The sequence below is a fragment of the Amycolatopsis sp. NPDC005003 genome, assembly GCF_053600695.1.
On the sequence record NZ_JBSGAI010000001.1, the window covers coordinates 226544 to 280279 of the forward strand.

General features: G+C 72.2%; 63 protein-coding genes and 1 tRNA gene (2 of these 64 only partly in view). 31 read left to right on the forward strand and 33 right to left on the reverse strand.

Annotated features, from left to right (window positions below):
* Nucleotides 1-866 carry the 5' portion of a hypothetical protein gene (locus ACWED2_RS01040; RefSeq protein ID WP_449688383.1) on the reverse strand. The gene continues 211 nt to the left of window position 1, outside the view, so the window shows 866 of its 1077 coding nt (coding positions 1-866); it begins with the start codon at nt 864-866; its stop codon lies off the left edge, out of view.
* Nucleotides 867-1030: 164 nt separating this feature from the next.
* Here ACWED2_RS01040 and ACWED2_RS01045 point away from each other — a divergent pair, with 164 nt between their 5' ends.
* The 3 genes from ACWED2_RS01045 (at nt 1031) to ACWED2_RS01055 (ending at nt 5651) form a co-directional block, all read left to right on the forward strand.
* Nucleotides 1031-3184, forward strand: coding sequence for a phospholipase A2 (locus tag ACWED2_RS01045; RefSeq protein ID WP_449688384.1), 2154 nt, complete (start codon nt 1031-1033; stop codon nt 3182-3184).
* Between the two features lie 143 nt (nt 3185-3327).
* Nucleotides 3328-5001: an LCP family protein gene (locus tag ACWED2_RS01050; protein ID WP_449688385.1), complete on the forward strand. Its 1674-nt coding sequence runs from the start codon at nt 3328-3330 to the stop codon at nt 4999-5001.
* Between the two features lie 179 nt (nt 5002-5180).
* Complete coding sequence (locus ACWED2_RS01055; RefSeq protein ID WP_449688386.1) at nt 5181-5651, forward strand: helix-turn-helix domain-containing protein; 471 nt, start codon at nt 5181-5183, stop codon at nt 5649-5651.
* 52 nt (nt 5652-5703) lie between these two features.
* Here the strand turns inward: ACWED2_RS01055 and ACWED2_RS01060 are convergent, their stop codons facing one another.
* Complete coding sequence (locus ACWED2_RS01060) at nt 5704-7161, reverse strand: flavin-containing monooxygenase (protein WP_449688387.1); 1458 nt, start codon at nt 7159-7161, stop codon at nt 5704-5706.
* A 113-nt stretch (nt 7162-7274) separates the two neighbouring features.
* Here ACWED2_RS01060 and ACWED2_RS01065 point away from each other — a divergent pair, with 113 nt between their 5' ends.
* Both ACWED2_RS01065 and ACWED2_RS01070 read left to right on the forward strand, forming a co-directional pair.
* Nucleotides 7275-7832, forward strand: coding sequence for a TetR/AcrR family transcriptional regulator (locus ACWED2_RS01065; RefSeq protein WP_449688635.1), 558 nt, complete (start codon nt 7275-7277; stop codon nt 7830-7832).
* A gap of 204 nt (nt 7833-8036) precedes the next feature.
* Entirely contained in the window at nt 8037-8456 is a 420-nt protein-coding gene (locus ACWED2_RS01070) for a hypothetical protein (RefSeq protein ID WP_449688636.1), read from the forward strand.
* A gap of 3 nt (nt 8457-8459) precedes the next feature.
* On the opposite strand, the gene ACWED2_RS01075 is transcribed toward ACWED2_RS01070, so the two are convergent.
* Complete coding sequence (locus ACWED2_RS01075; RefSeq protein WP_004559246.1) at nt 8460-8681, reverse strand: DUF3618 domain-containing protein; 222 nt, start codon at nt 8679-8681, stop codon at nt 8460-8462.
* A 99-nt stretch (nt 8682-8780) separates the two neighbouring features.
* Here ACWED2_RS01075 and ACWED2_RS01080 point away from each other — a divergent pair.
* Nucleotides 8781-8854 (forward strand) — tRNA-Leu (locus tag ACWED2_RS01080).
* Nucleotides 8855-9043: 189 nt separating this feature from the next.
* Here the strand turns inward: ACWED2_RS01080 and ACWED2_RS01085 are convergent.
* Entirely contained in the window at nt 9044-9961 is a 918-nt protein-coding gene (locus ACWED2_RS01085) for a helix-turn-helix domain-containing protein (RefSeq protein WP_449688388.1), read from the reverse strand.
* A 70-nt stretch (nt 9962-10031) separates the two neighbouring features.
* Here ACWED2_RS01085 and ACWED2_RS01090 point away from each other — a divergent pair, with 70 nt between their 5' ends.
* Nucleotides 10032-10988: a saccharopine dehydrogenase NADP-binding domain-containing protein gene (locus tag ACWED2_RS01090; RefSeq protein WP_449688389.1), complete on the forward strand. Its 957-nt coding sequence runs from the start codon at nt 10032-10034 to the stop codon at nt 10986-10988.
* On the opposite strand, the gene ACWED2_RS01095 is transcribed toward ACWED2_RS01090, so the two are convergent.
* Complete coding sequence (locus ACWED2_RS01095; protein ID WP_449688390.1) at nt 10982-12064, reverse strand: aldo/keto reductase; 1083 nt, start codon at nt 12062-12064, stop codon at nt 10982-10984. The two genes, ACWED2_RS01090 and ACWED2_RS01095, sit on opposite strands and share 7 nt — an antisense overlap.
* 118 nt (nt 12065-12182) lie before the next feature.
* Between ACWED2_RS01095 and ACWED2_RS01100 the strand changes: the two genes are divergently transcribed.
* The 6 genes from ACWED2_RS01100 to ACWED2_RS01125 all read left to right on the forward strand — a co-directional run bounded on the left by ACWED2_RS01100 (nt 12183) and on the right by ACWED2_RS01125 (nt 18659).
* Complete coding sequence (locus ACWED2_RS01100) at nt 12183-13061, forward strand: AraC family transcriptional regulator (RefSeq protein WP_449688391.1); 879 nt, start codon at nt 12183-12185, stop codon at nt 13059-13061.
* A 50-nt stretch (nt 13062-13111) separates the two neighbouring features.
* Nucleotides 13112-13999: a hypothetical protein gene (locus tag ACWED2_RS01105; RefSeq protein WP_449688392.1), complete on the forward strand. Its 888-nt coding sequence runs from the start codon at nt 13112-13114 to the stop codon at nt 13997-13999.
* Nucleotides 14000-14129: 130 nt separating this feature from the next.
* Nucleotides 14130-14312: a hypothetical protein gene (locus ACWED2_RS01110; protein WP_449688393.1), complete on the forward strand. Its 183-nt coding sequence runs from the start codon at nt 14130-14132 to the stop codon at nt 14310-14312.
* Between the two features lie 188 nt (nt 14313-14500).
* On the forward strand, nt 14501-15046 hold the full coding sequence (locus ACWED2_RS01115; RefSeq protein ID WP_449688394.1) for a hypothetical protein: 546 nt from the start codon (nt 14501-14503) through the stop codon (nt 15044-15046).
* Nucleotides 15047-15061: 15 nt separating this feature from the next.
* The gene (gene bcp / locus ACWED2_RS01120) at nt 15062-15535 is read left to right on the forward strand and encodes a thioredoxin-dependent thiol peroxidase (RefSeq protein WP_449688395.1); all 474 of its coding nucleotides are present in this window, start codon (nt 15062-15064) and stop codon (nt 15533-15535) included.
* A 4-nt stretch (nt 15536-15539) separates the two neighbouring features.
* Entirely contained in the window at nt 15540-18659 is a 3120-nt protein-coding gene (locus tag ACWED2_RS01125; protein ID WP_449688396.1) for an NACHT domain-containing protein, read from the forward strand.
* Here the strand turns inward: ACWED2_RS01125 and rdgB are convergent.
* The 5 genes from rdgB to ACWED2_RS01150 are packed head-to-tail and all read right to left on the reverse strand — an operon-like array spanning nt 18656 to nt 22284.
* Nucleotides 18656-19258 (reverse strand): RdgB/HAM1 family non-canonical purine NTP pyrophosphatase, encoded by a 603-nt coding sequence (rdgB, locus tag ACWED2_RS01130; protein ID WP_449688397.1) that lies wholly within the window; start codon nt 19256-19258, stop codon nt 18656-18658. The two genes, ACWED2_RS01125 and rdgB, sit on opposite strands and share 4 nt — an antisense overlap.
* Nucleotides 19255-20031, reverse strand: coding sequence for a ribonuclease PH (gene rph / locus ACWED2_RS01135; protein WP_091317310.1), 777 nt, complete (start codon nt 20029-20031; stop codon nt 19255-19257). The genes rdgB and rph overlap by 4 nt, the downstream gene beginning before the upstream one ends.
* A gap of 23 nt (nt 20032-20054) precedes the next feature.
* A complete protein-coding gene (locus ACWED2_RS01140; protein WP_449688398.1) occupies nt 20055-20822 on the reverse strand; it encodes an MBL fold metallo-hydrolase in 768 nt (255 codons plus the stop codon).
* Between the two features lie 29 nt (nt 20823-20851).
* Nucleotides 20852-21658 carry a glutamate racemase gene (gene murI / locus ACWED2_RS01145; protein ID WP_449688399.1) on the reverse strand — a complete coding sequence of 269 codons (807 nt, stop codon included), beginning with the start codon at nt 21656-21658 and terminating at the stop codon, nt 20852-20854.
* A complete protein-coding gene (locus ACWED2_RS01150; protein ID WP_449688400.1) occupies nt 21655-22284 on the reverse strand; it encodes a rhomboid family intramembrane serine protease in 630 nt (209 codons plus the stop codon). The genes murI and ACWED2_RS01150 overlap by 4 nt, the downstream gene beginning before the upstream one ends.
* Before the next feature lie 92 nt (nt 22285-22376).
* Between ACWED2_RS01150 and ACWED2_RS01155 the strand changes: the two genes are divergently transcribed.
* Nucleotides 22377-23237 carry an arylamine N-acetyltransferase family protein gene (locus ACWED2_RS01155; protein ID WP_449688401.1) on the forward strand — a complete coding sequence of 287 codons (861 nt, stop codon included), beginning with the start codon at nt 22377-22379 and terminating at the stop codon, nt 23235-23237.
* On the opposite strand, the gene ACWED2_RS01160 is transcribed toward ACWED2_RS01155, so the two are convergent.
* Nucleotides 23195-23911 (reverse strand): aspartate/glutamate racemase family protein, encoded by a 717-nt coding sequence (locus ACWED2_RS01160; RefSeq protein ID WP_449688402.1) that lies wholly within the window; start codon nt 23909-23911, stop codon nt 23195-23197. The genes ACWED2_RS01155 and ACWED2_RS01160 overlap by 43 nt on opposite strands.
* Before the next feature lie 9 nt (nt 23912-23920).
* Between ACWED2_RS01160 and ACWED2_RS01165 the strand changes: the two genes are divergently transcribed.
* The gene (locus ACWED2_RS01165) at nt 23921-24742 is read left to right on the forward strand and encodes an MBL fold metallo-hydrolase (protein WP_449688403.1); all 822 of its coding nucleotides are present in this window, start codon (nt 23921-23923) and stop codon (nt 24740-24742) included.
* A 1-nt stretch (nt 24743) separates the two neighbouring features.
* On the opposite strand, the gene ACWED2_RS01170 is transcribed toward ACWED2_RS01165, so the two are convergent.
* From ACWED2_RS01170 to ACWED2_RS01180, 3 genes are all read right to left on the reverse strand, one after another.
* Entirely contained in the window at nt 24744-25694 is a 951-nt protein-coding gene (locus ACWED2_RS01170; protein ID WP_176175261.1) for a PLP-dependent cysteine synthase family protein, read from the reverse strand.
* A 3-nt stretch (nt 25695-25697) separates the two neighbouring features.
* Nucleotides 25698-25970 carry a MoaD/ThiS family protein gene (locus ACWED2_RS01175; protein ID WP_004559268.1) on the reverse strand — a complete coding sequence of 91 codons (273 nt, stop codon included), beginning with the start codon at nt 25968-25970 and terminating at the stop codon, nt 25698-25700.
* Between the two features lie 64 nt (nt 25971-26034).
* Nucleotides 26035-26442 carry a Mov34/MPN/PAD-1 family protein gene (locus ACWED2_RS01180; RefSeq protein ID WP_410567957.1) on the reverse strand — a complete coding sequence of 136 codons (408 nt, stop codon included), beginning with the start codon at nt 26440-26442 and terminating at the stop codon, nt 26035-26037.
* An 81-nt stretch (nt 26443-26523) separates the two neighbouring features.
* Here ACWED2_RS01180 and ACWED2_RS01185 point away from each other — a divergent pair, with 81 nt between their 5' ends.
* Nucleotides 26524-26901 carry a hypothetical protein gene (locus ACWED2_RS01185; RefSeq protein WP_449688404.1) on the forward strand — a complete coding sequence of 126 codons (378 nt, stop codon included), beginning with the start codon at nt 26524-26526 and terminating at the stop codon, nt 26899-26901.
* Here ACWED2_RS01185 and ACWED2_RS01190 read toward each other — a convergent pair.
* The 3 genes from ACWED2_RS01190 to clpS are packed head-to-tail and all read right to left on the reverse strand — an operon-like array spanning nt 26889 to nt 28728.
* Nucleotides 26889-27878 (reverse strand): P1 family peptidase, encoded by a 990-nt coding sequence (locus tag ACWED2_RS01190; protein WP_449688405.1) that lies wholly within the window; start codon nt 27876-27878, stop codon nt 26889-26891. The genes ACWED2_RS01185 and ACWED2_RS01190 overlap by 13 nt on opposite strands.
* Nucleotides 27875-28432, reverse strand: coding sequence for a DUF2017 domain-containing protein (locus tag ACWED2_RS01195; RefSeq protein ID WP_449688406.1), 558 nt, complete (start codon nt 28430-28432; stop codon nt 27875-27877). The genes ACWED2_RS01190 and ACWED2_RS01195 overlap by 4 nt, the downstream gene beginning before the upstream one ends.
* On the reverse strand, nt 28429-28728 hold the full coding sequence (clpS, locus tag ACWED2_RS01200) for an ATP-dependent Clp protease adapter ClpS (protein WP_004560461.1): 300 nt from the start codon (nt 28726-28728) through the stop codon (nt 28429-28431). Before clpS ends, ACWED2_RS01195 begins: the two co-directional genes overlap by 4 nt.
* Nucleotides 28729-28802: 74 nt before the next feature.
* Here clpS and ACWED2_RS01205 point away from each other — a divergent pair, with 74 nt between their 5' ends.
* The 3 genes from ACWED2_RS01205 to ACWED2_RS01215 are packed head-to-tail and all read left to right on the forward strand — an operon-like array spanning nt 28803 to nt 31339.
* Complete coding sequence (locus ACWED2_RS01205) at nt 28803-30104, forward strand: nicotinate phosphoribosyltransferase (RefSeq protein ID WP_449688407.1); 1302 nt, start codon at nt 28803-28805, stop codon at nt 30102-30104.
* 15 nt (nt 30105-30119) lie between these two features.
* Complete coding sequence (locus tag ACWED2_RS01210) at nt 30120-30698, forward strand: isochorismatase family protein (protein ID WP_449688408.1); 579 nt, start codon at nt 30120-30122, stop codon at nt 30696-30698.
* Nucleotides 30695-31339 (forward strand): bifunctional 4-hydroxy-2-oxoglutarate aldolase/2-dehydro-3-deoxy-phosphogluconate aldolase, encoded by a 645-nt coding sequence (locus ACWED2_RS01215; protein ID WP_449688409.1) that lies wholly within the window; start codon nt 30695-30697, stop codon nt 31337-31339. Before ACWED2_RS01210 ends, ACWED2_RS01215 begins: the two co-directional genes overlap by 4 nt.
* A gap of 1 nt (nt 31340) precedes the next feature.
* Here the strand turns inward: ACWED2_RS01215 and ACWED2_RS01220 are convergent, their stop codons facing one another.
* Nucleotides 31341-31958, reverse strand: a complete 618-nt coding sequence (locus ACWED2_RS01220; RefSeq protein WP_449688637.1) for a choice-of-anchor P family protein — start codon at nt 31956-31958, stop codon at nt 31341-31343.
* 210 nt (nt 31959-32168) lie between these two features.
* Here ACWED2_RS01220 and ACWED2_RS01225 point away from each other — a divergent pair, with 210 nt between their 5' ends.
* The 4 genes from ACWED2_RS01225 to ACWED2_RS01240 all read left to right on the forward strand — a co-directional run bounded on the left by ACWED2_RS01225 (nt 32169) and on the right by ACWED2_RS01240 (nt 35813).
* A complete protein-coding gene (locus tag ACWED2_RS01225; protein ID WP_449688410.1) occupies nt 32169-32756 on the forward strand; it encodes a biotin transporter BioY in 588 nt (195 codons plus the stop codon).
* A 319-nt stretch (nt 32757-33075) separates the two neighbouring features.
* Nucleotides 33076-35124 carry an ATP-dependent DNA helicase gene (locus tag ACWED2_RS01230; protein ID WP_449688411.1) on the forward strand — a complete coding sequence of 683 codons (2049 nt, stop codon included), beginning with the start codon at nt 33076-33078 and terminating at the stop codon, nt 35122-35124.
* Between the two features lie 58 nt (nt 35125-35182).
* Entirely contained in the window at nt 35183-35524 is a 342-nt protein-coding gene (locus ACWED2_RS01235) for a hypothetical protein (protein ID WP_013229471.1), read from the forward strand.
* A gap of 1 nt (nt 35525) precedes the next feature.
* Complete coding sequence (locus ACWED2_RS01240; RefSeq protein ID WP_449688412.1) at nt 35526-35813, forward strand: hypothetical protein; 288 nt, start codon at nt 35526-35528, stop codon at nt 35811-35813.
* Here ACWED2_RS01240 and ACWED2_RS01245 read toward each other — a convergent pair.
* The 4 genes from ACWED2_RS01245 to ctaD form a co-directional block, all read right to left on the reverse strand.
* Nucleotides 35770-36174, reverse strand: coding sequence for an OsmC family protein (locus ACWED2_RS01245; RefSeq protein WP_449688413.1), 405 nt, complete (start codon nt 36172-36174; stop codon nt 35770-35772). The genes ACWED2_RS01240 and ACWED2_RS01245 overlap by 44 nt on opposite strands.
* A gap of 16 nt (nt 36175-36190) precedes the next feature.
* Nucleotides 36191-36970, reverse strand: coding sequence for a peptidyl-tRNA hydrolase (locus ACWED2_RS01250; protein WP_449688414.1), 780 nt, complete (start codon nt 36968-36970; stop codon nt 36191-36193).
* On the reverse strand, nt 36967-38196 hold the full coding sequence (gene serB / locus ACWED2_RS01255; protein ID WP_449688415.1) for a phosphoserine phosphatase SerB: 1230 nt from the start codon (nt 38194-38196) through the stop codon (nt 36967-36969). Before serB ends, ACWED2_RS01250 begins: the two co-directional genes overlap by 4 nt.
* Nucleotides 38197-38314: 118 nt before the next feature.
* On the reverse strand, nt 38315-40102 hold the full coding sequence (gene ctaD, locus ACWED2_RS01260; RefSeq protein ID WP_410616046.1) for an aa3-type cytochrome oxidase subunit I: 1788 nt from the start codon (nt 40100-40102) through the stop codon (nt 38315-38317).
* Nucleotides 40103-40237: 135 nt separating this feature from the next.
* Here ctaD and ACWED2_RS01265 point away from each other — a divergent pair, with 135 nt between their 5' ends.
* The gene (locus ACWED2_RS01265; RefSeq protein ID WP_449688416.1) at nt 40238-41053 is read left to right on the forward strand and encodes a phosphotransferase family protein; all 816 of its coding nucleotides are present in this window, start codon (nt 40238-40240) and stop codon (nt 41051-41053) included.
* On the opposite strand, the gene ACWED2_RS01270 is transcribed toward ACWED2_RS01265, so the two are convergent.
* A complete protein-coding gene (locus ACWED2_RS01270) occupies nt 41041-41802 on the reverse strand; it encodes an alpha/beta fold hydrolase (RefSeq protein ID WP_449688417.1) in 762 nt (253 codons plus the stop codon). The two genes, ACWED2_RS01265 and ACWED2_RS01270, sit on opposite strands and share 13 nt — an antisense overlap.
* Between ACWED2_RS01270 and ACWED2_RS01275 the strand changes: the two genes are divergently transcribed.
* Nucleotides 41801-42340, forward strand: a complete 540-nt coding sequence (locus ACWED2_RS01275) for a GNAT family N-acetyltransferase (protein ID WP_449688418.1) — start codon at nt 41801-41803, stop codon at nt 42338-42340. The two genes, ACWED2_RS01270 and ACWED2_RS01275, sit on opposite strands and share 2 nt — an antisense overlap.
* Nucleotides 42341-42374: 34 nt before the next feature.
* On the opposite strand, the gene ACWED2_RS01280 is transcribed toward ACWED2_RS01275, so the two are convergent.
* The 3 genes from ACWED2_RS01280 to ACWED2_RS01290 all read right to left on the reverse strand — a co-directional run bounded on the left by ACWED2_RS01280 (nt 42375) and on the right by ACWED2_RS01290 (nt 45181).
* Nucleotides 42375-42680, reverse strand: a complete 306-nt coding sequence (locus ACWED2_RS01280; RefSeq protein ID WP_449688419.1) for a hypothetical protein — start codon at nt 42678-42680, stop codon at nt 42375-42377.
* Between the two features lie 136 nt (nt 42681-42816).
* A complete protein-coding gene (locus ACWED2_RS01285; protein WP_449688420.1) occupies nt 42817-43917 on the reverse strand; it encodes an NAD/NADP octopine/nopaline dehydrogenase family protein in 1101 nt (366 codons plus the stop codon).
* A gap of 139 nt (nt 43918-44056) precedes the next feature.
* Nucleotides 44057-45181: an alkaline phosphatase family protein gene (locus ACWED2_RS01290; RefSeq protein WP_449688421.1), complete on the reverse strand. Its 1125-nt coding sequence runs from the start codon at nt 45179-45181 to the stop codon at nt 44057-44059.
* A gap of 45 nt (nt 45182-45226) precedes the next feature.
* Between ACWED2_RS01290 and ACWED2_RS01295 the strand changes: the two genes are divergently transcribed.
* Nucleotides 45227-45439, forward strand: a complete 213-nt coding sequence (locus ACWED2_RS01295; protein ID WP_449688422.1) for an FmdB family zinc ribbon protein — start codon at nt 45227-45229, stop codon at nt 45437-45439.
* A 7-nt stretch (nt 45440-45446) separates the two neighbouring features.
* On the opposite strand, the gene ACWED2_RS01300 is transcribed toward ACWED2_RS01295, so the two are convergent.
* Complete coding sequence (locus ACWED2_RS01300; protein WP_449688423.1) at nt 45447-46565, reverse strand: trans-sulfuration enzyme family protein; 1119 nt, start codon at nt 46563-46565, stop codon at nt 45447-45449.
* A 58-nt stretch (nt 46566-46623) separates the two neighbouring features.
* Here ACWED2_RS01300 and ACWED2_RS01305 point away from each other — a divergent pair, with 58 nt between their 5' ends.
* Complete coding sequence (locus tag ACWED2_RS01305) at nt 46624-47100, forward strand: Lrp/AsnC family transcriptional regulator (RefSeq protein WP_449688424.1); 477 nt, start codon at nt 46624-46626, stop codon at nt 47098-47100.
* Between the two features lie 2 nt (nt 47101-47102).
* Here ACWED2_RS01305 and ACWED2_RS01310 read toward each other — a convergent pair whose 3' ends face one another.
* Together ACWED2_RS01310 and ACWED2_RS01315 are read right to left on the reverse strand one after the other, a co-directional pair.
* Nucleotides 47103-47627: an adenylate kinase gene (locus tag ACWED2_RS01310; protein WP_449688425.1), complete on the reverse strand. Its 525-nt coding sequence runs from the start codon at nt 47625-47627 to the stop codon at nt 47103-47105.
* Nucleotides 47611-48075, reverse strand: coding sequence for an Lrp/AsnC family transcriptional regulator (locus tag ACWED2_RS01315; protein WP_449688426.1), 465 nt, complete (start codon nt 48073-48075; stop codon nt 47611-47613). Before ACWED2_RS01315 ends, ACWED2_RS01310 begins: the two co-directional genes overlap by 17 nt.
* Nucleotides 48076-48168: 93 nt before the next feature.
* On the opposite strand from ACWED2_RS01315, the gene ACWED2_RS01320 reads away from it, so the two are divergent.
* The 4 genes from ACWED2_RS01320 to ACWED2_RS01335 all read left to right on the forward strand — a co-directional run bounded on the left by ACWED2_RS01320 (nt 48169) and on the right by ACWED2_RS01335 (nt 50454).
* Nucleotides 48169-49011 (forward strand): LLM class flavin-dependent oxidoreductase, encoded by an 843-nt coding sequence (locus ACWED2_RS01320; protein WP_449688427.1) that lies wholly within the window; start codon nt 48169-48171, stop codon nt 49009-49011.
* Entirely contained in the window at nt 49008-49436 is a 429-nt protein-coding gene (locus tag ACWED2_RS01325) for a nucleoside deaminase (RefSeq protein WP_449688428.1), read from the forward strand. Before ACWED2_RS01320 ends, ACWED2_RS01325 begins: the two co-directional genes overlap by 4 nt.
* An 11-nt stretch (nt 49437-49447) precedes the next feature.
* Complete coding sequence (tsaA, locus tag ACWED2_RS01330; protein ID WP_449688638.1) at nt 49448-49843, forward strand: tRNA (N6-threonylcarbamoyladenosine(37)-N6)-methyltransferase TrmO; 396 nt, start codon at nt 49448-49450, stop codon at nt 49841-49843.
* Between the two features lie 104 nt (nt 49844-49947).
* Nucleotides 49948-50454 carry a hypothetical protein gene (locus ACWED2_RS01335; RefSeq protein ID WP_449688429.1) on the forward strand — a complete coding sequence of 169 codons (507 nt, stop codon included), beginning with the start codon at nt 49948-49950 and terminating at the stop codon, nt 50452-50454.
* Here the strand turns inward: ACWED2_RS01335 and ACWED2_RS01340 are convergent, their stop codons facing one another.
* From ACWED2_RS01340 to dhaK, 4 genes are all read right to left on the reverse strand, one after another.
* A complete protein-coding gene (locus ACWED2_RS01340; RefSeq protein WP_449688430.1) occupies nt 50455-52221 on the reverse strand; it encodes a 3-hydroxyacyl-CoA dehydrogenase family protein in 1767 nt (588 codons plus the stop codon).
* A gap of 120 nt (nt 52222-52341) precedes the next feature.
* Nucleotides 52342-53013 (reverse strand): dihydroxyacetone kinase phosphoryl donor subunit DhaM, encoded by a 672-nt coding sequence (gene dhaM / locus ACWED2_RS01345; RefSeq protein ID WP_449688431.1) that lies wholly within the window; start codon nt 53011-53013, stop codon nt 52342-52344.
* Nucleotides 53010-53639: a dihydroxyacetone kinase subunit DhaL gene (dhaL, locus tag ACWED2_RS01350; RefSeq protein ID WP_449688432.1), complete on the reverse strand. Its 630-nt coding sequence runs from the start codon at nt 53637-53639 to the stop codon at nt 53010-53012. The genes dhaM and dhaL overlap by 4 nt, the downstream gene beginning before the upstream one ends.
* Nucleotides 53639-53736: the end of a dihydroxyacetone kinase subunit DhaK gene (dhaK, locus tag ACWED2_RS01355; protein ID WP_449688433.1), read on the reverse strand. 904 nt of this gene lie beyond the right edge of the window; only the last 98 of its 1002 coding nucleotides appear in the window; its start codon lies off the right edge, out of view — the gene reads right to left on this strand; it ends in the stop codon at nt 53639-53641. The genes dhaL and dhaK overlap by 1 nt, the downstream gene beginning before the upstream one ends.

Sequence of the window (53736 nt, forward strand, 5' to 3'; positions counted from 1 at the left end):
AGGTCGTCGGTGATCCGGCCGAGGCCGGTCCACCACAGGGCGCGGAGGGTGAGGCCGTCGCCGTCGCGGACGAGTTCGACCGGTGGGTCGGCGTGCACGTCGACCTGGAAGCCGTCGTCGGTGAGGCGCACCGAGCGGGCGTGCAGGAAGGCTCTGCCACCGGGGTGCCGGCCACCCGGCCCCGACGGCAAGCCGGATCGACGGTCCGCACCGCCGGTCGGGCCACCCGACCCGGACGGCGAGCCCGACCGCCCCGCCACACCGCTTCCGAGGCCGGCCGGCCCGCCCGCGCCGGCCTCCGAGCCGGGCGGATCGCCATCCGCGCGTGGTCCGCCCGCACCCTGGTCCGGCCAGGGCAGCAGCACTTCCCGCCCGCGCGCCACGGCGTCGACCTCCGGCAGCAGCTCCGCCACCGCCAGCTCCGCCGCCCGCCGGCCGTCCTCCTCGTCCGGGGTCTCGCGCACCCCGCGCAGTTCCCCCGCCAGTATCCGGTGCCCGCGCACCTCGGCCCAGGCCAGCGCCGCCGTGCGCAGGCCCGGCTCGGTCTCCAGCCGGTCGCGCAGGCGCCGCCGCGGGCGGACTCTGCCGAACCGGGCGGCCCTGACCAGCCGGGCGGACTCCGGACGGCCCGCGTCGAAGAACCCGGTCATCGCCCGGTCGAGCGACCGCAGCTGGGCGGCCAGCACCGCCTCGGCGACCGGCCCGGGATGGGCCGCGGCCAGCTCCGACGGCGCGCAGTCGTGCAGCGCCTCGGTGATCACTCGCAGCTCCGGCGTGCGCGGCGTGCGCAGGCGGGCGCCGGGGGCGAGCCGGCGCAGTGCGCGCACGGTGTTCTCGGCGGGCACGGCGAACTCGGTCGAGCGCACTGCTGCCTCCTGGTCGCCGCGCCCCCTCGCCCCAGTCTCACCAGGTCCTCCCCGGCGCGGAAGGGAAGAACGGGCAGCCGTCCGGGCAGCCTGCGGGAAACCGCAAGGCAAGACTGCGGTTATCCCCATGTCGGCCCCACGGCGGGGCTGGCACCCTTGAACCCATGCCGGCCCCGACCGATCCGATCCGCACCCGCCGACCCTGGTCGACGTCGGGCTGGCTGCTGCTCGTCCTGCTGGTCGTCTTCGCCTTCGGGCTGATCGCCTCGCGGCCGCCGTCGCCGCCGGACCAGGGCCCGCCCACCGGTGACGTGCTGGCCGCGCAGAACGCCGTCGAGGCGCTGGTCCACCCCGGCCCGCACCCCGACGCGCTCGCCCGGCTGCCGAAGGACTTCACCGCGCTCAGCGGCGTAACCCCGGGCGCGATGCCGGCGCGCGATGGCACGGTCCGCGCCGTGCACGTCGACGGCGGCTGCTCGACACCGTGGGGCGACGACAACACGAAGTGGGACTACGCCGTGCCGTGCAAGGCTCACGACCTCGGCTACGACCTGCTCCGGTACGCCGACCGCAAGGGCCACCCGCTCGGCCCGGAGGCCCGGGAGGCGCTGGACGACCGGCTGTCCTACGACATGCACCACGCCTGCGACCTGAACCCGATGAACTCGGCGCTCACCTGCCGGGTCGTCGCCTCCTTCTACTCGGCCGGGCTGGTCGTCAACTCGTGGCACCAGCGCTGGGGCCCGCCGGTCGGCGACCCGATCGGCCCGATGGTCGCCGGGGTGCTGGTGATCGGCTGCCTGCTGGTCTTCCGGCTGCGCGGCTGGCTGCGGGCCCGGCGCGAGCCGCGGGCGCCCGTGCCCGCCGCCGCTCCCGCGGAGGTCAGCCGGTGGGCGTTGCTCGGCGCCGGCGGGGTCGTCCTCCTGCTGCTCGGCGAGTCGGTGACGGCGCTCGCGCACTGGGCCGGTGCCCCCGAGCCGACGCTGTGGCCGCTGACCTGGCTCGTCCAGCTCGCCCCGCTGATCTTCTTCGCCGGCGGCCACGCCAACGCGGCCGGCTGGCGCGCCGAGCAGGAAGCGGGCGGTGGCTACCGCCACTACCTGGCCGAACGCGCGAGCCCGCTGCTGCGGCCGGCGTTGATCTTCGCGGTCGTCGCGTTGCTGACGCCGCTCGCGCTCGAACTCCTCGGCAGCCCGGCGGGCACGACCGCGACGGTGATGCGGATCGCACTGCACCCGCTCTGGCTGCTCGGCGTCTACCTGCTGACGATCGTCTGCGCGCCGCCGCTGCTGGCCCTGCACCGCCGGGCGCCGGTGAGCGCGGCCACCGGGCTGCTCGCGCTGGTCGCCGTCGGGGAGCTGGCCGCGAGCTGGTCCGGTTCGCCGTTGCCGCGCTACGCGGCGACGTTCGCCATCGCCCTGCTCGCCCAGCAGCTCGCCTTCGCGCACGCCGACGGTGTCCGGCCTTCGCGGCGGCTGCTCGCCGCGGCCGCCGCCACCGGGGTCGCGGGGCTCGCCGGGATGAGCGTCCTGCGGGACGGGCCACCCGTCCTGCTCGGCAGCCCCGGCGCGCCCGCCGCGTTCTCCGCCCCGCCGTGGGGCGTGCTGCTGCTCGGCCTGGTCCAGCTTGGCGTGCTCGGGCTGCTGGCCCGCCCGCTGGGCAGGCTCGGCGACCGGCCCGGTGTCGCTCGCGCCTGCCGCCTCGTCCTGCGCGCGCCGATGAGCCTCTACCTGGCGTTTCTCGCCGCGATGCTGCTGCTGGTCGCCGTGGTGTACCTGCCCGGCCGGATCGCCGACGGGCTCAGCTGGCTGATCCGACCGCGCACGCTGGTCGCCGTCGGGCTGCTCGCGGTGCCCGCGACGCTGGTCTTCTGGTGGTTCGAACGGCACACCCACGGTGCGCGGCAGCCGCGCGCGGCCGACCACCCCGGCCGCCGGACGGCGGTGCTCACCCGGGCCGCGGCCGGGCTCGGCATCGGCTACGCGACGCTGGGTGTGTTCGGCTTCGCGCTGACCCGCTTCGGCGGGGTGGCCGCCGACGCCGACCTGCTGGGCCTGCGGCTCGACCCGATCCAGAGCCTGGTGCACCTGCTGCTCGGGGTCTTCCTGCTGCACACGATCCGGATCGGGGCCGGCGCGGCCACCGGCACCTGGCTGGCCACGGCGCTCGCCTGCGCGCCCTCGCTGCTGTTCGCCGCCGACGGCAGCACGCCCGGCTTCCTCGGCGTCACGCTCCACGCGGTCACGGCCGCGTTCGCCCTGCTGGCCGCCGCCGGCACGCTCATCCCGGCCCGGCCGCCGGCAAGCGCGGCGTCGTGACCAGGCGAAACCGTCGGACGTGCGCGAAACTGGGTGGCACGGAACACATTCACAGGGGGATGTGTAACGCTACGGCAACCAGGGGAAGCACCATGCGTCCCATCATTGGCACCACCCGATCGATGGAGTGAGGAGTCGCCCGCGTGGACCACCCGCCTCGGAACGGGCAAGGCGGCCGCCGCCCCGCCCGGCCCTGGCAGGACGAGCCAGGCCGGGACGACGCACGACGCGGTACGCCGCCGCGTCGCCCCGCACCGCGCCGCGAGCCGGCGGACGCGCGCCGCGTCGCCCCGCCGCCGTCCGGCCGCCGGCAGCCCCGCCCCGCCCCGCGCGCCCGCCGCAACTCCTTCCGCGGCGCGAAGGTCGCGCTGGCCGTCGTCTCGCTGCTGGTGATGGGCCTCACCGGGTACGCCTGGGCGGCCATGCAGGGCCTGGTCAACGGGCTCAACTACACGAACGTGATCAGCGACGGCGGCGGTGGCGAGAAGCCCGCCGACGGCGCCCGCGACATCCTGCTGGTCGGCCTGGACAGCCGCACCGACGCCCAGGGCAACCCGCTGCCGCGCGAGGTGCTCGACGAGCTGCGCGCCGGCGACGCCGACGGCGAGCTCAACACCGACTCGCTGATCTTCGTGCACATCCCCAACGACGGCAGCAAGGCCGTCGCGATCTCGCTGCCGCGCGACGCCTACGTCGACATCCCGGGCGGCTACGGCAAGCACAAGATCAACTCGGCGTACGCGCGGGCGATGCTGGCGGCCCGCAAGGACCTGCAGAAACAGGGCGTCACCGATCCGAAGGAGCTCGACGTCAAGGCCAACCAGGCCGGGGCGAAGGAGCTGATCGAGACCGTCCAGAAGCTCACCGGCTCCACGATCGACAACTACGCCGCGGTGAACCTGCTCGGCTTCAGCGAGATCACCAAGGCCATCGGCGGCGTCGACGTCTGCCTGAACAACAACGTCAAGGACCAGTACTCGGGCGCGAACTTCACCAAGGGCCAGCACACGATCTCCGGCGTCGAAGCCCTCGAGTTCGTCCGGCAGCGCCACGGCCTGCCCAACGGCGACCTCGACCGGGTCGTCCGCCAGCAGGTGTTCATGGCCGGCATGGCGCGCAAGGTGCTCTCGGCAGGAACGCTGACCAACCCGGGCAAGCTCAACGACCTGATCGAGGCGATCAAGAAGTCGGTCGTGCTCAACCAGAACTGGGACATCCTCGGGTTCGCCCAGCAGATGAAGGGCCTGACCGGCGGCCAGCTCGAGTTCCGCACCATCCCGGTGAAGAACATCGACTACAAGACCCCCGAAGACGGCTCGGCCATCCAGGTCGACCCCGTCGAGGTGAAGCAGTTCGTGCAGGGCCTCGCCGGGCCGCAGCCGGGCCAGTCGGCCCCGCCCGCCCAGCAGGCCGACCCCGCGAACAAGGCGACCACGGTCGACGTCCGCAACGCCTCCGGCCGCACCGGACTCGCGGCGGGCGTCGCCAAGACCCTCGAGAGCAAGGGCTTCACCTCCGGCGACACGGCCAACGCGACCGCGCGCAAGACCACGGTGATCTGGGTGCCGAAGGGCGGCAAGGACAAGGGCCAGGCCGTCGCGGACGCACTCGGCGGCTCGCCGACGATCCAAGAGGACAAGAGCGTGCCCGCGGGCCACGTGACGGTGTTCCTCGGCGCCGACTACCAGGGCACGACCTCCGACGCGAGCTCGGGCGCCGGCGCCGCGGGCGCGACGTCGCAGGCAGCCGCACCCCCGCCGGCCTCCTCCGACGAGGAGAAGCCGATCACCGCCGAGGGCGTTCCGTGCGTGAACTGAGCCGGTCAGCGAGCCATCGTTAACCCATTCGGCCTAACTCGCGCAATCGGTATCAAAGACATGCGCGAAATCGCGTAAGGGCCGGGCCCCAGCGCACTTACATACACGTGAGGGTGCACCTGCACGGGAAGCTTCACGCTCGTGCGGTGCCGTGGGAGCGCACGGCAGGGGACATTGATGTGCTGATCGACGCTGAGGAGTACCAGCGGATACTCGGAGACGAGCTCCGCAAGCTCCGGCGCAGCCGAGGGTGGACGCGCAAGGAGCTGAACCAGCACTTGCAGAGCGAGATCTCGCTGCAGACGCTGGCCACCTACGAACTGGGCACCAGACAGTGCTCGGTGGTGCGCCTGGTGGAGCTGTGCGTCGCGATGGACGAGCTGCCCCAGGACCTGCTGGCCAAGGTGCACCGCCGGGTGTTCCTCGACGAGCCCGGCCGGGTCCGCGTCGACCTGCGCAAGGTCGTCGCCGACGCCCCGGCCGACCTGCTGCCGCTGCGCCGCTGGGCCGAGGACCGCCTGCGGCAGGCCGGCGAGCAGAGCGGCGCCGAGGTCGCCCTCGACCTGCCCGCCCTCGAGCGCATGGCCGAGCTGTGCAGCCTGCCGACCGTGGAGCTGATCGGCCGCCTCCGCCGCTACACCTCCCGCTGATCCCCCGGGCCGGGGCCCTCACCACCTCCCTCGGTGAGGGCCCCGGACCGGGTCAGCCGACCAGGAAGTCCTCGCGCCGCACCTTCCGGGTGTCCAGCCAGTACCGCCAGGTGAAGCCGGGCCAGATCGTCCGGTTGACGCCCTTCGCGTCCAGGTACCAGCTCTTGCAGCCCCCGCGGGTCCAGATGCCCTTCGCGAGCTTGCGCTGGATCCGCGCGTTGAACCGCTCCTGCACCTCGGGCTTCGGCTCGATCGCCCGGCCGCGGGCCAGCCGCAGCGCTTCGGCGACGTAGGAGACCTGGGCCTCGATCATGAACACGACCGAGTTGTGCCCCAGGCCGGTGTTCGGGCCGAGCAGGAAGAACAGGTTCGGGAACCCGGCGACGGTGATGCCCAGGTGCGTGCGCATCCCCTCGGTCGCCCACTCCTTGCCGAGGTTGCGCCCGTCGCGGCCGATGATCTCCAGGTCGTCGAAGGCGTCGGTGACGTGGAAGCCGGTGCCGTAGATGAGGACGTCGGCCTCGTGCTCGACACCCGCGGCGTCGACGACGCTGTGCTGGCGGACCTCTCGCACGCCGTCGGTCACGACGTCGACGTTGTCCCGCGCCAGCGCCGGGTAGTAGTCGTTGGAGACGAGCACGCGCTTGCAGCCCATCGTGTAATCCGGGGTGACCTTGCGCCGCAGCTGCGGGTCCTTGATCGCGCGGTCGATGTGGTGCTCGGCGATCCGCTGCCCGAGCTTCATCACCCACGACTGGCCGTTGAAGCCGATCGCCCGCGCTTCGAGCAGCCAGTAGAGCAGCGTGCGGTACGCGCGCTGGGCCGGCGGGAACGCCTTGAACAGCGCGCGCGTGCGGCCGGACATCTCGTGGTCGGCCTTCGGCATGATCCACGGCGGCGTCCGCTGGAACAGCGTCAGCTCCGCCACCTCGGGCGCGATCTCCGGCACGAACTGGACCGCGCTGGCACCGGTGCCGATGACGGCGACCTTCTTGCCCGCGAGGTCGACGTCGTGCCGCCACCGCGCCGAGTGGTAGGCCGGGCCCTCGAACCGCTCGATCCCGGGCAGCTCGGGGATCATCGGCAGGTGGAGCGCGCCGACCCCGGCGACCAGGGCGGCCGCGGTGAACTCGTCGCCGCCCCTTGTGGCGACGTGCCAGCGGTTCTCCTCGGCGTCCCACCGGGCACCGGTCATTTCCTGGCCGAACCGGATGAACCGGCGCAGGTCGTGCTTGTCGGCGACCTCGCGCAGGTACCGCCAGATCTCCGGCTGCGGCGAGTAGGCCCGCGACCAGCCCGGGTTCTGCTCGAAGGAGAACGAGTACATGTGCGACGGGATGTCGCAGGCGCAGCCCGGGTAGCTGTTGTCGCGCCACGTGCCGCCGACGTCGTGGGCCTTTTCGAGGATGACGAAGTCCTCGCGGCCTTCCTTGCGCAGCTGGATCGCCATGCCGAGACCGGAGAAGCCGGTCCCGACGATGACGACCCCGGTCTCCGTGCGGTTGCCCATGACGCCTCCGGGTTCCTGTTACTCGTCGTCCATCTTACTGTGAGTAGGTTACCAGCGGTAGAGTGCGACCCGTGACCACCGCGAAGCGCAAGCGCATGCCCCGAGCCGACCGGATGCGGCAGATGATCGAGGTCGCCGAGCAGGTCTTTTCGGCACGCGGCTACGCGGCGGCGTCCATGGACGAGATCGCCGAACTGGTGGGCGTCTCGAAGCCGATGCTCTACGAGTACTTCAACTCGAAGGAGGGCCTGCTGCTGGCCTGCATCCGGGAGTCGCGGGCGGTGCTGCGCGAGGTCACCGAACAGGCGACGGTGGGCGCGGTGGACGCCGAGGACGCGCTGCGGCGCGGCCTGCTCGCCTTCTTCGTCTTCATCCGGGAGCGGCGCCAGGCGTGGTCGCTGCTGCGGCACGAGATGGTGCTGATCGGCACCCCGGCCGCCGACGAGGTCGGAGAGACCCGCCGCCAGCAGACCGACCTCATCGCCGCGCTGATGAGCGGCCACTTCGACAACGGGGACGACCTGAGGGCCGAAGCGGCCGCGGAATTCGTGGTCGGAGCGTGCGAACGGCTCGCGATCTGGTGCGAGCGGCACGACGAAGTGAGCCCCGAGCTGGCCACGGAATACGCCATGGACGTGCTGTGGAGCGGCCTGCGGGACCGCGCGCGTTAGCCGGCACGCGCATTAGGCCATGAGCTGACTACTCAGAGTTATCGTGTCTTGTAACACAGAGTTGCTCTACTGTTCTTCCGACACGGTAGAAAGTCTGCTGGACCTTCACGGCCGGAGGAGGGGCGAGGGAGCCGCGTCACGATCGGGCGGTGACCGCGTCACGGTTGTGTAAGGATGCTGGTGAGGGAGAGGGGCGTGAGGCAGATGGTGGAAACGATCACGGCGACGTACGTCCAGGAAGACGCCGACTGGGCCATCAAGGTCAGCGGCCTCGGCAAGGAGCTGACCGCCCGCGAGCCCGGCATCATCGCCGCGCGCGACCGGGCCGACCAGCTGGTCGAGGAGCTCGCCGGCGACGCCAAGACGACGGTGGTGCACCTGCTCAACGGGAGTGCGCTGGACTTCACCAGCGCGTACATGACGGCCCGGCTGACGCTCCCGAAGCTGCCGCCGCTCGAGGTCCCGCCGCCGGGCAGCGTGCCGAAGCAGCAGACCCCGGAGTCGGCGGGCAAGAAGCCCCAGCTGCCGCCGAGCAAGCAGCTCCCGAAGGCGGTCGAAGACCGCAAGGCGCCGGCGCCCGCCGCCGAGAGCAAGGCGAGCAAGGCGCCGGCGAAACAGGCCTGAGCGCTACTTCAGCAGCTTGCGCACCAGCAGGACCAGCACGAGGACGCCCGCACCGATCAGCGGGAACTTGACCTTGGGGTTGTCCAGCTTGGCGCGCACGCCGTCCTTGGCCGCGTCGGCGAGCTTCTTCGGGTCGGCCTTGACGGTCAGCTGGTCGAGCGTCGCCGCCAGGGCGGTCCTAGCCTGCTCGATCTCACGCTCGATCGTCTCGGGATCGCGGGCCACGTGTCCTCCTCGCCGCATGGGACTTCCAGGCCCCAACTTAGTCGACCGCCCCGCCGCCGCCGCACGGGCCACGCCGCACGCTACGCTTCGGAAGGCCGCGGGCCCGTAGCCCAATTGGCAGAGGCACATGGTTTAGGTCCATGCCAGTGAGAGTTCGAGTCTCTCCGGGCCCACGCGGGGGTTGGGCGAGGTCTGCTCGCGGAGCAGCGCTCGCCCTTACCCCCTCGTCGTGTTTTCCGGGGGTGCAACCCCCGGACCCCGCCCGGCGGGCTCCGCCCCCGGACCCCCGCCGTGGTCCGGCCCGCCGACAACCCTCACGTTCGCCCGGCCCCCGGATCGGTGATTCGGCTCGCCGAGGACCCTCAGCTGCGGAACGTGCGGCGATACGTGTCCGGCGGCACCCCGACCGTCCGGTTGAAGTGCCGCCGCAACGTCGTCGCCGTGCCCATGCCGACCGCCTCCGCGACCGCGTCGACGCTCGCGTCCGTGTTCTCCAGCAACTCCTGCGCGCGCCGGATGCGCTGGTTCAGCAACCACTGCAACGGCGTGGTGCCCGTCGCCGACCGGAAGTGGCGGCCCAGGTGGCGGCTGCTCATGTTCGCCTGGCGGGCCAGGTCCTCGACGGTCAGCGGCCGGTCGAGGCGGGCGGTGATCCACGGGAGCAGCCCGGCCAGCGGGTGGTCGTCGCGGGTGGGTACCGGGGCCGTCACGAACTGGGCCTGGCCGCCCGCCCGGTGCGGGGGCACCACCAGCCGACGGGCGATCGCGTTGGCCGCCGCCGGGCCGTGGTCGGCGCGGACCAGGTGCAGGCACAGGTCCATCGCCGCCGCCTTGCCCGCCGAGGTCAGCACCTGGCCGTTGTCGACGTAGAGCACGTCCGGGTCCACCGTCACGGCCGGGTAGCGGGCGGCCAGCACGCCGGTGTGGGCCCAGTGCGTGGTGGCGCGCAAGCCGTCCAGCAGGCCCGCGGCCGCCAGCACGAACGCGCCCGTGCACAACGACACCACCCGAGCGCCGCGGGCGTGGGCCGCCCGGACCGCGTCGGTCAGGTCGGCCGGCGGGGCGTTGTCGACGTCCGCCCAGCCCGGGACGATCACCGTGTCCGCCCGCGCGAGCCGGTCGAGGCCGTGGTCCGGCTCCAGCAGGAAGCGGCCCACCCGCACCGGAGCCGGGCCGCAGACCGCGAAGGCGTACCGGGGGTCGTCGCCGAACACCTCGGTGGCGATCGTCAGCTCGAACGACAGCATCCCGTCGGTGGCGGCGAGGGCGACAGCGTGCATGTCCGAAAGTGTACGCATCGCGTCGTTCCGGACACTGGTGATGGTGATCAGCCGTCGACAGGATTGCCTCATGACTTCGGTACTGGTTTACGGCGCTTATGGGCACACCGGCCGCTTCGTGGTGGCTGAGCTGCGGGAACGCGGATACGACGTGGTCCTTTCCGGACGGGACGCGGCGAAGCTGCCGGGCGGGCGGCCCGCCTCGGTCGACGACCCGGCGGCCCTCGACCGCGCCCTCGACGGCGTCGACGCGGTGATCAACTGCGCGGGCCCGTTCGCCGAAACGGCCCTCCCCCTCGTCGAGGCGGCCATCCGCGCCGGCGTGCCGTACGTCGACGTCGCCGCCGAGATCGAGGCGAACCTCGACACCCTCGCGCTGACCGCGGACACCGCCGTGGTGCCCGCGATGGCCTTCTTCGGCGGCCTGGCCGACCTGCTGGCCACGGTGGCGATGGGCGACTGGACGGCGGCCGACGAGGTGCACGTCGCCTACGGGCTCAGCGGCTGGCGCCCGACGGCAGGCACCCTCGCCGCCGGCCAGGTGTCCCGGGAACGCCGTGGCGGCAAGCGGATCCGGTACGCGGGCGGCCGGCTGGAGCACCGCGACGACGCCCTGCCGACGCGCGAGTGGACGTTCCCCGAGCCGCTCGGCACCCGGCCCGTCTTGGGCGAGTTCTCGATGGCCGACATCGTCACCATCCCGCGGCACCTGGCGGTCCGTGACGTCATCAGCTACATGACGGTGGACGCGGCCCAGGGCCTGGCTGCGGCCCAGGAGCGCGACGCGGCGGAGACGTTCGTGGTGGACGTCGTGGTGCGGGCCGGCGACGACGAACGCCGGATCGTCGCCCGCGGCGAGGACATCTACGCGGTGAGCGCGCCGCTGGCGGTGGAGGCGGTGGACCGGATCCTGACCGGCCGGGTGAAGGTGAAGGGCGTCGCGACGGCGGGCGAGATGTTCGACGCGGCCGACTTCCTGCGGGCGCTGGCGCCGCACCTCACGGTGGCGACGAACACGGCTCAGTAACGGACGTCGCTCTGCAGCAGTGGCGGGTACACAGTGGACGGTTCCCCGTCGACCGTCGTGCCCGCGAACTGCAGCATCGCGCGCTGGGCGCCGTGCATCGGGGCCGGATAGTCCAGCTCCGGCGCGGAAATCCCGTCCAGCCGGGCCAGCTGTGCCGGTGTCAGCGTCACCTCCAGCGCGGCGAGGTTGCCGGTCAGGTGCTCCAGCCGCCGCGCGCCGATGATCGGCACCACCGTCCCGCGCCGCGCCCGCAACCACGCCAGCGAGACCGCCGAGGACGTCGACCCGATCTCCTCGGCGATCTCCGCGACCGCGTCGATGACCGCGAACTCCGGTTCGGACGGACCGCCGACGAAGGCCGCGCGGGCGGAGTCCGGGGCCGCGGCGCCGCGCCGGTACTTGCCGGACAGGAAGCCGTTCTTCAGCGGGCTCCACGGCACCAGCGCCAGGTTCTGGTCCCGCGCGAACGGCGCCAGCTCGCCCTCGACCGTCCGCGCCAGCAGCGAATACTCGACCTGCAGCGCGATCAGCGGCGTCCAGCCGCGCAGCACCGCCGTCGTCTGGGCCTGCGCGGTGACCCACGCCGGGGTGTTGGAGAAGCCGACGTAGCGGATCTTGCCCGCGCGCACCAGGTCGTCGAGGGTCCGCATGGTTTCCTCGATCGGCGTGGCGCGGTCCCAGTTGTGCAGCCAGTACAGGTCCAGGTGGTCCGTCTGCAGCCGCCGGAGCGTCTCGTCGAGCTGGGCGATGATCGACCCGCGGCCGGCGCCGCCGCCGTTGGGATCGCCGGGGAACATGTTGCCGAAGAACTTCGACGCCAGCACCACCCGCGCCCGCCGGCCCGGCCGGGCGGCGAAGAAGTCGCCGAGGATCTTCTCGGAATGGCCGTTGGTGTAGAAGTTCGCCGTGTCGACGAAGTTCCCGCCGAGATCCAGGTAGGTCGCGAGGATCTTTTCGGACTCCTCGACGTCGCAGCCGGCGCCACCGGGGTCGGTCCCGAAGGTCATCGCGCCGAGGGCGAAGGGGCTGACGCGGAGGCCGGACCGGCCGAGGGTGACGTAGTGGGCGAGTGACACGAAACTCTCCTTGGGTAGCGGATCGACTGGTCCCAGGAAACCGCGAACTGCCTGCTCACCGGTAGACCGATTGCCGCGACCTCTTGCACAATCCTCTCGGTCGCGTTTTCCTGGACGAGTGCTCGACGAACTCCGCGACCTCATCGCCCGGCACGCGCACGCCGACCTGCGCACCCCGGTGCCGGGCCTGTTGCTGTCCAGAGTGGAGACGAGCGAACCGCACCACTCGCTCGCCGAGCCGCTGCTGGTCGTCCTGGCCCAGGGCGGCAAGCGCCTGCTGCTCGGCGAGCAGGTGCACGAGTACCGCGCCGGGCAGTACCTGCTCGTCGGCACCGACCTGCCGGTGACCGGCCACTTCCTCGGCGCCACCCCGCGGACGCCGGCATTGGGCCTCGGCCTCGCCCTGCGGCCCGCGGCGATCGCCCCGCTGCTGCTCGAGGCGCCGCCCCGCACGCCGCCGGCGTCGCCCCTCGCCGTCGACGATGCCGGCCCCGAGCTGCTCGACGCGGTGTTGCGCCTGCTCCGGCTGCTCGACCACCCGGCCGACGTGCCCGTGCTCGCGCCCCTGATCGAGCGCGAGATCCTCTGGCGGCTGCTGACCGGCCCGCACGGCGGCCTGGTCCGCCGGATCGGCCTGGCCGACAGCGGCGCCGCCCACGTCGGCCGTGCGATCCGCTGGATCAGGGACAACTACGCCGAGCCGATGCGGATCGAGGAACTCGCGCGGCTGAGCGGGCTGAGCGCGTCGGCGTTCCACCGCCACTTCCGCGCGGCCACGGCGATGAGCCCGCTGCAGTTCCAGAAGCGCATCCGCCTGCAGGAAGCCCGGTCGCTGCTGCTGGCCGGCGTGGGTGACGTCGCCGGTGCCGGGCACCTCGTCGGGTACGACAGCCCGTCGCAGTTCAACCGCGAGTACCGCCGCCTGTTCGGCGCCCCGCCGGGCCAGGACGCGGCGCGGCTGCGCGAAACCGCCGCCGCCGGGCCGCAGCTGCCCTGACGTCCGATCCGTTCAAGACGGGCGGCCGGGCCGGGTGCGACGCTGGCGGCATGTCCGTGAACCTTCCGGCTGCGGCGTCCTTCATGGCCACGCACGCCCGCCTCCTCGACCGCCGCCGTTTCGAACTGCTCAGCGGCGCGACGAACGCCGACGCGGTACTGGCCGCCGTCGACGGCTACCGCAACTCCGACGGCGGCTACGGCTGGGGCCTCGAGCCGGACCTGCGGGCTCCGGAAAGCCAGCCCGGCGGCGCCCTCCACGCCTTCGAGGTGTTCGAGGAGATCGCCCCGCGCACGACCCCGCACGCGGCGAAGCTCTGCGACTGGCTGGCCACGGCGTCCCGGCCGGACGGCGGCCTGCCGTTCGCGCTGCCCGTCGCGGACCCGGCCGGCTGCGCGCCCTTCTGGGCCCAGGCCGATCCGACGCCGGCCACACTGCAGAGCACCGCGTTCACCGCCGGCGTCGCCCTGCGCGTGGCCCGCCACGACCGGGCCGTGCGCGAACACCCGTGGCTGAGCGCGGCGACGCAGTACTGCTTCCGCGCCATCCGCGAGCTTTCCTCGCCGCCGCACGCGATCGCGTTGTCCTTCGCGGTGCAGTTCGTCGACGCGGCCCACGAGCTCCACGAGGAGGCGCCCGCGCTGCTGGACCACCTCGCCGCGTTCGTCCCGGCCGACGGGCTGGCCCCGGTGGACGGTGGTTCGGAAGGTGAGACCCTCCGCGCGCTGGACTTCGCGCCGCTGCCGGGCCGCCCGGCGCGCGCGTTGTTCGCCGACGACGTCATCGACGCCGAACTGCGGCGGCTCACGGCCGCGCAACAGGACGACGGCGGCTGGCGGGTGGATTTCGCGAGCTTCTCGCCCGCCGCGGCACTCGAATGGCGCGGGTACGCGACGGTCCGTGCGGTGGCGATCCTGCGCCGTCACGGCCTCGCCTGAACTTCTACACGGCAAGTGCCGAAGTTCACCCGGCCGTGGCGTGTCGGAAGTGGACGATCGCCCGCGCCTTCCGGCGTGCGTGCCCGAACGCGTAGTGTAACGGCGAGGAACCGGCCCCCGGAGGTGAAGCATGGCGTCGCGCAATCCGTTGGGCTGGATCGCCCGCTGGGCGGACTGGTTCGAAGAACGCGGCGTGTACGTCCCCGGCGAGGAGAGCCGCGCGGTCGATCCGGTCCGGGATTTCGGCTGGCTGATGGCGGCCTGGGTGGCCGGCGTCGCGATCTTCATCCTGTTGTTCGCGCTCGCGGTTTAAGTGGCATGTGGCCAGAGATTGTCACCAGCCGTGCCGTTCCGGTCACGGATTGGCCACGGGGTGGCACCAGGTGCGCGACAACCCCCGGTCGCGCCTCGTAACCGCGCGCGATCACGGCCAGAGTGGAGCGGGTTCCCGGCAATCCCCCGTTGCCGACGGCACCCGACCCGCCGACTGGAGTACCCGCAATGGCGCTCGCGCGCACCCGCAAGATCATGTTCGCCGCAGGACTGCTCGGCCTGGCGGTGGCGTGCGGGGTCCCCTCGGCTCGTGAAGGCACCGCGGCCCTCGGCGCGGCCGGCTCCCCGGCGGGTGCCGGCGCCTCGGCTTCCCCGGCGGGCAACGACCTCAAGTTCGGCGCGGACCACCGCTTCGCCAGCGGCCTCACCATCTCGGTCGGCTCCCCCCAGTCGTTCCGCCCCAGCCCGTCGGCGTACCCGCAGAGCCCGCGCGGCGCGGCCTTCGACGTCCTGCTGACCAACGACGGCTCGACGACGTACAAGCTGTCCGGCCTCAACGTCAGCGCCACCGTGGGCGGCACCGCGGTCAAGCAGGTCGTGGACACCACCCAGGGCTTCACCGGCATCACCGACGCGGGCAAGGACGTGCTGCCGGGCCGCTCGGTGCACCTCACGCTGGCGTTCGCGGTCCCGCGCGAACAGACGCAGCTGCGGCTGCAGATCCGGCCGAGCGCGACCGAAGCCGCCGCGGTCACCTACTGCGGTCCCGCGTGACGTTAGGCTCGGCGCATGACCGAGCGCCTTTCCCCCGGTGACGAAGCCCCGGACTTCACCCTGCCCGACAGCGAGGGCAAGGAAGTGTCGCTGCGCGACTTCCGCGGCCGGTCCGTCGTCGTGTACTTCTACCCGGCGGCGAGCACCCCGGGCTGCACCAAGCAGGCCTGCGACTTCCGCGACAACCTCGCCCAGCTGAACGACGCCGGCTACCAGGTCGTCGGCATCTCGCCGGACAAGCAGGCGAAGCTCGCGAAGTTCGTGTCGAACGAGGGCCTGACGTTCCCGATGCTGGGCGACCCGGAGAAGACGGTCATCGAAGCCTGGGGCGCGTACGGCGAGAAGAAGAACTACGGGAAGACGTATATGGGCGTGATCCGCTCGACGTTCGTCGTCGACCCCGATGGCAAGATCGCCCACGCCTTCTACAACGTCAAGGCGACCGGCCACGTGGCGAAGCTGATCCGGGACCTCGGCCTGGCTTCCTGACGCCGTGACGAGCCTGGAGGGGCCGGCGCTGAAGCTGGGCGGGCAGATCGCCTCGGCCGCGGCGAAGTCGTGGCTGCAACGGCGGAAGGCCGGTGTCGCGCGGTCCGCCGAGCTGGCCGAGCTGGCGGCGGCCGAGCTGAAGGGGCCACTGGAACGGCGCAAGCTGGAGAACCTCGTCCAGCACATCGGCACGCAGGTGGCCGAGCAGCTGGAACCGGTCCTCGCCGACCGGTTCTCGACGCTGCCTCCGCACGAGGTCGAAGCGGCCTTCCTGGCCGTCGAAGACGCGCTGGCCAAGGCGGACCTGTCCGACGAGGCTTTCCTGACGGCGGACGCCGATCCGGAGCAGCTGGCCAGGAAGATCCGCGGCGAGCTCCCGCGCGAGCGGCTCCTCGCCCCGAAGGCGGCCGCGCTGTACGAGCTGGCGCTGGACCAGGCGTGCCGCCACCTCGTGCAGGTCGTCCGCCACCTGCCGTCGTTCCAGCCCCGGGCGCTCGCCGACGTCCTCGGCAGGCTGAGCCGCCAGAGCGACCAGCTCGAAGAGCTGCTGGCCCGGGTGCCGAAGACCAGCCTCGCGGCCCTCGAAGGCGTCGACCACGATGCCGAGTTCGAAGCAGCGTACCGCCGGCAGCTCGCCCGCGACCTCGACCGGCTCGAGCTGCTCGGCCTGACGATGGACGACCAACCGGCCCTGCCGCTGACGGTCGCCTACCTGAGTTTGAGCGTCTCCTCCGAGGGCGCACCCCGGCGGCCCGACCGCCGCATGGACGAGCTGTGGTTCGAAAAGCGGCAGAACCGCACGGGCAGCGCGAACGTGCGCGTGGAGACGGCGCTGAGCGGGGTCACCCACGTCCTGGTGCGCGGCGAGGCCGGGTCGGGCAAGACGACCCTGCTGGACTGGCTGGCGGTGACGGCGGCGCGGAGCGGGTTCACCGGCAAGCTCGCCGGCTGGAACGGCCGGGTGCCGTTCCCGATCCGCCTCCGCAGCTTCGCCGCCGAGCCGTTGCCGCGGCCGGAGGAGTTCCTCGCCCACATCGCGCCGATGCTGGCGCCGCCGGAGGGCTGGGCCCGCCGGATGCTCGACAGCGGCCGGGCGATGGTCCTGGTCGACGGCGTCGACGAGGTGGGCACCGGCCACCGCCGCGAGGTGAAGTCGTGGCTGCGCAAGCTGTCCTCGGCGTTCCCGGACACGTTGATCGTGGTGACCTCGCGCACGGCGGCGGCCGACCAGCGCTGGCTGGCTCAGGAGGGCTTCGGCTGCGTTCTGCTGGAGCCGATGAACGCGGACGACATCCAGGCTTTGGTGACCCGCTGGCACAAGGCGGCCGCGGCGGGCGGGACGGTACGCCCGGACACGGACCTGGCCGCGGTCCAGCGCCGGCTGCTCAACCAGCTCGATTCCCGGCCGCACCTGCGGACGTTGGCCGCGAGCCCGTTGCTGTGCGCGATGTTGTGCGCTCTCAATCTGGCGCACCGGTCGGAGCTGCCGCGGGACCGGATGGATCTGTACCGCAAGGCGTTGTCGATGCTGTTGCACCTTCGCGACGCGGAGCGCCGGATCGGCGTGATCTTGACGGAGGCGCAGAAGCAGATCCTGCTGGGCGACCTGGCATGGCGGCTGTCGCTGGCGTCGAAGGTGGAGCTGCCGAAGGAGCGGGTGCTGTCGCACATCGCGCTCCGGTTGCCTTCGCTGCCGCACGTGGATCACACACCTTCTGAAGTGCTGGACCACCTCTTGGAGCGCAGCGGGGTGCTGCGTGAGCCGGCGCGCGGCCGGGTGGATTTCGTCCACCGGACGTTCCAGGAGTGCTTGGCGGCCAACGAGGCGACGGAACAGGACCACCTGGAGACGTTGATCGACCGGGCGCACCTGGACACCTGGTGGGAGACGTTCGTGATGGCGTGTGGCCACGCGAAGCACCACCAGGCGGGGACGCTGCTGAGCGGGATCCTGGACCGGGCGGACGAAGAGCCCCGCCACGCGCGGCACTTGCGGCTGCTGGCGGCGGCGTCCTTGGAGACGGTGAGCAACGCGGATCCGGAGGTGCTCGCACGGGTCGAGGCGGTGATCCGGGACCAGCTGGTACCGCCGAGAAGCCTGAAGGAGACGCGATCGCTGGCGTCGATCGGCGATCGCGTGCTGCGGTACCTGCCGGAGAGCCTCCACGGGCTCTCGGACGCAGTCGCGGCAGCGTCGGTCCGCGCAGCGGCTCTGACCGCCGGGGCCGATGCGCTGACGCTGCTGGGCAACTATGCGCGAGATCCTCGCCCAGCGGTGCAGGACCAGCTGCTCCAGGCGTGGCAGTACTTCGACCCGGAACGCTACGCCGTCGAAGTCCTGGCCGACTCACCGTTGAGTGACGGCACGGCGCACCTCGAGACCGCACGGCTCCTGCCCTACGTTCGGCACCTCAAGAACCTGACCGATCTCCAGGTCATTCTGGAAAACTCGGAGGTACAGTCCGACCTCGGCGCCTTGGCCGGCCTGCCCCATTTGAGCCTCATCGACGTGGACTTCGTCCGTGAAGCAACCATCGACCTCACCCCCTTGAGCGACCATCCCGAGCTCACCAATGTCAGTTTGTACTTCGCCCGTCGGTTCACCCAGGTACGGCACCTGCGCCACCTGGACAAACTGCGTTACCTGACGATCTTCCGGAAAAGCCCGTGGCGCAGCATCGAAGGCTTCGGCGAACTGACCGGGCTCCGTCGCCTCGCCCTCGACAGGTTGCAGCTGATCGACAACCTCGATCCTCTTGCTCCGCTGAAGAACATGAAGACGGTCGGCCTCTGGGACATCCGGCCAAGAGCGCTGAGAGCCTCGGCTCCTCTCACCACCCCCACCGGAGTCGGGCTTTACCACCAGGGCGATTTCAAGGACAACAGGCTGAGCGGCGAAACCATCATCGAATGCTTTCCGTCGCTGACGGAACTTGACGTCTACGGGATGGAAATCACCGATGTCCGGCCGCTCGCCACGCCCCAGCTGCGCAGGCTGTCGTTCGACTCGCTCACCCTGCCCGTCGATGTCAGCCCGTTCGCGGACCTGACACTGACCATCCAGGCGAGTGGCACCGCACTCGTCGGCACCGAAAACCTCGGTCCCGGCGTGACACTGATCTAAGCCAGCTCCCGCAACGCCGGCACCAGCGCCCGCAACGCCAGCCCCCGGTGCGAAACCGCGTCCTTCTCGGCCGGCTCCATCTCCGCCGATGTCCGGCTCTCCCCGTCCGGCCGGAAGATCGGGTCGTACCCGAACCCGTTCACCCCACGCCGTTCCCGCACGAGCGTCCCCCGCCACTCGCCCCGGACCACCGTCTCTTCGCCCGACGGCAGCACCAACGCCGCGACGCAGACGAACTGCGCTCCACGGCGCTCGTCCGGCACGTCGGAAAGCTGTCCCAGCACCAGATCCAGGTTCGCCTCGTCGTCACCGTGCTTGCCGGACCAGCGGGCCGAAAGCACCCCGGGCATCCCGTTCAACGCGTCGACCGCGATCCCGGAGTCATCCGCGATCGCAGGCAATCCCGTCGCCGCCACCGCGTCGCGGGCCTTCGCCACCGCGTTGCCCTCGAAGTCCGGCGCCGTCTCGGGCGCCTCCGGGAACGGCGGCACGTCGGCGAGCCCGATGACCTCGATGCCGGAAAGACCTTCCGCGACGACGATCCGCCGGAGCTCGCCCAGCTTCTTCGCGTTGCGCGTCGCCAGGAGCAGCTTCGTCACTTCGAGCCCTTCTTCTTGTCCGGACGCGGCTCCGGCAGCTCGCCCGGGTACGGCAGCGCCAAGGCCTCGTTCTGCAGCCGCGTCAGCTCCGCGCAGCCCGCCAGCGCCATGTCCAGCATCGTGTCCAAAGTGGACCGCGCGAAGGTGGCGCCCTCGCCGGTGCCCTGGACCTCGATCAGGGTGCCCGCGTCCGTGGCCACCACGTTCATGTCGACCTCGGCGCGCGAGTCCTCTTCGTACGGCAGGTCCAGCCGGACCCGGCCGTCGACCACGCCGACGCTCACCGCCGCCACCGACGACGACAGCGGCTGCGGGTCGTTCAGGCGGTTCGCCGCGCCCAGCCAGGTGATCGCGTCCGCCAGTGCCACGTAACCGCCGGTCACCGCCGCCGTGCGGGTGCCGCCGTCGGCCTGGATGACGTCGCAGTCGATGACGATCGTGTTCTCGCCCAGCGCCGCCAGGTCGATGCAGGCGCGCAGGGACCGGCCGATCAGCCGGGAGATCTCGTGCGTGCGGCCGCCGATCCGGCCCTTCACCGACTCGCGGTCACCGCGGGTGTTGGTCGCGGACGGCAGCATCGCGTACTCCGCCGTCACCCAGCCGAGGCCGGAGCCGGCCCGCCAGCGCGGCACCCCTTCGGTGACGCTCGCCGCGCACAGCACCCGCGTGTTGCCGAATTCGATCAGCACCGACCCCGCCGGCCACTGCTGGAACCCACGGGTGATCTTGATGTCACGGAGCTGGTCGTCGGTCCTGCCATCTTTACGAGCCACAGGTGCACTCTATGACCGCCCGGTCAGACGTCGTAGACGGCACCCTGCTTGACGACCTCGGCCCCGGGGAACCCGGCCGACGCCTCGGCCAGCACCGCCCCGGCGTCGGTCCACGGCGCGATGTGCGTCAGCAGCAGCCGCCCGACGCCGGCGTCGCGCGCCAGCTCGCCGGCCTGCTTGCCGGACAGGTGCACCCCGATCGGCCGCTCCGCCGAGTCCGTCCAGGACGCCTCGGCGAGCAGCAGGTCGACGCCGTCGGCGAGCTCGTTCAGCGCCGCGCACGGCCCGGTGTCGCCGGTGAACGCGAGGATCCGGCCGCCGTAGGAGATGCGCAGGCCGTACGCCGGGGTCGGGTGGTCGACCTCGACCGCGACGACCTCGAACGGCCCGATCCGGCACGGCTCGGGCCGCAGCGGCCGGAAGTCGTAGACGTCGGAGAGGTCGGTGACGGCCCGCTCGGTCTCGTTGGGCGCGTACGCGTTGGCCAGCCGCGTCGGGGCGTCCGGGGGCGCGTACAGCGGCAGCAGCCGCGGGCGCGCCGGGTACGGCGGCGCCGGGTGGTAGCGCCGCAGGACGGTGAGCGCGCTGACGTCGGCGCAGTGGTCGGGGTGCAGGTGCGTGAGCACGAGCGCGTCCAGGTCGAACGGGTCGGCCACGGCCTGCAGCTGCGCGAGCGTGCCGTTGCCGAGTTCGAGGCCGAGCAAGAAGCCCTCGGCCTCGATCAGGTAACCGGACGCGGCGGCGTTCGGCCCGGGGATGCTGCCGGAGCACCCGAGGATGGTCAGTCGCACGACGACACCCTAAGCGTCGACCGCCGCGATCACGCGGTGGTGGGAGCGAGGACACCCGGGGCGAACCCCATGAACCGCTGGGCGAGCCGGGTGAACGGCTCGGCCGAACCGGTGGCGAGGAACTCGTGCCGCGGCGGGGTCTCCCGCGTGGTCAGCAGGTCCTGCTCGGTCAGCACGCGCACGAGGTCCTTGGCCGTCTCGTCGGCACTCGAAACCAGCGTCACTTCCTGGCCCATCACGATCTGCAGCACGCCCTGCAGCAGCGGGTAGTGCGTGCAGCCGAGCACGAGCGTGTCGACCTGGGCGTCGAGCAGCGGCTGGAGGTAGCCCTGCGCCAGCCCGAGCACCTGGCGGCCGGTCGTGATGCCCCGCTCGACGAAGTCGACGAACCGCGGGCAGGCGACGCTGGTGAGCGTGATGTCCGGGGCCGCGGCGAAGGCGTCTTCGTAGGCCCGCGACCGCACGGTGCCCTCGGTGCCGATCACGCCGACGCGGCCGGTGTGCGTCGCCACGACGGCGCGGCGCGCGGCGGGCAGGACGACCTCGATCACCGGGACGTCGTAGCGCTCGCGCGCGTCGCGCAGGCAGGCCGCGGACGCCGTGTTGCAGGCGATCACCAGTGCCTTCACCCCGCTCTCCACCAGCTCGTCGAGCGCCGCGAGGGCGTAGCTGCGGGCGGTGGCGATCGGGAGCGGGCCGTACGGGTTGTGGGCCGTGTCGCCGACGTAGCGGAGTTGCTCGGCGGGCAGCTGTTCGAGGATCGCCCGCGCGACCGTCAGCCCGCCGACGCCGGAATCGAACACGCCGATCGGGGCATCAGCGGGCGGAGACGTCACCCTTCGAGGTTACCCGGCACGGGCTTCCGGGACCGCCGGGTGGTCAGCCAGGCCGCGAGGACGCCGGCCAGCGCGCCGAAGAGGTGCCCCTGCCAGGAGACGCCGGGGTTGCCCGGCAGCAGCCCGGCCAGCATGCCGCTCCACACGCCGAGCAGGACGACGGCGACCAGGATCTGCCCGGCCGCGCGGTTGAACAGGCCGCGGACCAGCAGGTAGGCGAGCCAGCCGAACGCGAGCCCGGACGCGCCGACGGTGACCCCGTCCGACGGCCCGATCAGCCACACCCCGAGCCCGGAAACCACCCAGATGATGGCCGTGACCAGGGCGAACCGGCCGATCCCGGCGGCCATCGCGAGGAACGAGAACACCAGCACCGGGACGGTGTTCGCGAACAGGTGCGACCAGCCGGCGTGCAGGACCGGCGCGAACAGCACGCCGTCCAGGCCGGACAGCGCCCGCGAGTGGATGCCGCCCTGGTCGAGGTCACCGGGAAGGATGACGTCGACCAGCTCGACCAGGTACAGCAGCAGGGTGAACGACAGCGCGACGATCGCGGCCGCCACCGGTTTCGGCGGCAGCACGCGCTTGGCGGCGGCGGTTTCCGAGGCGGGGTTCAAGGTGTTCACGTCTTCGAGGCTAGGCGGGCCGCGGCCGCGCCACCTCGGGTGAAATCCCTGATCCACCGGTTTTGTCGGTGGCCGCCGCTAGCGTGGCGGGCATGGGGAACTTCGACGTCACCGGATACCTGCAGCGGCTCGGCCTCGGCGCCGAGCCGCCGGGCCTGGCCGCTCTGCGGCGGCTGCACGCGGCCCACGTGGAGCGCGTGCCGTACGAGGCGCTGGAGATCCAGCTCGGGCGGACGACCCCGCTCGAGCCGTCGGCGTCGCTGGCGCGGATCCTGCGGGGCCGCGGCGGGTACTGCTATCACCTGAACGGTGCCTTCTCGGCGCTGCTGCACGCACTCGGCTACCAGGTCACGCGCCATTTCGGCGGGGTGCAGGGCAGCGCGGCGGACGCGCCGAACGTCGACCGCAACCACCTGGCCCTGACCGTCACCGGGCTGCCCGAGGACCCGTCGGCGGCCTGGCTGGTGGACACCGGGCTGGGGGACGGCCCGCACGAGCCGCTCCCCCTCCGGGAAGGCACCTACGTGCAGGGCCCGCACACCTACCGGCTGCGGCCGTCGGCGGTGGCGCCGGGCGGCTGGCGGTTCGACCACGACCCGTCGGGCAGCTTCGCCGGCTTCGACTTCGCCCCCGGTCCGGCGGAAATGGCCGGCTTCGCCGGGAAGCACGCCTGGTTGTCGACGGCGCCCGAGTCCGGGTTCGTGCGGGTCTGCGTGGTGCAGCGGCGGGACGCGGCGGGCGTGGACAGCCTGCGCGCACTCACCCTGAGCCGCCACGGTGCCCAGGAGCTGATCGAATCACCCGGCGACTGGTGGACGGCGGCGGGTGACGTGTTCGGCATCCCGGCGGCGCTGTTCACGGCGGAGGAGCGCGAGCGGCTGTGGCGGCAGTGCGTCGCCCAGCACGAGGCTCACGTCGGCGGCAAGGGCAGCGAGGTGGTGCCCAGCGCGTAGTCCACCGCCGCTTCGGCGTGCAGCCGGGTCGTGGGGAAGGTCGGCACGGGGCTGTCCTGCGGGCCGACGAGCAGCTCGAGCTCGGTGCAGCCGTAGATCACGCCCTCGGCGCCCGCGTCGGCCAGCCGCGCGATGACGCCGCGGCAGGCCTCTCTCGAGGTGTCTTCGACGACGCCGAGCACCAGCTCGTCGTAGATGATCCGGTGCACGAGGTCGCGGTCTTCGGCGCTGGGCACGACCACGTCGAGGCCGTGTGCGGCGAGGCGGTCGCGGTAGAAGGGCTGCCCCATGGTGAACCCGGTGCCGAGCAGCCCGACACGGCGGACACCGGCGGCCTCGATGGCCGCGGCGGTGGCGTCGCCGATGTGCAGCAGGGGGATGCCGAGGCCGTCTTCGAGCTGGCCGGCGACCTTGTGCATGGTGTTGGTGCAGAGCACGACGAAGCCGGCACCGGCGGCTTCGAGGGCCTTGGCGGCCCGGTTCAGCTCGGCGCCGGCGTCGTCCCAGCGGCCGTCGGCCTGCATCTGCTCGATGGCGGCGAAGTCGACGGAGTAGAGCACGGTGTGCGCGGAGTGGAACCCACCGAGAAGCGCCTTCACCCGTTCGTTGACGAGCCGGTAGTACTCGATCGAGGATTCCCAGCTCATCCCGCCGAGCAGCCCGATGACCTTCATACTCCCAGCATGCCCGAACTGCGCACGGCGTTCGCCGGAGTGGCGAACGTCCTGGTCACCGACGGCAGCTCGGCCGTACTGGTCGACGGCTTCTTCTCGCGGCCGTCCCTGTTGAAGATGGCGACGCGCGTGACGCCCGACCGCGCCCGGATCGACGAGGCCCTGCGGCGCCTCGGCGTCACGCGGCTGGACGCCGTCCTGGTCGCGCATTCCCACGTCGACCACGCGCTGGACGCTCCGGTCGTCGCGGAGCTGACCGGCGCCACGCTGGGCGGGTCGCCGTCGACGCGGAAGATCCAGGAGGGCTACGGCCTGGCGCACCAGCCGTTCGAGGAGCTGGTGCCGGGCAAGCCGGTCGAGTTCGGCGCGTTCACCGTGACCCCGGTCGACGCCCGCCACAGCGACGGCGACCGGGTGCCCGGCGAGATCACCGAGCCGGTCCGGCTGCCGGCCAGGACGAAGGCTTTCAGGACCGGGCGGTGCTACTCGTTCCACATCGCCCACCCGGCGGGCCGCGTCCTGGTGCACGCGTCGGCGAACTTCGTGCCCGGCGCACTGGCCGGCCACGAAGCGGACATCGTCTACCTGGGCGTCGGACAGGCGGGGAAGCAGACCGAGGAGTGGCGGGAACGGTACTGGCGCGAAACGGCCGGCGCCGTCGGCGCGCGGACCGTCCGGCCGATCCACTGGGACGCGTTCTGGCGGCCGCTGAGCAAGCCGCTCAAGCGCCTGCCGAAGGCGTTCGACGACCTGGGCACCACCATGGCCACCTTCGAGCGGCTGGCCGACGGCGTCGACCTCGCCCTGCCCGAACTCTGGAAGCCGGAGTAGCTCAGGCCCAGAGCTGCCCGTCGAGCCGCTCGGCGGCCTCGTCGAGCGACCCCGCGTAGGCCCCCGTGGACAGGTACTTCCACCCGGCGTCCGCGACGACGAAAGCGACGTCCGCCTGCTCGCCCCGGGCCGCGGCCTTCTCGGCCACCGCCAGTGCCGCGTGCAGCACCGCGCCCGTCGAGATGCCCGCGAAGATGCCTTCGTGCTCCAGCAGCTCCCGCGTGCGCCGCAGCGCGTCGTACGCCCCCACGGAGTACCGGCCGTTGAGCACCGAAGCGTCGTACAGCTCCGGCACGAACCCCTCGTCGAGGTTGCGCAGGCCGTACACCAGCTCGCCGTAGCGCGGCTCGGCCGCGATGATCTGGACGTCCGGCTTGGCCTCGTGCAGGTACCGCCCGACCCCCACCAGCGTCCCGGTCGTGCCGAGGCCGCCGACGAAGTGCGTCAGCGTCGGCAGGTCCTTGAGCAGTTCCGGGCCGGTGCCGCGGTAGTGCGCGTCGGCGTTGGCCGGGTTGCCGTACTGGTAGAGCATCACCCAGTCGGGGTTCGCCTCGGCCAGCTCCTTCGCCCGCCGGACGGCCTCGTTCGAGCCGCCCGCGGCCGGGGAGAACACGATCCGGGCGCCGTAGGCCTGCAGCAGCTGCTTGCGCTCGGTCGAGGTGTTCTCCGGCATCACGCAGACCAGCCCGTAGCCCTTGAGCTTGGCGGCCATGGCCAGCGAGATACCGGTGTTGCCCGACGTCGGCTCCAGGATCGTGGAGCCGCGCCGGAGCTTGCCTTCACGCTCGGCGGCTTCGATCATGGCCAGCGCGGGCCGGTCCTTGATCGAGCCGGTCGGGTTGCGGTCCTCCAGCTTCGCCCACAGGCGCACGTCGTGCGTCGGGGAGAGCCGGGGCAGCCCGACCAGCGGGGTGCCGCCGAGCGCGTCGAGCAGCGACTCGAAGCGAGCCATCGATCAGCCACCGGCCACGGCGGGGAGGATGGTCAGGGTGTCGCCGTCCTTGACCTCGGCCTCGAGCCCGCCGGCGAAGCGCACGTCCTCGTCGTTGACGTAGACGTTGATGAAGCGGTGCAGCTTCTCCTCCTTGACCAGGCGCGCCTTGATGCCGGCGTGCCGGGCCTCGACGTCGTCGATGACCTCGAGGACGGTCGCGCCCTTCGCCTCGACGGACTTCTCGCCGCCGGTGTGGGTGCGCAGGATCGTCGGGATGGAGACGGTCACGGCCATGGGTTCTTACCTCCGGTGGGTTCTTACACGCAGACGCCGGTGGCGCGGCGGTTTATTCCGGTCGTCAGTCGATGATCTCGACCGGCTCCTCGGTGATCTCGGCGTCCACGATCCGGTACGACCGGAACTCGTGCACTTCGGGGTCGCGGGTGGAGACGAGCACGTAGTGCGCGTCCGGCTCGGCCGCGATGTTCGCGTCGGTCCGCGACGGGTAGGCCTCGGTGGCGGTGTGCGAGTGGTAGATGACCACCGGCACCTCGTCGTTGGCGGCCATCTCGCGGTAGAGCTTCAGCAGGTCGCCGGAGTCGAACTCGTAGAACGTCGGCGACCGGGCCGCGTTGAGCATGGGGATGAAACGCTCGGGCGAATCCGAGCCCTCGGGCCCGGCGATCACGCCGCAGGCCTCGTCGGGGTGGTCACGACGGGCATGGGCGACGATCTCGTCGACGAGTTCACGGCGGATCCGGAGCACACCGACATCTTAGGTGGTGGACAAGGCTCGTCCAGATGGTGAGACATACCGCTCACCAGGCATTCCTGGGACACTGAGCCGATGCCGTTGTCGTCGAAAGTACGCGACCGGTGCCGGATGTACCTCGGCACGGACGAACGGATCCAGTACCTGATCCCCGCGATGTCGTACTACGTGAACCGCATGCGCGCCCGGGTCGGCTTCCTGATCATGGTGACCGACCGGCACGTCACGCTCCTGGCCTGCAGCCGCTGGACCCTGAACCGGCCGAAGCAGATCTGGGAGCGCCTGCCGCGCAGCACCGAGCTGGGCCCGCTGGAGATCCACCCGTCGCTCGGGCCGATCCTGTCCGTCGCCGGCCTCGACCTGGAGGTCGACGAGGAGTACATCGCGGCGATCCGGGCGGCGAACCTCGAGATCAGCGGTGACGCCCTGCCCGAAGACCCCTACCCTGGCTGACCGAACGCCTCCGGCCAGACGTCCCGGTAGGCGGGCACCCCACCGGCCGTGGTCGCCGCCAAAAGCCCGTGCACCATCGCCCGGGCGAACACCCGCGCCGCCGCAGAGCACAGCGCATCCAGGGCCGCCGGCCGGGCCGCCGCGCCGAACGGGCCGCTGGCGTCCGGTAGTTCGTGAGCCCCCGTGGCCAGCGCGAACACCGTGTCACCGTCGAACATCGAATGCGCCGGGCGCACCGCCCGCGCCAGCCCGTCCTGCGCCGCGACCGCGATCCGCCGCGCTTCCGCCTTCGACAGGGCCGCGTCGACCGCCACCACGCCGATCGTCGTGTTCAGGTCCGTCCGGCGCGAAGGCAGGTCGGCGGGCCGCGAAGGCCAGGTCACGCCGAAGTCGCCGTGGTCGGCCGCGTACGCCCGGCCCGTGGTCAGGTCCACGGCCTCGCCTGCCGCGTTGACCGCCGCCAGCGCGCCCACGGTGAACTCGCCCACGACCTCGCTCGCCGACCCGATCCCGCCCTTCAGCGACCCGACAACCGCCCCCGCGCCCGCGCCGACCGTGCCCTGCGCGAAAGACGTCGAAGCCGCTTCGCAGGCCGCGTAGCCGAAGGAGGCGTCGGGCCGGTTGCCCCAGTCGCCGCGCGGCAGGTCGAACAGCACGGCCGCGGGCACGATCGGCACCACCTCGTGCGGTTGCGCGCCCACCGGGAAGCCCAGGTTGCGCTCCGCGAGCCACCGCATCACGCCGTCGGCCGCGGCCAGGCCGTACGCCGACCCGCCCGAAAGGCACACGGCGTTGACCCGCTGCACCAGGTTCTCCGGCTCCAGGAGATTCGTCTCCCGGGTGCCGGGCGCGCCGCCGCGCTGGTCGACCGCGCCCACCGCGCCCTCGGGCACCAGGACCACGGTCGTCCCGGTGGCCCAGCCGTCGCCGACCCGCGCGTGGTGCCCGACCAGGACACCCGGCACGTCGGTGATCATCCCGTCAGCGCCTGGATCAGCGTCTCCTGCACCCAGGTCAGCCAGTGGTAGACGCCGAGGTGTGGCGCTCGCGGGTCGTCCTCGGGCAGCTCGTCGGGCATGTCCTCGGTGACGTCGAGCGCGGTGCCGAGCGCCAGCCGGACGTCGTTGAGCGCGCCGAGCCAGGCGTCGGCCTGCTCCTCGGTGAGCCGGACGTGGCCGCCGTCGCGGGGCAGCGTGTCGAGCACGATCTTGGCCACGCCGACCTTGATGTCGAGCAGCTCCGGCTCGTGCAGCGAGCGCATCGCCGCGACCGAGTCGATCTCCTCCCGCGACGGGTTGTCCGGGTCGAGCTTGTGGAAGTCCGGGAGCAGCCGCGAGAGCACCGGGTCGTCCGGGGACTCGGTGGGCCCGGTCCGGATGCCGGTGAGCTCGGCGAGCTCGTCCTGGGGCGCCTCTTCGGCACGCGCGGTGAGCATGTCCTCGAGCTGGCTGACCAGCCCGCGCAGCACGGCCGCTTCCTGCTGCTCGAACCCCGCGTGGATCACCGCGCCCTTGCGCCGCCAACCGTTCACGAGGGCTGCTCCATGGTGGCCCAGAGGCCGGCCGCGTGGAGTTTCGCCACGTCCGTCTCCACCTTCTCCTTGCTGCCGGACGAGACGATCGCCTTGCCCTTGTGGTGCACGTCCAGCATCAGCTTGGTGGCGTGGTCACGGCTGTAGCCGAACAGCTTCTGGAAGACGTACGTCACGTACGACATCAGGTTGACCGGGTCGTTCCACACCACGGTCCGCCACGGTGTGTCCGACTCGGCGACTTCGGCACCGGCCGGTTCGACCTGCGTCTGTTCGGATGCGACAGGCGTGGACATGCACCCCATGGTGTCACGGGGGTCACGGGGTACGCCGCGCCAGGTCCGGCCATGTGGGTGAATAGGCTTACCCCATGGGTTCACCGGAGCCGGTCACGGCCAGCACTGCGCTGCTCACCGACCACTACGAGCTGACCATGCTGGGCAGCGCGCTCGCCGACGGGACGGCGCAGCGGCCCTGCGTATTCGAGGTTTTCGCCAGGAGGCTGCCGGACGGCCGCCGCTACGGCGTCGTCGCGGGCACCGCCCGGGTGCTCGACGCGGTCGCGGACTTCCGGTTCACCGACGCCGAACTGGCGCAGCTGGAGGCCACCGCGGTCGTCGACGACGCGACGCTGGCCTGGCTGGCGGACTACGAGTTCTCGGGCGACATCGACGGCTACCCCGAGGGCGAGCTGTACTTCCCCGGCTCGCCGATCCTCACGGTGAGCGGCACGTTCGGCGAATGCGTGCTGCTGGAGACGCTGGTGCTGTCGATCCTCAACCACGACAGCGCCATCGCGTCGGCCGCGGCCCGGATGTCCGGCGCCGCGCACGGCCGCCCGATCATCGAGATGGGCGGCCGCCGCACGCACGAGTACGCCGCGGTCGCCGCCGCGCGCGCCGCCTACCTGGCCGGCTTCGCGACGACGTCCAACCTGGAAGCCGGGCGCCGCTACGGTATCCCGACGCGCGGCACCGTCGCACACGCCTTCATGCTGCTGCACGACAGCGAGGAAGCGGCCTTCCGCGCCCAGGTGGACAAGATGGGTGCGGACACGACACTGCTGGTCGACACCTACGACATCACCGCGGGCATCGAGACGGCGGTCCGCGTCGCCGGGCCCGAGCTCGGCGCGATCCGGATCGACTCCGGCGACGTCGGCCCGCTCGCCCGCCGCGCCCGCGAGCAGCTGGACTCCCTCGGGGCGAAGGACACCCGGATCGTGGTCTCCGGCGACCTCGACGAGCACGCCATCGCGGCGCTGCGCGCGGAGCCGGTGGACGCCTACGGCGTCGGCACCTCGGTGGTCACCGGGTCCGGCGCGCCGACCGCCGGCATGGTCTACAAGCTGGTCGAAGTGGACGGCAAGCCGGTCGCCAAGCGCAGCGCGCACAAGGAATCCCGCGGCGGCCGCAAGTCCGCGCTGCGGCGCCACCGCGGCACCGGCACGGCGGTCGAGGAGGTCGTCTGGGCGTCCGGTTCGAGCGCGCCGGAGCCCGAGGCCAACGACCGGCTGCTGCAGATTCCGCTGATCCGCGCTGGCCGCCCGGAGCCGGACCTGCCTACGCTCGACGACGCGAGGCAGCGGCTGCGCCGCGGCCTGGTCAGCCTGCCGTGGGAAGGCCTCAAGCTCTCGCACGGCGAGCCCGCCATCCCCACGCTGTTTCTCTGAGAGGGAGTACGACCGATGGGTACCGCGCTGATCGTGGTGGACGTGCAGAACGACTTCTGTGAAGGGGGTTCGCTCGGCCTGCCGGGCGGGGCCGCCGCGGCCGCCGCCATCTCGAAGCAGGCCGCCGAGGGCGGGTACAGCCACGTCGTGGCCACCCGGGACAACCACATCGACCCGGGCGACCACTTCAGCGAGACGCCGGACTTCAAGGACAGCTGGCCGGTGCACTGCGTGGCCGGCACGGCGGGCGCGTCGTTCCACTCCGCGCTCGACGTCGTCCCGATCCGCGAGGTGTTCTCCAAGGGCGAGTACAGCGCCGCGTACTCCGGCTTCGAGGGGGCGGCCCGCGACGGGAAATCCCTGGAGGCGTGGCTGCGCGAGCACGACGTGACCGACGTCGACGTCGTCGGCATCGCGACGGACTTCTGCGTCCGCGCGACGGCCCTCGACGCGAAGAAGGCCGGCTTCGGCGTGCGGGTGCTGCTGGACCTGACCGTCGGCGGCTCGCAGCCGACCGTCGACGCGACGCTCAAGGACTTCGACGAGGCGGGCGTCGCGTACACCGGCACCGCTCCCGTCCCGCCGGCCGCGTGAAGGACCTGCGAGCGGCGCTGGCGGAACACCGGCTCGTCGCGATCCTGCGCGCGTCGGACGCGACGCGCTTCGCCGACGCCGCGATGGTGCTGCACGCGGCCGGCATCCGCCTGCTCGAAGCGACGCTGACGACGCCGGGCGCACCCGCGGCCATCACCGCGCTGCGCCTGGCGCTGGGCGAGGACGCGCTGATCGGCGCGGGCAGCGTCCGCGAACCGTCCGATGTGGACATCGCGGTCGACGCCGGTGCCGCCTACCTGATCACGCCGACGGTCAACCCGGCGGTCCTCGAGCGCGCGGCGGCCTTGGACACCCCGGTGATCTGCGGCGCGCTGACGCCGACGGAGATCGACCAGGCCTGGCGGCTCGGCGCGGCCGCGGTGAAGGTGTTCCCGGTCGCGGCCGTGGGCGGGGTCGCGTACCTGCGCGCGGTGCGGGCGCCGCTGCCGGACGTCCCGCTGGTGCCGACCGGCGGCGTCCACCTGGCCGACGTCGAGGGCTACCTGCGCTCGGGCGCGATCGCGGTCGCGGCGGCGACACCGTTGCTGGGCGACGCGCTGACCTCCGGCGGCAGCCTGCCGGACCTGGCCACCCGGGCCGGCGAGTTCGTCGCGGCGGCCGCCCGCTTCGCGACGGCTTGAGCTACTCCTTGCCGAACGGGTCGCAGGCGGCCGTGCCCAGGTAGATGTCACCGCTCGCCGGGCCGCCCTGGGGGAACAGCTTGATGTGCACCGCGTGCGTCACCAGGCTGCCGTCCGGCGGCTGGGGCGTCACGGTCTCATTGAGCACGACCGTCGCCAGCGCGGTGCCGGCCGCGCCGCCGGGGATGACGATCCGGTAGTTCGGCGGGATCTCGCCCGGCACGGTGACCCCCTCGACCGCACCGACGGACACCTCTCCGAGGCTGCCGGTGGCCGTCGTCGCGCACTTCGCCGAGTACGTGCGGACGGTGATCTCCGGACCGCCGTACCGCTTCAGCACGGTCGCCTTGAACCGGCGCCCGGCCGCTTGGGCGATCGACACCGCACCGGACCGCCCGCACCCGGTGTCACCGGCGCCGAACACGGCGACGTCACCCGTGGCGCCCCCCTGCGTCCAGCCCTTGTAGGGGCCGTCGACAGTGCACTTCGCCAGTTCGCCGGTGACGATCTGTTCGTTGTCGATCGTCACGTCCACCGAGCCGGCCGACGCCCATCCGGTGGACGTCACGGGTGCCGCCGCGCCCAGGAGCGGCACGGCCAGCGTCGTCACGGCCAGCAACCGGTGTGTCCTCTTCCTGGCGTTCCGCATGCTCGGGCCTCCACGGTCGGCGGGACAGATCGCAGCCATGCCCTTCGTCATCGGCCGGTGCGGCGCCCGCCCTGATCGGGTCCACCCGGACGAGTGGCCGGTGAGGAACGCAACTCGGCGGGTCCACGGGACGGTAACGAGCGTTAACCTCGGGCGTCGCCTGTTTCTTCGGGAGGTTTCGTGTCTTCGCTGTCCTTCGCCGGCAAGCGGCCCGTGCTGGCCGACCTCGTCCCCGGCTCGCTCGTGCGGGACATCGCGCTGGTCGCGGGCGGTGCCGTGCTCACCGGCGCCGCCGCGCAGCTGACGATCCCGGTGCCGGGCAGCCCGGTGCCGATGACCGGCCAGACGTTCGCCGCGCTGCTCGTCGGCGCGTCGCTCGGCATGTCGCGCGGTGCCGCCTCGATGCTGGTGTACCTGCTGGTCGGCGCCGTCGGCGTGCCGTGGTTCCAGCACGGCACCTCGGGCCTGTCCGGCGCGAGCGCCGGCTACATCGTCGGGTTCGTCTTCGCCGGTGCCCTGGTCGGCGCCCTCGCCGGCCGCGGCGGCGACCGGACGCCGGTGCGCACCGCGGGCACCATGGTGCTCGGCAACCTGGTGATCTACGCGTTCGGCGTGCCGTGGCTGATGGCCTCGACCGGGTTCGACCTGGCCACCGCGTTCGCCAAGGGCGTCACGCCGTTCCTGGTCGGCGACGCGATCAAGATCGTCGTGGCCGCCGGCCTGCTGCCGCTGACCTGGAAGCTGGTCTCCGGCCGCACCCAGGACTGACGCCCGCCGAAGGGGGCTTGCCCGCGCTCGCGGGGAGGCCCCCTTCGCCGCACCCGGCCGACCCTCTCGGCGTGCCCGGCCGTCCTCCCCCCACCAGCCGAGCCCAACCCCCTCGGCGTGCCCAGCCGTCCTTCCCCCACCACCCGAGCCCGGCCCCCTCGGCGTGCCCAGCCGTCCCTCCTACCGGCGCGCCCGCCCTCCCTCGGCGTGCCCAGCCATCCCTCCCCACCGCCCCAGCCCAACCCCCTCCGAGCGGCGCGAGTGGCCCGTTCGCGACGGAGCACCGATCTTTGTCGGGGGTGGCGGCTAATGTGTCGCTGTGCCCGCCCGAACCGATTTCCCCGGCGTCCTCGAACTCCTCACCCACGCGGTGGAGTCCGTCGGCGGTGCCGAGCGCCCAGGGCAGGTCCAGATGGCCGACGCCGTCGGCCGCGCCATCCGCACCGGCGAGCACCTGGCCGTGCAGGCCGGCACCGGCACCGGCAAGTCACTGGCCTACCTCGTGCCCGCGATCCGCCACGCCGTCGAGAAGGAGGCCACGGTCGTGGTCTCCACGGCGACGATCGCGCTGCAGCGCCAGCTCGTCGACCGTGACCTCCCGCGGCTGGCGAAGGCGCTGAAGAAGCCGCTCGGCCGCGAGCCGACCTTCGCCATCCTCAAGGGCCGCCGCAACTACATGTGCCTGCACCGGCTGGATTCCGGCGCGCCGGACGAGCCGGAGGACGCGCAGCTCTTCGACCCGTTCGCGGTGTCGCGGCTGGGCAAGGAGGTCACCCGGCTGCGGGAGTGGGCCTCGGACACCGAAACCGGCGACCGCGACGAGCTCGTGCCCGGCGTCTCCGACCAGGCGTGGCGCCAGGTTTCGGTGACGGCGAAGGAATGTCTCGGCGCTTCGCGCTGCCCGATCGGCACGGACTGCTTCGCCGAAAAGGCCCGCGCCGAGGCCGGCCGCGCCGACGTCATCGTCACCAACCACGCGCTGCTGGCCATCGACGCGCTGCAGGGTTACCAGGTCCTGCCGGACCACGACGTGGTGATCATCGACGAGGCCCACGACCTGGTCGACCGGGTCACCTCGGTCGCCACCGGCGAGCTGACCAGCGCGATGTGCGCGTCGGCCGCGCGCCGCTGCGGCAAGCTCATCGACGCCGACGTCGCCGACCGGCTGCTGGAGGCGGGTGACGGGCTGGCCCTGATCGTCGACGACCTGCCCGCGGGCCGGCTCGACGAGCTGCCCCGGCCGCTGCAGGGCGCGATCCCGGCGGTCCGCGACGCCGCGCACGCGTGCATCACGGCGCTGGGCAGTGACCGCAAGGAGGACGTCGAGGGGGCCACGGCGCGCAAGCTGGCGCGGTCGCTGCTCGACGAGGTGCACGACACCGCGGTCCGGCTGCTGGAGGCGTTCGACGACGACCAGGCGCACCAGCGCGACGTCGTCTGGCTGTCGGGCGACAAGTACTCGTCGAACCCGCGCCCGCCGGCGCTGAAGGTGGCGCCACTGGGCGTGGCCGGCCTGCTGCGCGAGCGGGTGTTCAACCAGCACACGACGATCCTGACGTCGGCGACGCTGACCCTGGGCGGCACGTTCGACACGATGGCGCGCCAGTGGGGCCTCCCGCCGGGTGCGGCCCGGGTGGAGCAGGCGCCGGGGGCCGCGACGGAGAAGGAAGCGCCATCGGACGACTCGGGCCCGAAGTGGACCGGCCTGGACGTCGGCTCGCCGTTCGACCACCGGCGCAACGGCATCCTGTACCTGGCCAAGCACCTGCCGCCGCCGGGCCGCGACGGCCTGACTTCGTCCACAATGGACGAGCTGGCCGAGCTGATCGAGGCGGCGGGCGGGCGCACGCTCGGGCTGTTCTCGTCGATGCGGGCGGCCAAGCAGGCCACCGAGGAGATGCGCGAGCGGCTGGACTTCCCGATCCTGTGCCAGGGCGACGACGCGACGTCCCTGCTGGTCCAGAAGTTCTCCGAGGACGTCCGCACGTGCCTGTTCGGCACGCTGAGCCTGTGGCAGGGCGTGGACGTGCCCGGGCCGTCGCTGCAGCTGGTGGTGGTCGACCGGATCCCGTTCCCGCGCCCGGACGACCCGGTGTCCTCGGCGCGGCAGCGCGCGGTGGAAGCCCGCGGCGGCAACGGGTTCCTCACCGTGGCGGCCACGCACGCGGCGCTGCTGCTGGCGCAGGGCACCGGGCGGCTGCACCGGGCGGTCAGCGACCGCGGAGTGGTGGCGGTGCTGGATTCGCGGCTGGCGAACGCCCGCTACGGCGGCTTCCTGCGTGCGTCGCTGCCGCCGTTCTGGCCGACGATGGACCCGAAGGTGGTGCGGGAAGCACTGCGCCGGCTGGACGCAGCCGCGCCCGCGTGACGCGGTCCACAGCATCGCCCGGTACGGTGAAGCCACCGAAGCAATAAGGGAGCACCGGTTGACCCAGGATTCGTCCAGCGCCCAGTCCCGGACCGTCAGCGTCGACGACACCGGCGTGCGGCGACGGCTCGCGGACGGCAGCGAAGAGGCCGTCACGTGGGCCGGCCTGTCGTCGGTGATGGTGCGGGTCATCCCCGACGGCCCGTGGAACGAAGACGTCTTCTTCATGCTGGTGGGCACCGACGGCAAGGGCACGGCGGTGCCGAGCGGCGACCCGGCGGCCGACGCGCTGATCGAGCGCCTGCAGGCCCTCCCGGGCTTCGACAACGAGAAGTTCATCGAGGCCATGACGACCGACGCCGACCAGGCGTACGTCGTCTGGGAATCCGGCCAGAACTGACGTGCGCTGCCCGGTCTGCGGTTCGGAGCGCCTCGGGCCGCTCGGCGAGCTGGGCGCCTACGACCCCGCCGGGTTCAGCCTGGTGCTGAGGTACGCGGCGCCGAAGCTCTTCTCCCGCACCCCGAGGTTCGCCGTCGGTTACGGCCGCGCCTGCCTGGACTGCGGTACCCTCACCGCGTTCATGAACGACGAAGAGCGCGAGAAGCTCGCCGAAGCCGCCGATCGGCTCGAGCTGCCGAAGTACCTCAGTCAGCCGGGAACTCCTCGGTCACCGGGATCCCCTTCTTGAGCGTGCGGCTCACCGTGCAGAGCCGCTCGATCGCGCGATCCACGGCGCCGGCGAGCGCGTCCCGCTGATCCGCCGTCAAGGCCGACACGTCGACGTCGAAAGCGACGTGCACGGCGTCCAGCTCCGAAGCACCTTCACGCCGGTCCGCGGTGACGGCGACGCGGAACTTCGCGTCCTCGCCGACCCGCCGCGTGATCAGCTCTTCCGCGGTCACCGCGCTGCAGCCCGCCGCCGCGATCTGCAGCAGCTCGGCGGGCGAGAACGCCCCTTCGGCGCCCTTGCGCCCCAGCCGCACCTCCGCGCCGCGCTCGTTGCGCCCGACGAAGGCGTGCTCGCCCGTGCGTTCCACTTCCAGAGTCATGCCCGCTCCAACCGGGTCAGGAGGCCGCTTGTTCCGGCTTCCACTGGGCGAGAACCGTGATCGTGCCCGGGTCGACCTCGGTGAACCCGGCGTCCCGCACGGCGATCACGCGGTCGCGCCGCCACGCGCCCTCCGGGTCGTCGCCCGGGTGCAGTTCCTTCCACTGCACGGGCGTCGCCGTGCGCACGGCGACCCGGAACCCGCGATCGGCCCAGGCGGCCCGCTCCGCGTCGCCCAGCAACGCGGCGAGGATCATCGTCGCGTGGCCGACCTGGGCGGCGCCCTTGCCGACGGTCATCGGCACGTGCGGGTTGAGCAACAGCAGCGGGACGCCGTCCGGGAGCGGGCCCGGCTCGTCCGGCGGCAGCTCGCTGCCGGAGATCTGCAGCCGTGCGACGTCCTTGGGGGTCTCGGTGACCAGCCCCGGCACGAGCGCCCGCGCCTCGGCGCCGTCGACCTCGACGGTGACGCCCGGCAGGTCCTGGACGGCCGCCCAGTGCGCGCCCCGCGCCCGCCGCGCGACCTTCCGGATCCGGTTGTCGAGCCACGCGTGCATCGGCTCGGCCCACTCGCCGCCGGGCTGGGCCCGCTCGTCGAGGCACACCGCCACCGCCGCCGCGGCCGCCGCCTCCAGCAGCGGCGTGCGGCCCGGCGGCTCGGCCCGCTCGATGCGGAGGATGACCGGCATAGCGCGGACTTCCTCCGGGAGCTCGTCGGAGGTGTCCGAAGTGTCTTCGGCCGGAAGCCCCAGCCAAAAGGCGTAGCGGGCGCCCAGGGGGTCGAGAACGCTGCTCACGGACGCATCAACTCGAGTCCGTCGGCGGCGTCGGCCGCTTCGACCTCGCCGCGGGTCAAGCCGAGCATGAACAGCACGGCGTCGAGGTACGGGTGGGACAGCGCGGTGTCGGCCACTTCGCGCAGCGCGGGCTTCGCGTTGAAGGCGACCCCCATCCCCGCGGCCGAAAGCATGTCGATGTCGTTGGCACCGTCCCCGACGGCGACGCACTGCTCGAGCGGGATGTCGTACTCGGCGGCGAAGCGGCGAAGCACCTTCGCCTTGCCTGCGCGGTCGACGACGTCGCCGACGACCTTCCCGGTGAGCTGGCCGTCCACGATTTCGAGCTCGTTCGCCACGGCGAAGTCGAGCCCCAGCTCTTCGGCGAGACCCGCGATGACCTGCGTGAAGCCGCCCGAGACGACGCCGGTGCGGAAGCCCATCCGCTTGAGCGTCCGGATCGTGGTGCGGGCACCCGGGGTCAGCTCGAGCGACGCGGCGACCTGCTCGATCGCCGTCGCGGGCACCCCGGCCAGCAGCGCGACCCGCCGCTCCAGCGACTCGGTGAAGTTCAGCTCGCCCCGCATGGCCGCTTCGGTGATCTCGCGGATCTCCGGCTCGACCCCGGCGTGCGCGCCCAGCATCTCGATGACCTCGCCCTGGATCAGGGTCGAGTCCACGTCGAACACGACGAGCCGCTTCGCCCGGCGCATGATGCCCGCCCGCTCCACGGCGATGTCGACCCCCGCCTCGACGGCGGCGTCCGCGAGCTGGGAACGCAGCGCAGCGTCCGCGTCGATGCTGTCCTCGTGGACCGAGACGTACAGCTCGAGCCCGGTGACCGGGTAGTCGGCGACACTGCGGATCGCGTCGATGTTGGCGCCCAGCGCGGCCAGCCGGCGCGCGACCTCCGAGAAGCCCCGCGCGGTCACCGGGCGGCCCAGGACGACCAGCACGTGGGAGGAGTCGCGGCGCCCGAGCGCGAACGGGTCGTCGCCGATCGCGCTGCCGATCTTCACGTCGACCTGCATGCCGACGGACGCCATCGCCTGCTCGACCGCCTCCTGCAGGCCCTCCGGGTCGCGGTAGACGCCGGCGAGCACCCCGAGCACGAGCTGCCCGCGGATGACGACCTGCTCGACGTCGAGCACGTCGACGTCGTGCCGGGTCAGCACGGCGAACAGCACGGACGAGACACCCGGTTTGTCGGGGCCGGTCGTCGTGATCAGGACGGGGGTCTGGGTCACTGGTCATCCCTCGTTCGGCAACGCTGCACGGCCAGTCTGCCGGTCCGGGGCCGGACATAAGTAGAGCGCGTGCCCGGCTTCACATCAGCCGGGCACGCGCTCACTCGATCAGGTGGAGCTACTTGTCGCCTTGCTCGCTCGCGTTGTCCTTGGAGTGGTCTCCCGGGATCACCGCTTCGGTGAGCAGCTGCGACGGCGCCGCGTGGCTGTTGACCTTCTGCTTCCCGAAGAAGCCGATCTCGCCTTCCTTGTGGATGCGCTCGATCATGTGCGGGTAGTGCAGCTCGAACGCGGGCCGCTCGGAGCGGATCCGGGGCAGCTCGGTGAAGTTGTGCCGCGGCGGCGGGCAGGAGGTCGCCCACTCGAGCGAGTTGCCGTAGCCCCACGGGTCGTCCACCGTGACGATCTCGCCGTACCGGTAGCTCTTGAAGACGTTCCAGATGAACGGCAGCGTCGAGGCACCGAGGATGTACGCGCCGATCGTGGAGATCGTGTTCAGCGTGGTGAAGCCGTCACTGGTCAGGTAGTCCGCGTACCGGCGCGGCATGCCCTCGGCACCCAGCCAGTGCTGGACGAGGAACGTGCCGTGGAAGCCGATGAACGTGGTCCAGAAGTGCCACTTGCCGAGCTTCTCGTCCATCATCCGGCCGGTGATCTTCGGGAACCAGAAGTAGATGCCGGCGAAGGTGGCGAACACGATCGTGCCGTAGAGCACGTAGTGGAAGTGCGCGACGACGAAGTAGCTGTCCGACACGTGGAAGTCGATCGCCGGCGCGGCCAGCAGGATGCCGGTCAGGCCGCCGAAGAGGAACGTGACGATGAAGCCCATCGAGAAGATCATCGGCGTCTCGAAGGACAGCTGGCCCTTCCACATCGTGCCGATCCAGTTGAAGAACTTGATGCCGGTCGGGACGGCGATCAGGAACGTCATGAAGGAGAAGAACGGCAGCAGCACGGCGCCGGTGGCGTACATGTGGTGCGCCCACACCGCGACCGACAGCGCCGCGATGGCCAGCGTCGCCCAGACCAGGCTCTTGTAGCCGAACAGCGGCTTGCGGCTGAACACCGGGAAGATCTCCGACACGATGCCGAAGAACGGCAGCGCGACGATGTACACCTCGGGATGGCCGAAGAACCAGAACAGGTGCTGCCAGAGGATCACGCCGCCGTTTTCGGGGTCGAACACGTGCGCCCCGAGGTGCCGGTCCGCCAGCAGGCCCATCAGGGCCGCGGTCAGGATCGGGAAGGCGAGCAGGACCAGGATGCTGGTGACCAGGATGTTCCAGGTGAAGATCGGCATCCGGTACATCGTCATGCCCGGCGCGCGCAGGCAGACCACGGTGGTGATCATGTTGACCGCGCCGAGGATGGTGCCGAGACCACCGACGATCAGGCCGGAGATCCAGAGGTCGGCGCCGACGCCCGGCGAGTGGATGGCGTCCGACAGCGGGGTGTAGGCGAACCAGCCGAAGTCGGCGGCGCCACCCGGGGTCAGGAAGCCGGACATCACGATCAGGCCGCCGAACAGGTACAGCCAGTACGAGAACGCGTTCAGCCGCGGGAAGGCGACGTCCGGCGAACCGATCTGCAGCGGCAGGACGAAGTTCGCGAAGCCGAAGAGGATCGGGGTCGCGTACAGCAGCAGCATCACCGTGCCGTGCATGGTGAACAGCTGGTTGTACTGCTCCTGCGACAGGAACTGCTGCCCGGGCCGCGCCAGCTCGGTGCGGATCAGCATGGCCATCGCGCCGCCCGCCATGAAGAAGGCGAACGACGTGACCAGGTACATGATCCCGATCTGCTTGTGGTCCGTCGTGCGGAACAACCGCAGCAGGTACGAACCCTTAACCGACTCGCGCGCGGGGTACGGGCGCGTGGCGATCGGCTTGGGGGCTACGGCCGTCACTCCTGCCTCCAACACTGAAACCTTGTGGTGGTCATCGTCGCGCCACCGGGGCCCGGGAAGACCGGGTCCGGCGGCTTAGGGGGATCGTAGCCCTCGCTACCGACAGTCGCGCGCACCGGCTGGCAAGATCGGGGCGTGGCCGACGACTACACCCGTGCGGCGGTGCGCGCGGCGCAGGCCGTGACCGCCCGGCTCGGCCTGCCCGGCCACGACCCCGAAGTGCTCCACGAGCGGTCGAACGTGCTGGTGAGGCTGGGTCCGCTGGTCGCGAGGGTGCCCGCGACGACCCGGCTGCTCCGCCCGGAGCCGTCGGCCTGGCTGGCGCGGGACGTTGCACTCTCGAGGTTCCTCACGGACCGTGGTGTGCTCGTCGTCTCACCTGCCACGGATCCCCCGGCCGGGCCGCATTTCGCGGACGGGCTGCCGGTCACGCTCTGGCACCACACCCCGCACGATCCGGACCACCGGTACAGCCCGGACGTCGTCGCGCGTTCGCTCGCCGAAGTGCACGCGGCCCTGCTCGAGTACCCGGGCGAACTGCCCCGCCGCGGGCCTCTTTCCGAGCTCGAGGGACTGCTCGGGCGGTTCGGCCTCGACCCCCGCCTACGCGCGGAAGCCGCCCGGATCGAAGCGGAACTGCCGGACGCCCCGGCCCGGCCGCTGCACGGCGACGCGCACCCCGGCAACCTGATCGCGACGCCGTCCGGGCCCTGCTGGCTGGACTTCGAGGACACCTGGCTGGGGCCGCTCGCCTGGGACCTCGGCATCCTGGCCCGGCAGGGCGGCCCGGAGTACCTGGCCGCCTACCCCGGCTCGGTGTCCGACGAGGCCCTTCGCGCATACACGCGGTTGCGAGAACTCTTCGCCGTCGCCTGGCGCTTCGTCATCGCCCAGCGGTTCCCGCACCGGCTGCCCGAAGCCCGCTCCGCTCTCGCCGCTTACTTCTCTTGAGTGGCGGGGTACCAGGAGAGGATCGCCTCGACCACGCCCGCGGGGTCTTCGAGCGGGGTCAGGTGACCGGCCTCCGGCAGCACGACGAGCGTCGCGCCGTCCATGACCTCGACGATTTCGCTCGCCGACGCGACCGGGGTGATCCGGTCTTCCTCGCCCACGATGACCAGCGCCGGGATTTCCGCGTTCCGCAGCAGGTCCAGCGAGTCGGGCCGGGTGCGCAGGGCGAGCGCCGTCCAGGAGATCCCGGCGGGCGGCTGGGATTCGATGATCTCCCGGACCGTCTCGACGAGCTCGGGCCGCTGCTCGTGGGTCGCTTTCGCCAGCAGGTTCGGCAGGTTGGCCTCGGCGAGCCAGGTCTCGGTGCCTTCGCGCTCGACGCGGGCCGCGACGTCCAGCCGGGTCTGCGCCGCCTCGGGCGTGTCCGGCGTGGCCTTGGTGTCGATGAGCACGAGCCCGCCGACCCGCTCCGGCGCGAGCCGCAGCACGGCCATCGCGAGGTAGCCGCCCATCGAGCAGCCGCCGAGCACGACGCGGTCGAGGTCCAGCCGGTCGAGCAGGGCGACGACGTCGCGGGCGGCGTCTTCGAGACTCGGTTCGCGGTCGGTCTCCGGCAGCGGCGAGCGGCCGAGCCCGCGCTGGTCCGGAGTGATCACTCGAAGGTGTGAAGCGAGGGGCTCGCGCACCGCGTTCCACATGCGGGAATCCAGCGGAAAGGCGTGGAGGAGGACCAGCGGCAGTTCGGTCATGCGCCTCATTTTGTCGGACCCCATCGCTAGCTTCGCCGATGTGTTCACCGACATCGAAACCGGCCGGCTCCTGCTGCGTCCGCCCACCGAGGCGGACCGGCAGGCGATGGTCGACATCCACACCGACCCGCGCACCAACCGCTTCAACCCCGCGCCACCCGGGGTCACCGAGGCGTCCGAGATGTTTTCGGGGTGGCTGGCGCACTGGGCCGAGCACGGGTTCGGCTACCCGGCGGTGCTCGAGCGCGGCGGCACGGAGGTGCTCGGCATGTGCGGCGTCCGCGTGCGCGAGTTCCACGGCGAAAAGGTGCTGAACCTCGGCTACCGCTTCCGACCGTCGGCGTGGGGCAAGGGGTACGCGGTGGAGGCGGGGCAGGCGGTCCTGGCGTGGTGCGCCCGCGAGCTGCCGTCCGTGCCGGTGCTGGCCAGCGTGAGCATCGCGAACAAGCCGTCGCTGCGGGTGGCGGAGCGCCTCGGCTTCACGGAGTACACGGAGGAGCTGTACGAGGGCGCGATGTCGAGGCACTACCGGCGCTGAGCGCCGGGCGTTGTTTGACAACTCCAGAGCGAAGTCACCGGCGGCGGTGCGGCCGTCGCCGGGCCCGCGCCTCCCAGCAGGCCCGGTGCCAGTGCCGGCGGTCGGCGACGGATCCGGTCTCGTCGGCGGGCCAGACGACGAGGTGCGGCGTCCCCGGCCGGATCTCGTGGTCGCACCCCGGGCAGCGGTAGACCTTGGTGGCCTGGCTCCCGGGCACGGTCCGCACGAGCCAGTCCCCGTCCGCCCCGGACTCGGCCCGCGCCCACCCGGTGGCGGCCCCGAGGTCCCGCTCGGGCGGCCCACCGTCCGAACGGCGGCCGGGGCGGTTGCGTCGTGGCACGCCCAAACGGTAACCGCCACCCACGACACGCCCACCAACCGACCGCCCCGCCACGCGTGTCGTCCACCCAGGTACGCGTGTCGTCTCTCCAATCACGTGTGATGCCCCTCCCGTCACGGGTGATGCCCGTCAGGGCTCAGGCCGCGCGGTCCGCCGTCCGGCTACCCGCCCCCAGCCGGTCCAGGATCGCGTCGTGGGCGAGCCCGTCCCAGCCGAGCCGGCCCAGTGTCCGGCCGGTCCGGCGGAAGTCCTCCCCGCCGAGCACGGACATGATCGTGATCGCGGCGTCGACCATCGGCGTGGCGACGCCGGCGCACCGCGCGAGTGCCTGCAGCGGCACCAGCGTGGAGCGGATGTCCTCGGTCAGGAACCGGTGGTCGAGGCTGGTCGGCGCGGCGATCGTCCGGTACGGCTTCACCGTCCGCAGCGCGTCGAGCAACGTCGTGGCCGGGCAGCCGTAGTAGCGGTCGAGGACCTCGGTCATGGGCAGCAGCCGGGCGCCGTACGCGGCCGCGACGGCGGCGAACTCGGCCTCGGTGCGTTCGAGCAGGGCGACCGTCCGGGCCGAGACGCCTTCGACGTAGAAGAGCAGCTCCTCCGCGCGGTCGATGGTGCCGAGGTTGGCGAGCGCGATCGGCACGTGCGCGACCGCACCGAAGTCGTGCAGGCCGCGTTCGACCGGGTTGCGCGCGGTCTCCAGCATCGGGAACCACTCGCGCAGCAGCCCGGCGCGCCGGGCGACGGCCGCCTCGCTGCTGCCGGAGACCAGGTTCCAGCCCTTGGTGCCGAGCACGGTGACACCGTCGGTTCCGGACGGCCGGGCGGCGAACAGCGCATCGGTCTCCACGACGTCGACGTCCGGCGCTTCGGCGGCGGCGAGCGCGTGGGCGAACTCGACGCTCCCGCAGAGCTTGCTCGAGAACAGCACCACCACCTGCCCCGGACGCAGGTGCGGGGCGAGCCGGGCGGCGACGTCCGGATAGGCCGTGGTCACGGTGGCGACCAGGACGACGGCCCGCGCACCCAGCCCGGCCGGGTCGGCGGTCACCTCCCGGAGCGCGAACCGCCCGTCGAGCACCCCGCGCGCCACGATCTCCCGGCGACGCGCGATCTCCCCGACGGCCCCGAGATCCCGCGTGTAGAGGTGCACGGGCAGCTCCCGGGCGGCGAGGTACGCGGCGACGGCCCGCCCCTCCCCGCCCGCTCCGACGACCCCGATCCCGTCCAGCACGCTCATTCCGCCCACTCCCGTCAGTCCGGTACGCAGTGGACAGGTCGGCGCCCGGAAGGCGAAAGTTCCCGCGTGGGCACGTTCCCGGAGACCGGGCGCCCGTGTCGCCCCTCCGGGTACGCGAGTTCGCCGTTCCGGTACGGGCTTACCCCTGGGCCAAGGCCAACGGCACCAGCTGCTCGGCACTGGTCAGCGACCCGTGCTGCCCGACCAGCGACGTCTCCACGGCCTCCGCGAGCCCCCGCACCATCCCGAACCGGTCGCGGGCCGCGGCGACGACGTCGCCGATGCGCGGCAGCACCCGGTCGCTCACCGTGTGCCCGAACCAGCCCTCGGCGACAGCCTCCTCGCGGGAGCGCACCCAGGCCCGCTCGCCCAGCACCTCCCGCCAGGCCGCGAGGACGTCCGCGGCCGCGCCCGGCTCGGTGTAGACGTGCCGGGCCCGCACCTCGCCCCCGAACGTCCGGACACCCGCGAGCAGCTCCGGGGCGTCTTCGAGGTCGAGCTTGTCGTCGACGGTCACCATCCCGTGGTCGGCCACCACCGCCAGCAGCGCACCGGCCGGCAGACCGTCCACAAGCGACTCGACGAGCCGGTCGATCTGCCGCAGCTGCATCCGCCAGGCGGTCGAACCGGGGCCGTAGACGTGCCCCAGCAGGTCGAGTTCGCTGTGGTAGGCGTAGCAGAACGCGCGCCCGTCGAGCACCGACAACGTCCGCGCGGCGAGGTCGCCCAGCGCGTGGACCCCGGCGTACTGCGCTCCGCTCTGGGTCGCCAGGGTCAAGGCCGTGTCCCGGAACTTGGCGGACGACACCACGGCCGCGTCGATGCCGGCCGCGGCGGCGCGCTCGAACGTCGTCGGCAGCGGCTGCACCTCGCGGGGCGGGAGGGCGCCCCGCAGGTCGCTGCCGTCTTCGTGACTGCACCAGCGCAAGGCGTTGAGCACGCCGGCGCCGGGCATTTCGAAGGTGTAGCCGACCATCCCGTGCTCGCCGGAGGCGAGCCCGGTGCCGATCGCGGCCACCCCGGCGGCCGTCGTCGACGGGAAGCCGACGCGCAGCGGCTCGCGGGCGAGCTCGGTCAGCACCGGGGCGTCCGCGGCGTGCTCGGCGAGCAGCTCCCAGCCGAGCCCGTCGACGAGCAGCACCCCGGCGCTGCGGGCCTCCGGCAAGGCCAGTGCGTTCCCGCAGCCGGGCACCCCGAGCGCGGCGAGCAGGGACGGAACGACCTGGCCGAGGTGCGGGACGTCGGCGGGCGAGGGCGGCTGCACGCGCCCAGCTTCCCATCCCCGGGCGCCTCCGGCGATAATCGCGGCATGCCGACCTACGCCTATCGCTGCCGCGAGTGCACCGAGACCTTCGAGCTCCTGCGCCCGATGAGCGAATCCAGCGCGCCGGCGGCCTGCCCGGAGGGCCACGCCGACACCGTCAAGCTGCTCACCACGGTCGCCCTCACCGGGGCCGCGAGCGGTCCCGCGGCCCCGGCCGGCGGTGGCGGTGGCTGCTGTGGCGGCGGCTGCTGCGGCTGACCCGGGCTCAGCGCGCCTTCAGCGCCTGCTCCAGGTCGGCCCACAGGTCCTCGACGTCCTCGAGGCCGGCCGAGAGCCGGATCAGCTGGTCGGACACCCCGGCGCCGCGGCGGTCGTTCTCGTCGACGATCCGGTGGCTGATCGAGCCCGGGTGCTGGATCAGCGTGTCCACGCTGCCCAGGCTGACGGCCGGCGTGATCAGCCGGACGGCCCCGATCAGGGCGTGCGGGTCGCCGTCGACCTCGAACGCCACCAGCGGGCCGCCGATCCGCGGGTAGTGGACGGCGGTCACGGCCGGGTGCTCGCCGAGCCGGGACGCCAGCGTCGCCGCGGTCGCCGAGGCCGCGTTGACGCGCAGCGGCAGCGTGGAAAGCCCGCGCAGCAACAGGTATCCGGCGAGCGGGTGCAGCACGCCGCCGGTGGCGAAGCGGATCTGCCGCAGCCGGGCGGCTTCCGGCGCGTCGCAGGCGACGATCCCGCCCATCACGTCGCCGTGGCCGCCGAGGAACTTCGTCGCGCTGTGCAGCACGATGCGGGCTCCGTGGCGGCCCGGGCGCTGCAGGACCGGGGTGGCGAACGTGTTGTCCACCAGGAGCGGCACCTCGCCACAGGCACGAGCCAACGCGGCGATGTCGGCCTCGGCCAGGGTCGGGTTCGCCGGCGTCTCGACGAACACCAGGCCGGTGTCCGGCCTCAGGGCGGCCGCGACGGTGTCGGGCGCGGCCCAGGTGACCTCTGTGCCGAGTAGCCCGGACTCGAGCAGGTGGTCACTGCAGCCGTAGAGCGGGCGCACCGCGACGACGTGCCGTTTCCCTTGCGACACCGCGGAAAGCAGGCATGCCGAGACGGCGGCCATGCCACTGGCGAACGCGACGCCGTGGTCGAAGCCTTCGAGCTCGGCGAGCGCGCGCTCGAAGCGTTCGACGGTCGGGTTGCCCACCCGGCCGTAGATCGGCGGCCCGTCGAGTTCGGCGCCCGCGGCGAAGGCGTCGATCCGGGCGGCTTCGGCGGCACTGTCGCGGGACGGGTAGGTCGTGGACAGGTCGAGCGGAGCGGCGTGCACGCCGAGGTCCGTGAGATCGTCACGGCCGGCGTGGACGGCCCGCGTGCGCAGCGAGGAAGTCATGGCAGCATGGTCGAGCTTTCCCCGGGTCGCGGGCAACGCTCTCGGATATAATTCGATGATGTCCGCTTCCGTCGAACTCAGTCCGGTCGACCTGGAAATCCTGCGCCTGCTACAGAACGATGCCCGGGTCACCAACAAGGACCTGGCGGCCGCGGTCGGCATCGCGCCGTCGACCTGCCTCGACCGCGTCGCCCGGTTGCGGGACACCGGCGTCATCACCGGGCAGCACGCGTCGGTCGACGCGGCGAAGCTGGGCCGGCCGCTGGAGGCGTTCCTGTTCGTCCAGGTCCGCCCGCACCGGCGGCCGCTGGTGGACCCGTTCGTCGAGCACCTGCTCTCGCTGCCGGAGGTGCGCGCGGTCTACCACCTGACCGGGCCGGACGACTTCCTCGCGCACGTGGCGACCAGCTCGGCCGGCGAGCTGCAGCGCCTGGTCCTCGACGAGCTGACCGCACGGGACGAGGTCGCCCGCGTCCACACGAACCTGGTGTTCCAGCACTGGAGCGGCGGCCCGCTGCTGCCACCGGGGGCGTGAGCTCAGAGCGTCTCGAGCCAGCGGCGGGTTTCGCGCGGGGACGTCAGCCGGACGACGGCCGGGCCGGGCGGCTCGGCGGCCCACGCCCGGATGCGGGCCCGCTTGCGCGCGAACGACCGGAAGTGCCAGCGGATGATCGAGTCCGCGGAGAACACCTGCCGGAGCGACTCGACGTTGCCGTTGCAGATCCGCTGCCGGGTCACCGACCGCACGAACGTCCGGCGCACCAAGCGGCCCAGCGAAAGCCAGCGCGGGTAGTCGAGGCCGACGACCAGCTGGGTGCGCGGCAGCACGATGTCCTGCCACTTGCTGTAGACGGCGTCGAGGACCCAGCGCTCCTGGGCGCACACCTCGGCGATCCGGCGGCGTTGTTCGTCGTCGGGGGTGCCGACCCAGCCCGGCTGCCAGCCGATGTCGTCCGCGGCGTGGTAGGGCAGGCCGGTCCGCTCGGCGATCCGGGCCGCGAGCGTCGACTTGCCCGAACCGGTCACCCCGACGATGACGATGCGGTCAGGCGTCGAGGTCACGGGCGGGCTCCCGCGGTCCGCGGTAGGGCAGGGTCTGGCTGTAGACGAGGTTCGTGGTCGTGCTGCCGAACTGGGACAGCTCGTCGACCGTGCGCTCGAGGTGGGCCATCGAGGCGGCGGCGATCTTGAGCGTGTAGCAGTCGTCGCCGGTGGTGCGCAGGCATTCGAGGATCTCCGGACGCTCGGCGAGCAGCTTGTGCAACGGCTCGTGCCTGCTGCCCGGGTACTTGAGGCGGACCACGGCGAGCACCGGGTAGCCGACCTTGCCGAGGTCGATTTCCGCGCGGTAGCCGCTGATCACGCCGGCGGTCTCCAGCCGCCGGAGACGCTCGGTGGCCGCGGACGCGCTGAGGTTCACGCGGCGGCCGAGCTCGGTGAGCGGCAGCCGGGCGTCGCGCTGGAGCTCGACGAGGATCGCCCAGTCCGTCGGATCGAGACTCTCGGTCATACCGCGAACATACCGTGGAATCCACGGCGGAACGGGCCGAACGCCGTGATCGTTCCCTTCCGGATCCGGGCAAATCGTCGATAGCCTTTCCGGGTGAAGATCGGCGTGAACGTCCCCAATTTCGGGCCCGGCACGAACCCCGGTGTGCTGCGCGCCTGGGCGCAGACGGTCGAAGGGCTCGGCTACGACCTGCTGATGGTGTCGGACCACGTCGCCATCACGCCGGACGTCGCCGGGCAGTACCCGGCGCCGTTCTACGAGCCGTTCACGACGTTGTCGTGGCTGGCCGGGGTGACCCGGCGGATACGGCTGGGCACCACGGTGCTGGTGGTGCCGTACCGGCACCCGTTGCTGGTGGCGCGGATGGCGGCGAACCTCGACGAGCTCAGCGGCGGCGGCCGGCTCGTGCTCGGCGCCGGGATCGGCTGGGCGAAGCAGGAGTTCGAGGCGCTGGGCGTGCCGTTCGAGCAGCGCGGCAAACTCACCACCGAACACCTGCGGGCGATCCGCGCGGCCTGGGCCGAGCGCGACGACTACCGCGCGGGCCCCATCCCGCTGTGGCTCGGCGGGCACAGTGACGCCGGGCTGCGCCGGGCGCTGGAGCTCGGCGACGCGTGGCACCCGCTGCGGCTGACGATGGCCGGGTTCCGGGAAACGCTGGGGCGCCTGGAAAAGCTGGCGGGCGACCGGCCGGTGCCCGCCTTCGCGCCGCGGATCCTGTTGCGGCTGACGGCGGCGCCGGTGACCGGGCCGGACCGGCGCGCCGGTGAGGGCACGCTCGAGCAGGTCCTCGACGATCTGGCGCAGTTGCGGGCGCTGGGGGCGGACACCGTCGTGCTCGACCCGTTCGACTCGGACCCGGCCGAAACGCTGCGCCCGGAGGTGGCGTGGCGAGACCTCGCGGCAGTGGCCGCGTCCTGGAGGGAGAACCTGTGAAGGACACCGAAGAAGCCCTGCTGCGGCGGGCGATCGAGCTCGCCCGAGAAGCGCGCGAGGAACACGGCAACCCACCGTTCGGCTCGCTGCTGGCCGACGCCGACGGGAAGATCCTGGCCGAGGACCGCAACACCTCGCTGACCGACAACGACATCACGGCGCACCCGGAACTGAAGCTGGCCCGCTGGGCGGCCCAGAACCTGGACCCGGAAACGGCGGCGGCCACGACGATGTTCACCAGCACCCAGCCGTGCGGGATGTGCACCGGCGCGATCGAACGGTCCGGGCTCGGCCGCGTCGTCTACGCGCTGTCGACCGAACAGTTCCTCACCCTGCGCCCGCCGCTCACGTGGGGCCACCACAAGATGGAGGGCCCCGCCCTGTTCGACGAAGCCCGGGTGCCGGTCGAGGGCTATTACCAGTGACGGAGTACCAGGTGCGCCCGGTGGCGCGCATCGAGTCGCCCCTGATGGACCGCGCGACGGCCCCGAAGCAGGGCGACGAGGGCGCGCCACCGTCCCGGGTGGTGTTCGACCCGAAGTTCACCCCGGCGGCGGCCGACCTCCGGCCGGGCGACCGCCTGGTGCTGCTGACGTGGCTGCACGAAGCGGACCGCGAGGTCCAGTCGGTCCACCCGCGCGGCGACCGGGACCGCCCGAGCACCGGGGTCTTCTCGACCCGCTCACCGGACCGCCCGAACCCGATCGGCCTCCACACGGTGACGGTGACGGCGGTCGAGGGCGGCACGCTCACGGTCACCGGCCTGGAGGCCATCGACGGCACCCCGGTCCTCGACGTGAAACCGGTCCTCGGCGAGGTGGCCGAGCGCTGAGCCAGGCCATCACGATCCGGGCACCGCGGTAACGGACCCCCACGGCCGCGCGACCTCCTTCGTGCGTTCGGAGCAACACCCGAACGCCGAACGGAGGAGCCGCGATGACGAACGCGTTGGACCCTGCTCTGCCGGATCCGTGGACGCCGCAGCAGACCGTGTCGCCGTTGCGCACCAGAACGAACCCCTGGCACCTGCTTGGCGCGGGTGCGGCGGGCGCAGCTCTGGTGGGTTCCCTGTGGGTCGGGCTGGATCTGGCCCACTCGAACTCGCCGAGCGCGCCGGTCGGCGGCTCCGGGGCAGCGTTCGATCTCCGTGGCACGTTCACGCTGTACAGCCGCTACGGCACGTGCGGCGGCTCCGGCGGCTACTCGGACATCACCACGGGGACGGCCGTCACCGTCTACAACGCGGCGGGCACCGTGCTTTCTCAGGGAGCGCTCGGGACCGGGCGTCCGGACGGTGCCGGCAGCTGTGTGTTTTCCCTCGCCGCGCCGAATGTCCCGGCGAGCGAAAAGTTCTACCTCGTCGAGGTGTCCCACCGGGGCCGGATCATGGTGCAGCCCGAAGACGCGCGGAACGGGAAAGTCGCGCTGAGCCTGGGAAGCTGATCAGTAGTCCTTGAAGCCCTTGCCGGTCTTGCGGCCCAGCCGGCCGGCGGTCACGAGGTGCTCCAGCAGCGGCGCCGGCGCGAAGCCTTCCTCGCGGAACTCGTTGTACAGCGTCCGCTGGATGGCCAGGGAGACGTCCAAGCCGACGACGTCGAGCAGCTCGAACGGACCCATCGGCAGGCCGCAGCCGACCTTCATGGCCGTGTCGATGTCGTCCGCGCCCGCGTAGTGGGCCTCCAGCATCTTCACGGCGTCGTTGAGGTACGGGAACAGCAGCGCGTTGACGATGAAGCCGGCGCGGTCGCCGCAGTGCACCGCGTGCTTGCCCACCGCGGCGCAGACCGCGCTCGCCGTCGCCACCACGTCCGGGGCGGTCGCGATCGTCGACACCACCTCGACCAGCTTCATCACCGGGGCCGGGTTGAAGAAGTGGAGACCGACCACGTCGGACGGCCGGGAGGTCGCGGCCGCGCACTCGATCACCGGCAGCGAAGACGTCGTCGTCGCCAGCACCGCGCCGGGGCGGACCACCTCGTCCAGCGCGGCGAACACCGCCTGCTTGACCGAGAGCTCCTCGGCCACCGCCTCGACGACCAGGTCGACGTCGGCCAGTGCCTCGAAGTCGGTGACCGGCGTGATCCGGGCCAGCGCGGCCGCCGCGTCCTCTTCGGACAGCTTGCCCCTGACCACGGCCTTGTCGAGCGACTTCTTGACGCGAGCCACCGACGCCTGCGCCTTCTCCAGGCTCCGGGCACGCAGCACCACGTCGAGGCCGCGCTTGGCGAACACCTCCGCGATGCCGGTGGCCATCGTCCCGGTGCCGACCACACCCACCCGCGCCACCGGGCGCGGCGGGACCGCCTCCACTGTGGACACCGCACCGGAGGGGACCACGGTGGGCGAGTCCGGGGCGTCGTAGGTGTAGAAGCCCCGGCCGGTCTTGCGGCCCAGCAGGCCCGCGGTGATCATCTGCTTGAGCAGCGGCGCCGGCGCGTGCAGGCGGTTGCGGGACTGGTGGTACATCGTGTCGAGGATTTCGTTCGCGGTGTCCAGCCCGATCAGGTCGAGCAGCGCCAGCGGGCCCATCGGGTAGCCGCAGCCGAAGCGCATCGCCGCGTCGAGGTCCTCGCGCGTGGCGTAGCGCTGCTCGTACATCCGCACGGCGTGGTTGAGGTAGCCGAACAGCAGCGCGTTGGCGATGAACCCGGCCCGGTCGCCGATCACCACCGGCACCTTGCCGAGGCGCTCGGCGAACTCGACGGCTTCGGCGACCACGTCCGGCTCGGTCACCACCGTCTTGACGATCTCGACCAGCTTCAGCACCGGCGCCGGGTTGAAGAAGTGCATGCCGACGACCTTGCCGGGCCGCGCGGTGTGCACGCCGATCTCGGTGATCGACAGCGAGGACGTGTTGGACGCGAAGACCACCTCGGGCCGGGTGATCTTGTCCAGCTCGGTGAAGACGTCGGCCTTCAGCTCGAGGCTCTCCGGGATCGCCTCGATCACCAGGTCCACTTCGGACAGGTCTGACAGCGACGTGGAGTAGCTGATCCGGCCCAGCAGCGCCGCCCGCCCGGGCTCGTCCAGCTTCCCGCCGGAGAGCGCCCGTTCCGTGGAGTGCTCGAGGTGGCCGCGGCCGCGGGCGACGCCGGCTTCGTCGAGCTCGACCGTGACGACGTCGAGCCCGCTGCGCGCGAGCACTTCGGCGATCCCGGCCCCCATGGTGCCCAGGCCGACCACGCCGACCGTCGAGATTTCCCGCGCCATCGAGGCCTCCAGAGATGTTACTCGCTGGTAATTGGCCTCGATACTGCCACGGCGCACCGCCGGAAGCCCAGACGGAATCGAGTCAGTACCGCTCAAGTCACCCGGTCGGCGACGTCGGCTTCACTCGCCGAAATTGCCGTCCACCAGCTCCTTCGCCTTCTCCAGCGCCGCGGACGCCTGCGGGCCGCGCGCCCGCACGCGGATCCGGTCGCCCTGGCGCGCGCCGAGTGACATCAGGGCCAGGACGCTGTGGCCGTCGGCCTCCTGGTCGCCGAGGCGCACGGTCACTTCGGCGTCGAATTCGCTGAGCGTGCGCACCAGCACCGCGGCGGGCCGGGCGTGCAGCCCGACCTCGTTGTGCAGCTCCAGTTCGACCTCGGCGGCGTCGGCCGGGGCCTCGACGGGCGCCAGGTCCTCGGGGAGGCCGGCCGCGGCGGCGGCTTCGGCCACCGCGCGGCGATCCTGCCCTGCCTGCGCGGCGACCGCCGCCGCGATCGCGCCCTCGACCAGCGGGCCGTCCGCGACGACCGCGGCCGAGGGGTCGGCCAGTGATTCGACGGCGAGCTCGGCCGTCATCTGCGCGCTGCCGAGGTCGTAGAGCAGCACGACGCCGTCGCCGGAGCCGGCGCGCTGGGTGGCGGCGACGACCTCGTCGTAGTCCGTGCCGATCGAGCCGTCGGAGAGGCCGCCGGCGGGGACGATGGTGACGTCCGGCGCCATCTGGGCGGCCAGCTCGGCCAGGCCTTCGGCGAGCTTCGCGCTGTGCGACACGAGCACGATCCCCACGCTCACCGGGCGGCCTCCGCGAACGCCCGCAGCAGCAGCGCCGACGAGCGGGCGCCGGGATCCAGGTGCCCGACCGCGCGCTCGCCGAGGTAGGACGCCCGGCCCTTCCGCGGCACGAGGTCCACAGTGGACTCGGCGCCGGTGTCGGCCGCATCGGCTGCCGCGGTCAGCACCGCGGCGATGTCCCCGCCACCCTCGGCCGCCTTCTCCGCGGCCGCCACCGCGGGGATCAGGGCGTCGACCATGGTCGCGTCGCCGCCCACGGCCTTTCCGCGGGCCTGCACCCCTTCGAGGCCGGCGCGCAGCGCGTCCAGCAGCGCCGGGACGTCCAGCTCGCTGGCCGCGCCCAGCTTGGCCGAAGCGCGCAGGAAAGCCGTGCCGTACAACGGGCCCGCGGCCCCGCCCACCTTCGAGATCAACGTCGTCGCGACCAGCTTGAGCACCCCGCCGGGCGTGTCCGGAACCGCGGAATCGAGCGCGGCCACGACGGCCGCGAAGCCGCGGTTGAGGTTCTCGCCGTGGTCGCCGTCGCCGATCGCGCGGTCGAGGTCGATCAGTTCCACGCGGTGCTCGGCCACCACCGCCGCGGCGGCGCGCACCGCCGCGGCGACCCCTTCGGCGGTACAGGCCATCAGAGCCCCCACCGCAGCGCGGCGGTGTTGACCGGGGCGTCCCACAGCTCGGTCAGTTCGTCGTCCAGTTTGAGCAACGTCAGGCTCATCCCCTGCA

Excerpts from the sequence above, each read along its gene's own strand:
- ACWED2_RS01045 (WP_449688384.1), top strand. The coding sequence starts at position 1,031 with ATGCCGGCCCCGACCGATCCGATCCGCACCCGCCGACCCTGGTCGACG.
- ACWED2_RS01060 (WP_449688387.1), bottom strand. The coding sequence starts at position 7,161 with ATGGGCAACCGCACGGAGACCGGGGTCGTCATCGTCGGGACCGGCTTC.
- ACWED2_RS01065 (WP_449688635.1), top strand. The coding sequence starts at position 7,275 with ATGCGGCAGATGATCGAGGTCGCCGAGCAGGTCTTTTCGGCACGCGGC.
- ACWED2_RS01070 (WP_449688636.1), top strand. The coding sequence starts at position 8,037 with ATGGTGGAAACGATCACGGCGACGTACGTCCAGGAAGACGCCGACTGG.
- ACWED2_RS01085 (WP_449688388.1), bottom strand. The coding sequence starts at position 9,961 with ATGCACGCTGTCGCCCTCGCCGCCACCGACGGGATGCTGTCGTTCGAG.
- ACWED2_RS01090 (WP_449688389.1), top strand. The coding sequence starts at position 10,032 with ATGACTTCGGTACTGGTTTACGGCGCTTATGGGCACACCGGCCGCTTC.
- ACWED2_RS01105 (WP_449688392.1), top strand. The coding sequence starts at position 13,112 with ATGTCCGTGAACCTTCCGGCTGCGGCGTCCTTCATGGCCACGCACGCC.
- ACWED2_RS01110 (WP_449688393.1), top strand. The coding sequence starts at position 14,130 with ATGGCGTCGCGCAATCCGTTGGGCTGGATCGCCCGCTGGGCGGACTGG.
- ACWED2_RS01115 (WP_449688394.1), top strand. The coding sequence starts at position 14,501 with ATGGCGCTCGCGCGCACCCGCAAGATCATGTTCGCCGCAGGACTGCTC.
- bcp (WP_449688395.1), top strand. The coding sequence starts at position 15,062 with ATGACCGAGCGCCTTTCCCCCGGTGACGAAGCCCCGGACTTCACCCTG.
- ACWED2_RS01155 (WP_449688401.1), top strand. The coding sequence starts at position 22,377 with ATGGGGAACTTCGACGTCACCGGATACCTGCAGCGGCTCGGCCTCGGC.
- ACWED2_RS01160 (WP_449688402.1), bottom strand. The coding sequence starts at position 23,911 with ATGAAGGTCATCGGGCTGCTCGGCGGGATGAGCTGGGAATCCTCGATC.
- ACWED2_RS01165 (WP_449688403.1), top strand. The coding sequence starts at position 23,921 with ATGCCCGAACTGCGCACGGCGTTCGCCGGAGTGGCGAACGTCCTGGTC.
- ACWED2_RS01170 (WP_176175261.1), bottom strand. The coding sequence starts at position 25,694 with ATGGCTCGCTTCGAGTCGCTGCTCGACGCGCTCGGCGGCACCCCGCTG.
- ACWED2_RS01175 (WP_004559268.1), bottom strand. The coding sequence starts at position 25,970 with ATGGCCGTGACCGTCTCCATCCCGACGATCCTGCGCACCCACACCGGC.
- ACWED2_RS01185 (WP_449688404.1), top strand. The coding sequence starts at position 26,524 with ATGCCGTTGTCGTCGAAAGTACGCGACCGGTGCCGGATGTACCTCGGC.
- ACWED2_RS01190 (WP_449688405.1), bottom strand. The coding sequence starts at position 27,878 with ATGATCACCGACGTGCCGGGTGTCCTGGTCGGGCACCACGCGCGGGTC.
- clpS (WP_004560461.1), bottom strand. The coding sequence starts at position 28,728 with ATGTCCACGCCTGTCGCATCCGAACAGACGCAGGTCGAACCGGCCGGT.
- ACWED2_RS01205 (WP_449688407.1), top strand. The coding sequence starts at position 28,803 with ATGGGTTCACCGGAGCCGGTCACGGCCAGCACTGCGCTGCTCACCGAC.
- ACWED2_RS01210 (WP_449688408.1), top strand. The coding sequence starts at position 30,120 with ATGGGTACCGCGCTGATCGTGGTGGACGTGCAGAACGACTTCTGTGAA.
- ACWED2_RS01245 (WP_449688413.1), bottom strand. The coding sequence starts at position 36,174 with ATGACTCTGGAAGTGGAACGCACGGGCGAGCACGCCTTCGTCGGGCGC.
- ACWED2_RS01275 (WP_449688418.1), top strand. The coding sequence starts at position 41,801 with ATGCGCCTCATTTTGTCGGACCCCATCGCTAGCTTCGCCGATGTGTTC.
- ACWED2_RS01270 (WP_449688417.1), bottom strand. The coding sequence starts at position 41,802 with ATGACCGAACTGCCGCTGGTCCTCCTCCACGCCTTTCCGCTGGATTCC.
- ACWED2_RS01285 (WP_449688420.1), bottom strand. The coding sequence starts at position 43,917 with ATGAGCGTGCTGGACGGGATCGGGGTCGTCGGAGCGGGCGGGGAGGGG.
- ACWED2_RS01295 (WP_449688422.1), top strand. The coding sequence starts at position 45,227 with ATGCCGACCTACGCCTATCGCTGCCGCGAGTGCACCGAGACCTTCGAG.
- ACWED2_RS01300 (WP_449688423.1), bottom strand. The coding sequence starts at position 46,565 with ATGACTTCCTCGCTGCGCACGCGGGCCGTCCACGCCGGCCGTGACGAT.
- ACWED2_RS01305 (WP_449688424.1), top strand. The coding sequence starts at position 46,624 with ATGTCCGCTTCCGTCGAACTCAGTCCGGTCGACCTGGAAATCCTGCGC.
- ACWED2_RS01315 (WP_449688426.1), bottom strand. The coding sequence starts at position 48,075 with ATGACCGAGAGTCTCGATCCGACGGACTGGGCGATCCTCGTCGAGCTC.
- ACWED2_RS01335 (WP_449688429.1), top strand. The coding sequence starts at position 49,948 with ATGACGAACGCGTTGGACCCTGCTCTGCCGGATCCGTGGACGCCGCAG.
- ACWED2_RS01340 (WP_449688430.1), bottom strand. The coding sequence starts at position 52,221 with ATGGCGCGGGAAATCTCGACGGTCGGCGTGGTCGGCCTGGGCACCATG.
- dhaL (WP_449688432.1), bottom strand. The coding sequence starts at position 53,639 with ATGGCCTGTACCGCCGAAGGGGTCGCCGCGGCGGTGCGCGCCGCCGCG.